Annotated in this window: 42 protein-coding genes (1 of these 42 only partly in view); 16 read left to right on the top strand and 26 right to left on the bottom strand. The window is 59.2% G+C overall.

Translation table 11 applies throughout. The features are described from left to right. Together ACMX25_RS26540 and ACMX25_RS26545 are read right to left on the bottom strand one after the other, a co-directional pair. A protein-coding gene (locus ACMX25_RS26540; protein WP_414952986.1) for an MFS transporter crosses the window boundary here: on the bottom strand, positions 1–477 show its 5' end (the start). It extends 810 nt beyond the left edge of the window; the window shows 477 of its 1,287 coding nt (coding positions 1–477); it begins with the start codon at positions 475–477; the stop codon falls past the left edge of the window. Next, positions 474–1,880 carry a M20 family metallopeptidase gene (locus ACMX25_RS26545; protein ID WP_414952987.1) on the bottom strand — a complete coding sequence of 469 codons (1,407 nt, stop codon included), beginning with the start codon at positions 1,878–1,880 and terminating at the stop codon, positions 474–476. Before ACMX25_RS26545 ends, ACMX25_RS26540 begins: the two co-directional genes overlap by 4 nt. Before the next feature lie 161 nt (positions 1,881–2,041). Here ACMX25_RS26545 and ACMX25_RS26550 point away from each other — a divergent pair, with 161 nt between their 5' ends. Then, the gene (locus ACMX25_RS26550; RefSeq protein WP_414952988.1) at positions 2,042–2,947 is read left to right on the top strand and encodes a LysR family transcriptional regulator; all 906 of its coding nucleotides are present in this window, start codon (positions 2,042–2,044) and stop codon (positions 2,945–2,947) included. An 8-nt stretch (positions 2,948–2,955) separates the two neighbouring features. Here ACMX25_RS26550 and ACMX25_RS26555 read toward each other — a convergent pair whose 3' ends face one another. The 4 genes from ACMX25_RS26555 to glnT are packed head-to-tail and all read right to left on the bottom strand — an operon-like array spanning position 2,956 to position 7,338. Beyond that, a complete protein-coding gene (locus ACMX25_RS26555) occupies positions 2,956–4,314 on the bottom strand; it encodes an FMN-binding glutamate synthase family protein (protein WP_414952989.1) in 1,359 nt (452 codons plus the stop codon). A gap of 26 nt (positions 4,315–4,340) precedes the next feature. After that, positions 4,341–5,030 carry a GltB/FmdC/FwdC-like GXGXG domain-containing protein gene (locus ACMX25_RS26560; RefSeq protein WP_414952990.1) on the bottom strand — a complete coding sequence of 230 codons (690 nt, stop codon included), beginning with the start codon at positions 5,028–5,030 and terminating at the stop codon, positions 4,341–4,343. Continuing rightward, positions 5,018–5,926 carry a class II glutamine amidotransferase domain-containing protein gene (locus tag ACMX25_RS26565; RefSeq protein ID WP_414952991.1) on the bottom strand — a complete coding sequence of 303 codons (909 nt, stop codon included), beginning with the start codon at positions 5,924–5,926 and terminating at the stop codon, positions 5,018–5,020. The genes ACMX25_RS26560 and ACMX25_RS26565 overlap by 13 nt, the downstream gene beginning before the upstream one ends. Before the next feature lie 11 nt (positions 5,927–5,937). Continuing rightward, entirely contained in the window at positions 5,938–7,338 is a 1,401-nt protein-coding gene (glnT, locus tag ACMX25_RS26570) for a type III glutamate--ammonia ligase (protein WP_414952992.1), read from the bottom strand. 223 nt (positions 7,339–7,561) lie between these two features. On the opposite strand from glnT, the gene ACMX25_RS26575 reads away from it, so the two are divergent. The 5 genes from ACMX25_RS26575 to ACMX25_RS26595 all read left to right on the top strand — a co-directional run bounded on the left by ACMX25_RS26575 (position 7,562) and on the right by ACMX25_RS26595 (position 12,294). After that, positions 7,562–8,164 (top strand): helix-turn-helix domain-containing protein, encoded by a 603-nt coding sequence (locus tag ACMX25_RS26575; RefSeq protein ID WP_414952993.1) that lies wholly within the window; start codon positions 7,562–7,564, stop codon positions 8,162–8,164. A gap of 368 nt (positions 8,165–8,532) precedes the next feature. After that, a complete protein-coding gene (locus tag ACMX25_RS26580; protein ID WP_414952994.1) occupies positions 8,533–9,720 on the top strand; it encodes an NAD(P)/FAD-dependent oxidoreductase in 1,188 nt (395 codons plus the stop codon). Between the two features lie 28 nt (positions 9,721–9,748). Beyond that, positions 9,749–10,528 carry an electron transfer flavoprotein subunit beta/FixA family protein gene (locus tag ACMX25_RS26585; RefSeq protein WP_414953022.1) on the top strand — a complete coding sequence of 260 codons (780 nt, stop codon included), beginning with the start codon at positions 9,749–9,751 and terminating at the stop codon, positions 10,526–10,528. Positions 10,529–10,530: 2 nt separating this feature from the next. Beyond that, positions 10,531–11,457, top strand: coding sequence for an electron transfer flavoprotein subunit alpha/FixB family protein (locus ACMX25_RS26590; RefSeq protein ID WP_414952995.1), 927 nt, complete (start codon positions 10,531–10,533; stop codon positions 11,455–11,457). 159 nt (positions 11,458–11,616) lie between these two features. After that, positions 11,617–12,294, top strand: coding sequence for a response regulator transcription factor (locus ACMX25_RS26595; protein WP_414952996.1), 678 nt, complete (start codon positions 11,617–11,619; stop codon positions 12,292–12,294). A 21-nt stretch (positions 12,295–12,315) separates the two neighbouring features. On the opposite strand, the gene ACMX25_RS26600 is transcribed toward ACMX25_RS26595, so the two are convergent. Together ACMX25_RS26600 and ACMX25_RS26605 are read right to left on the bottom strand one after the other, a co-directional pair. Then, complete coding sequence (locus tag ACMX25_RS26600; RefSeq protein ID WP_414952997.1) at positions 12,316–12,687, bottom strand: response regulator; 372 nt, start codon at positions 12,685–12,687, stop codon at positions 12,316–12,318. Between the two features lie 162 nt (positions 12,688–12,849). Then, positions 12,850–14,688 carry an ATP-binding protein gene (locus ACMX25_RS26605; RefSeq protein ID WP_414952998.1) on the bottom strand — a complete coding sequence of 613 codons (1,839 nt, stop codon included), beginning with the start codon at positions 14,686–14,688 and terminating at the stop codon, positions 12,850–12,852. Between the two features lie 677 nt (positions 14,689–15,365). On the opposite strand from ACMX25_RS26605, the gene ACMX25_RS26610 reads away from it, so the two are divergent. From ACMX25_RS26610 to ACMX25_RS26635, 6 genes are all read left to right on the top strand, one after another. Then, positions 15,366–15,908: a DUF3331 domain-containing protein gene (locus tag ACMX25_RS26610; protein WP_414953023.1), complete on the top strand. Its 543-nt coding sequence runs from the start codon at positions 15,366–15,368 to the stop codon at positions 15,906–15,908. A gap of 218 nt (positions 15,909–16,126) precedes the next feature. Beyond that, positions 16,127–16,813 carry a gamma-glutamylcyclotransferase gene (locus tag ACMX25_RS26615; protein ID WP_414952999.1) on the top strand — a complete coding sequence of 229 codons (687 nt, stop codon included), beginning with the start codon at positions 16,127–16,129 and terminating at the stop codon, positions 16,811–16,813. 76 nt (positions 16,814–16,889) lie between these two features. Then, the gene (locus ACMX25_RS26620; RefSeq protein WP_414953000.1) at positions 16,890–17,918 is read left to right on the top strand and encodes a LysR family transcriptional regulator; all 1,029 of its coding nucleotides are present in this window, start codon (positions 16,890–16,892) and stop codon (positions 17,916–17,918) included. A 278-nt stretch (positions 17,919–18,196) separates the two neighbouring features. After that, a complete protein-coding gene (locus tag ACMX25_RS26625) occupies positions 18,197–19,171 on the top strand; it encodes an alpha/beta hydrolase fold domain-containing protein (protein ID WP_414953001.1) in 975 nt (324 codons plus the stop codon). Positions 19,172–19,308: 137 nt separating this feature from the next. After that, positions 19,309–19,857 (top strand): oxidoreductase, encoded by a 549-nt coding sequence (locus tag ACMX25_RS26630; protein WP_414953002.1) that lies wholly within the window; start codon positions 19,309–19,311, stop codon positions 19,855–19,857. Between the two features lie 12 nt (positions 19,858–19,869). After that, positions 19,870–20,460: an oxidoreductase gene (locus tag ACMX25_RS26635; protein ID WP_414953024.1), complete on the top strand. Its 591-nt coding sequence runs from the start codon at positions 19,870–19,872 to the stop codon at positions 20,458–20,460. A gap of 147 nt (positions 20,461–20,607) precedes the next feature. Here ACMX25_RS26635 and rhaS read toward each other — a convergent pair whose 3' ends face one another. The 6 genes from rhaS to rhaM all read right to left on the bottom strand — a co-directional run bounded on the left by rhaS (position 20,608) and on the right by rhaM (position 26,528). Next, positions 20,608–21,633, bottom strand: coding sequence for a rhamnose ABC transporter substrate-binding protein (gene rhaS, locus ACMX25_RS26640; protein ID WP_414953003.1), 1,026 nt, complete (start codon positions 21,631–21,633; stop codon positions 20,608–20,610). Between the two features lie 80 nt (positions 21,634–21,713). Beyond that, positions 21,714–22,718, bottom strand: coding sequence for an ABC transporter permease (locus ACMX25_RS26645; protein ID WP_414953004.1), 1,005 nt, complete (start codon positions 22,716–22,718; stop codon positions 21,714–21,716). Beyond that, positions 22,711–23,751, bottom strand: a complete 1,041-nt coding sequence (locus tag ACMX25_RS26650) for an ABC transporter permease (RefSeq protein WP_414953025.1) — start codon at positions 23,749–23,751, stop codon at positions 22,711–22,713. The genes ACMX25_RS26645 and ACMX25_RS26650 overlap by 8 nt, the downstream gene beginning before the upstream one ends. Continuing rightward, positions 23,751–25,274, bottom strand: coding sequence for a sugar ABC transporter ATP-binding protein (locus ACMX25_RS26655; RefSeq protein WP_414953005.1), 1,524 nt, complete (start codon positions 25,272–25,274; stop codon positions 23,751–23,753). The genes ACMX25_RS26650 and ACMX25_RS26655 overlap by 1 nt, the downstream gene beginning before the upstream one ends. A 10-nt stretch (positions 25,275–25,284) precedes the next feature. Next, positions 25,285–26,175 carry an amidohydrolase family protein gene (locus ACMX25_RS26660; RefSeq protein WP_414953006.1) on the bottom strand — a complete coding sequence of 297 codons (891 nt, stop codon included), beginning with the start codon at positions 26,173–26,175 and terminating at the stop codon, positions 25,285–25,287. A gap of 38 nt (positions 26,176–26,213) precedes the next feature. Then, entirely contained in the window at positions 26,214–26,528 is a 315-nt protein-coding gene (gene rhaM / locus ACMX25_RS26665) for an L-rhamnose mutarotase (RefSeq protein WP_414953007.1), read from the bottom strand. Between the two features lie 192 nt (positions 26,529–26,720). Here rhaM and ACMX25_RS26670 point away from each other — a divergent pair, with 192 nt between their 5' ends. Continuing rightward, a complete protein-coding gene (locus ACMX25_RS26670) occupies positions 26,721–27,671 on the top strand; it encodes a LysR family transcriptional regulator (protein WP_414953008.1) in 951 nt (316 codons plus the stop codon). Here ACMX25_RS26670 and ACMX25_RS26675 read toward each other — a convergent pair. From ACMX25_RS26675 to ACMX25_RS26690, 4 genes are read right to left on the bottom strand one after another with little or no spacing between them, the layout of a single operon-like run. Then, positions 27,658–28,440: an SDR family NAD(P)-dependent oxidoreductase gene (locus ACMX25_RS26675; RefSeq protein ID WP_414953009.1), complete on the bottom strand. Its 783-nt coding sequence runs from the start codon at positions 28,438–28,440 to the stop codon at positions 27,658–27,660. The two genes, ACMX25_RS26670 and ACMX25_RS26675, sit on opposite strands and share 14 nt — an antisense overlap. Positions 28,441–28,463: 23 nt before the next feature. Further along, the gene (gene rhmD, locus ACMX25_RS26680) at positions 28,464–29,642 is read right to left on the bottom strand and encodes an L-rhamnonate dehydratase (protein WP_165103356.1); all 1,179 of its coding nucleotides are present in this window, start codon (positions 29,640–29,642) and stop codon (positions 28,464–28,466) included. A gap of 26 nt (positions 29,643–29,668) precedes the next feature. Then, positions 29,669–31,018, bottom strand: coding sequence for an MFS transporter (locus ACMX25_RS26685; protein ID WP_414953010.1), 1,350 nt, complete (start codon positions 31,016–31,018; stop codon positions 29,669–29,671). Positions 31,019–31,076: 58 nt separating this feature from the next. Then, positions 31,077–31,829, bottom strand: a complete 753-nt coding sequence (locus ACMX25_RS26690) for an SDR family NAD(P)-dependent oxidoreductase (protein ID WP_414953011.1) — start codon at positions 31,827–31,829, stop codon at positions 31,077–31,079. Positions 31,830–32,221: 392 nt separating this feature from the next. Here ACMX25_RS26690 and ACMX25_RS26695 point away from each other — a divergent pair, with 392 nt between their 5' ends. Beyond that, positions 32,222–32,491: a GlsB/YeaQ/YmgE family stress response membrane protein gene (locus tag ACMX25_RS26695; protein WP_414953012.1), complete on the top strand. Its 270-nt coding sequence runs from the start codon at positions 32,222–32,224 to the stop codon at positions 32,489–32,491. A 284-nt stretch (positions 32,492–32,775) separates the two neighbouring features. Continuing rightward, positions 32,776–33,774 carry a sugar ABC transporter substrate-binding protein gene (locus ACMX25_RS26700; protein ID WP_414953013.1) on the top strand — a complete coding sequence of 333 codons (999 nt, stop codon included), beginning with the start codon at positions 32,776–32,778 and terminating at the stop codon, positions 33,772–33,774. A gap of 60 nt (positions 33,775–33,834) precedes the next feature. On the opposite strand, the gene ACMX25_RS26705 is transcribed toward ACMX25_RS26700, so the two are convergent. The 5 genes from ACMX25_RS26705 to ACMX25_RS26725 all read right to left on the bottom strand — a co-directional run bounded on the left by ACMX25_RS26705 (position 33,835) and on the right by ACMX25_RS26725 (position 40,337). Further along, entirely contained in the window at positions 33,835–34,878 is a 1,044-nt protein-coding gene (locus ACMX25_RS26705; protein ID WP_414953014.1) for a substrate-binding domain-containing protein, read from the bottom strand. Positions 34,879–34,963: 85 nt separating this feature from the next. Next, positions 34,964–36,223, bottom strand: a complete 1,260-nt coding sequence (locus tag ACMX25_RS26710; RefSeq protein ID WP_414953015.1) for an SfnB family sulfur acquisition oxidoreductase — start codon at positions 36,221–36,223, stop codon at positions 34,964–34,966. A 140-nt stretch (positions 36,224–36,363) separates the two neighbouring features. Further along, a complete protein-coding gene (locus ACMX25_RS26715; protein ID WP_414953016.1) occupies positions 36,364–37,404 on the bottom strand; it encodes an ABC transporter permease in 1,041 nt (346 codons plus the stop codon). A 3-nt stretch (positions 37,405–37,407) separates the two neighbouring features. Further along, positions 37,408–38,874 carry a sugar ABC transporter ATP-binding protein gene (locus ACMX25_RS26720; protein ID WP_414953017.1) on the bottom strand — a complete coding sequence of 489 codons (1,467 nt, stop codon included), beginning with the start codon at positions 38,872–38,874 and terminating at the stop codon, positions 37,408–37,410. After that, on the bottom strand, positions 38,868–40,337 hold the full coding sequence (locus ACMX25_RS26725; RefSeq protein ID WP_414953018.1) for an MFS transporter: 1,470 nt from the start codon (positions 40,335–40,337) through the stop codon (positions 38,868–38,870). The genes ACMX25_RS26720 and ACMX25_RS26725 overlap by 7 nt, the downstream gene beginning before the upstream one ends. A 255-nt stretch (positions 40,338–40,592) precedes the next feature. On the opposite strand from ACMX25_RS26725, the gene ACMX25_RS26730 reads away from it, so the two are divergent. Next, positions 40,593–42,002, top strand: a complete 1,410-nt coding sequence (locus tag ACMX25_RS26730; protein WP_414953019.1) for an LLM class flavin-dependent oxidoreductase — start codon at positions 40,593–40,595, stop codon at positions 42,000–42,002. 48 nt (positions 42,003–42,050) lie between these two features. Here ACMX25_RS26730 and ACMX25_RS26735 read toward each other — a convergent pair whose 3' ends face one another. The 3 genes from ACMX25_RS26735 to ACMX25_RS26745 all read right to left on the bottom strand — a co-directional run. Then, positions 42,051–43,511: a mechanosensitive ion channel domain-containing protein gene (locus tag ACMX25_RS26735; RefSeq protein ID WP_414953020.1), complete on the bottom strand. Its 1,461-nt coding sequence runs from the start codon at positions 43,509–43,511 to the stop codon at positions 42,051–42,053. 235 nt (positions 43,512–43,746) lie between these two features. Beyond that, complete coding sequence (locus ACMX25_RS26740) at positions 43,747–45,093, bottom strand: amidase (RefSeq protein ID WP_414953021.1); 1,347 nt, start codon at positions 45,091–45,093, stop codon at positions 43,747–43,749. A gap of 345 nt (positions 45,094–45,438) precedes the next feature. Beyond that, on the bottom strand, positions 45,439–46,695 hold a 1,257-nt coding region (locus ACMX25_RS26745), incomplete at its 5' end, for an ISL3 family transposase (protein WP_414950301.1).

The raw sequence follows: 46,695 nt of genomic DNA on the forward strand, positions 1-46,695 counted from the left end.
CATGAAACCGCTGCGCGCGGGCGCATGCTCGGTGAGAAAAGCCGTCGAACTGCCGAACTCGCCACCCGCCGAAAACCCTTGCAACAGCCGCGACGCGAAGATGCCGATAGGTGCAAGCACGCCAATGGCCGCGTAGCCGGGCATCAGCGCGACCATGCCGGTGCCGAGCGTCATCATGGCGATGGAAAGTGTCAGCGACGCCTTGCGGCCCTTGCGGTCGCTGTACGAGCCCAGCACGAATGCACCCACGGGCCGGGCGAGATACGACAGAGCAAACGTGCCGAGTGTCAGCAGCAACGACACGGTTTTATCGGTGGTCGGAAAGAACAGTTTCGATAACGTCGACGCGAAGTAGCCATAGACCACGAGGTCGTAGAACTCGAGCGCATTGCCGATGGACGTCGCGACAATCAGCCTGTAGATGCTGACATGTCGTCGTGCCGCGGGCAAAACAGTGGCGACGGAATCGGTGCTCATCGGGCACTCCTTCGCTCGAATGCAGGGCGCTCGGGCTGGCCGAGATCCCAGAACAATCCCGCCATGATGCACAGCCCCTCGCGCACGACCGTTCCAAGCAGATGTTCGTCGGGTGCATGCTGCGAGCACCCGGGATACGAATGCGGCACCCATAACGTGGGCATGCCGAGTATCTCCGCGAAGACGTCGTTGGGCAGCGTGCCACCCAGGTTCGGCAGGAGCACGGGCGCGCGGCCGGTGGTCTGCTTGAGCGAATGCACGGCCCATTGCACCCACGCGTTTTCGGGGTCCACGCGCGTGGCAGGTGTGCCCCGGTCCACCTCGACGGTGACCATCCCGAAGCCGCGTTCATCCAGATGACGACGCACGATCTGCTCGAGATTTTTCCAGTCAGTTCCCACTACGAAGCGGATCTGCATGTAGGCAAATGCACGCGGCGGGATGGCATTGACCGGCTTCTCGGGATTGCCGGTGCGGAACGCGAGCACCTCGATGTTATTCCAGCCGAACACGCGTTCAGCCGGCGTGAGGCCTGGTTCACCATAGTCCGTGTCGACGTCCGGCTCGCCCGGATTACCGCCGACGCTAATCCCCTCCAGCGCGCGCCGCACCGCTTGCGGCACTTCGGGCGGTCTGAGGCCTTCAACGAGGATGCGCCCGCTGGCATCGACCATCGACGCGATCGCGCTCGCCAGCACCACGCCGGGATTGCGCAACAAGCCGCCCCAGTTGCCCGAATGATGGCCGCCTTCGCGCAGGTTCACATCGAGCTTGAAGTTAAGCACGCCGCGTGAACCGAGGAAGATGGTCGGGTGCGCCGCGCCCAAACGCGGGCCGTCGGAGGCGATCAATACGTCGGCGCTCAGTTCGTCGCGAAGCATCTCGCACACGGCATGCAAGCCGGGCGAGCCCACCTCTTCGCCGGTTTCAACGAGCATCTTCAGGTTGAAGCCAAGCCGTCCGCCCCGTGCGTCGAGCACGGCTTTCAGCGCGGCCAGGTTGATGCTGTGCTGGCCTTTGTTATCAGCGGTGCCGCGTCCGTACCAGTGGTCGCCCGCAACGGTGACTTGCCACGGCGACATGCCGTCGCGCCACTGCGCGTCGTAGCCGCGTACAACGTCGCCGTGCCCGTAGGTCAGGACCGTCGGCAGGTGATCGCCTTCGTGCCGATGAGCGACCAGTAACGGCCCTCCGCCCTTCGCGGGATTGTCGACCAGCCTGGAGGTAAAGCCGAGTTCAGCGAGCGCGGGCGCCATCTCCTGGTTGAGATACGCGCTTAGCAACGGACCGCTTTCAGGCTCCTGACTTTCAGTTCGCATGGCCACGCGGCGACGCAGGTCTTCGAGGAAAATGCCGGAATCGTACAGATCGGCCGCAGCTTGAATAGCAGACTCGCGTGTCACGTATTTATCTCCGATGAAGCACGTCAAAGGCGTGGGTTCTTCCAAGTGTTCGGGTCAGGGAAACCGATGACGCGATCTTGATACCGCCGATATTTATGGACAATGACAATATTTGGCAGTTTCCGTTGCCGAAACGGCAAAGCTTCTACAAGGCATGCGTCATGCAAACTACCGCGCTGCGTTATTTCCTGGAAGTCGCCCGAAGCGGATCGCTAAGCAAAGCGTCTGAGCGGCTGTTTGTCGCCGTCTCGGCACTGAGCCGGCAGATCGCCAAGCTGGAGGACGAAATGGGCGTGCCGCTATTCGAGCGGCGGCCGCGAGGCATGGTGCTAAGCGAGGCGGGCCGCCTCCTGGCCGCGCACGCGCATCGCAGCCTGATGGAGCAGGATCGGGTGACCGAGGAGATAAGAGGCTTGACGACGGATCGCCGTGCCACGATCCGTGTATCGAGTTCCGAGGGCGTTGCCCGGGATTTCCTGCCGCAGGTGTTCGTGCATTTCCTGAAGACCTGGCCGGCGGCGCACTTTCAACTCGATGTGAACACGCCGACAGAAGCCACGCAGCGGGTACGCGACGGTACCGCCGACGTTGCCGTATGTTTCAGCGTCGCGCCCGAGAAGGACGTCAACGTGCATTACGCGCAGCGTGCGCCAATATTTGCACTGGTCGCGCAAGACCATCCGCTGGCGCAGCACAAGTCCGTCTCGCTCGCGGACCTGAAACCCTGGCCGCTTGCGATTTATGACGAGGGCGTAACCGTCAGACAATTATTCGATATTGCCTGCAGCCTGGAAGGCCTGACCTTCGAGCCGGTGTTCGTCAGCAATTACGGCAGCGCATTGCAAACCTTTGTACAGCTAACGAAAGCGGTCACGCTCGTTGGCCTCCTGACAGTGCGCAGCCGCCTCAAGCCGGACAACCTGGCGGCTGTGCCCATCAGCAATCCGGAATTGCATCAGCGGACACTTCAGGTTCAGACCATGGCCGGGCGTACGTTGCCCAAGGCCGTGGCCGCGTTTCTTGAACTGCTGATAACGGCGATTCAAGATCCCTCATGCCTCGACTGATTTCTTGCTCAACTCAAACCCGGAATCCACGAAGTACCGGCCAACGGCACCCGCGCCATGGCAGCTGCTTCGACCGTCAACGCCACCAGATCTTCAGGCTCCAGGTGATGGACATTTTGCTTGCCGCAAGCACGAGCGATTGTCGTCAGTTCCATGTTCAAGGTCTTGAGATAATTGCGGACTCGCCGTGAGCCTTCCTCCGGCTGCACGCGCTGTTCAAGCAAGGTGTCCTGGGTCGTGACGCCAACCGGGCATTTGCCCGTATGGCAATGATGGCAAAAACCCGGCGACGTCCCTAGCGCGGCATAGTCGGCCGCCGCCGAATGCAAGCCGCCGTGCTGGAAATACGTATCGCTGTTGCAGCCCAGCGCCATCAACATGCCTTGCCCGATCGCCACCGCATCCGCGCCCATCGCCAACGCCTTTGCAATGTCGGCGCCCGTGCGAATTCCGCCTGACACGATCAACTGCACTTGCCCCTTCATGTTCAGGTCCTCAAGCGCGTCCACCGCCTGACGGACAGCGGCCAATGTAGGAATGCCGACGTTCTCAATGAAGCATGTCTGAGTCGCTGCAGTGCCGCCCTGCATGCCATCGATCACGACTACATCGGCGCCTGCATGGGCGGCGAGCTTCACGTCGTTAAAGGTACGTGTTGCGCCGACCTTCACATAGATCGGCTTTTCCCAATCCGTGATCTCGCGCAGTTCCTGGATCTTGATCGCGAGGTCGTCGGGGCCGGTCCAGTCTGGATGACGGCTCGCCGACCGCTGGTCGATACCCGCCGGAAGCGTACGCATGGCCGCCACGCGCGGGTTGACCTTCTGCCCGAGCAGCATGCCCCCGCCGCCCGGCTTCGCGCCCTGCCCGATCACCACTTCGATTGCATCGGCACGGCGCACGTCGTCAGGATTCCAGCCATAGCGCGACGGCAGGCATTGATAAATCAGCGTCTTGGACGAACTGCGTTCTTCCTGCGTCATGCCTCCATCGCCGGTCGTGGTGGACGTGCCCATCGCGGTAGCGGCCTGCCCCAGCGCTTCTTTGACATTGGCCGAGAGTGCACCGAAACTCATTCCGGCAATCGTGATCGGGATATCCAGCACGATGGGCTTCTTTGCAAAGCGCGTACCAAGCACGGTCTTCGTCACGCATTTCTCGCGATAGCCCTCAAGCGGATAACGCGAAAGCGATGCGCCGAGAAATAACAAGTCGTCGAAATGCGGGACTTTGCGCTTCGCACCCAGGCCGCGAATTTCGTACAGGCCCCGCTGCGCCGCGGTGTGGATATAGTCGATTGTGCTGCGGTCATAACCTGCTGACTCTTCTTGCTGCAGCCGGGCGAAATGAACCGGTTTGGCTTCCATGGGGACCTTCTCTGAAGAACGGACTGTCAATATTCCTGGTTCGCGTCGGCGTTCCAGTGGTAGAGGGTGCGCGCCGAGGCGATACGTTTGAACGACATCGGATCGTGATTCAGCCCTGCCGCTTTCAGCAGGTCGCGAACAGCGGAGACATCGGCGTCGGTCATCTCTTCGTACTGCGCGTCCGCACCCAGTGACTTCACCGAACCGCGTACGTAAAGCACGGCTTCGTAGAGAGAGTCGCCGAGGGCGTCGCCTGCGTCGCCGCAGATCACCATGCGGCCCGCTTGCGCCATGAACGCCGAGAAGCTGCCGACCGACCCGCCGACCACGATGTCACCGCCTTTAAGCGATATTCCGCATCGCAGGCCGGCGTCGCCGTCGATCACGAGCAAGCCGCCATGCGCCGATGCACCCGCGCCGTTCGACGCGAAACCCTTCACGTGGACCTTGCCGCTCATCATGTTTTCCGCGACGCCTGTACCCGCGCTGCCGTCCACGATGATCGTCGCGTGTTTGTTCATTCCGCCCGCGTAGTAACCGGCGTGTCCATCGATCAGGACTTGAACCGGGGCATCCACGCCGACCGCCAGGTTGTGCGCGCCGTTCGGCGAAACAACCGTCACCTGCCGCCCTTCGAGCGTCTCGGGTGCACCATGAAGAAACTGGTTGACCTCGCGGACCGTCGCTTTCTCCAGGTCAAAGATCACGCTTTCCATACATACATCTCCTCGGGTGCAGGTTCAAACACTTTGGCATGCTTGATATCGGGCAAGTGCGCCAGCGACCGGAATTCCGATGCAATCGCGACGTAGTCATCGGTCTCGGCGACGACTGCGGGCTTGCAGGCAAACGGGTCGCGAATCAAGGCCAGTTCCGTCGATGTTCCCATCAGGAAGGTGTAGAAACCGTCGAGTTCCTCGAAGCCCTTTTGCAGCGCTTCCGGCAACTCGTCGCCTTCGCGCAGCCGCCATTCGAGAAAGCGGCATGCGGCTTCGGTGTCGTTGTCGGTATCGAAGTGAATGCCTTGCGGTTCGAGCATCCGGCGCACGCCATAGGGATTCGACAGCGAGCCGTTATGCACCAGGCAAAAATCTTCTCCGGCGGTGAACGGATGCGCGCGATCGGGCGTGACCGCCGACTCGGTGGCCATACGTGTATGGCCCACGAGATGCGAGCCCTTCAGGTTCGCGAAGTCATAGCGCGCAGCAACCTGAGCCGGCGTGCCGATGTCCTTGTATAGATCGATGGAACGTCCCGTGGAGAGCAGATACACTTTCGGAAACGTGGCGCGAAGCCAGGTCTTTACCACTTCCGGATCGCCCTGCAAGGTCAGGATCGCGTGATTGCCCTGCACGTCAATCCGCGCGTCCGCCTTCACCGCGCCGTTCAATGCAGCCGTCAGTCCGTTCCAGTCGAACCGATTCCCTTCAGGGGTAAATCCCGAATACAGGCTGAGCTTTCGCTTGCCGCCATCCAGCGGCTGGCCGAATACGGCCAAGCCCGCGGAGTCCGGGCCGCGTTCTGTCATACCGATCAGCATGGGCACCATCAATGCCCCAAGCTGTTCACGCAGTGCCGGTGTTTTCACCAGCAAACCTACGATTCCGCACATCGTGCTTCTCCTCAGAAAAATTCCAGATAACTCTTCATTTCCCAATCCGACACATGCCGCATGTATTCGAGCCATTCCATCCGCTTGAGCTTGAGGAATTCATCGGCGACAGGGCCCAGCGCGTCGCAAATCAGGCGGTCGCCCTCAAGTGCGTCCAGCGCGTGCTCAAGGTTCTGCGGCAGCACGCCTATGCCATGTTCCCGAAGTTTGGCCGGCGACCACTCGTAGAGGTTTTCATTCGCCGGCGCGCCCGGCGACAACTCGCGTTCCACGCCGTCGAGACCCGCTGCAATCACCGCGGCCGTCGCGAGATACGGATTGCATGCGCCGTCGGGCAGGCGCAGTTCAATGCGTTCGCCCGGCACGCGCACCATGGTCGAGCGGTTGTTGTCGCCGTAGCTGATATACGCGGGCGCCCAGGTCGCGCCGGTCAGCGAACGACCGACCACGAGCCGCTTGTATGAGTTCACGGTCGGATTGCATAGCGCCGTGAGCGCCGGTGCGTGGGCCAGCAAGCCTGCTGTGAAGTGATAGGCGAGCTTAGACAAGCCCATGCCCGACGGATCGCTTTTGTCTGAGAAAAGATTGCTCACGCCGTCGCCAATCGACATGTGCATGTGCATGCCGTTGCCTGGGCGGTTCGCGAACGGCTTGGGCATGAACGAGCAGATCAGGCCCATCTCGTTGGCAATCTCGGAGGCCGCCATCTTGAAGAACACATAGTGATCGCAGGAGGTCAGGCAATCCGTATAGGTATAGTTGATTTCGAACTGGCCGTTCGCGTCTTCGTGATCGATTTGATAGACATCGATCCCGGCCGCACGCATAGACTCCGTGAGTTTTTCCAGGAACGCGCGAGTACGCGATAAACCCTTGTAGTCGTAGCAAGGTTTAGCGAGCGTGTCGCTGGCGTCGCACGGTTCGATCGCACCCGACACCGAACGCTTGAGCAGCGAGAACTCCGGTTCGAGTCCCGTAAACAAGGTCCATTTGCGCTCCGTCAGCCGCGCTATCTGCTTTTTAAGCGTGACGCGTGCATCGTAAGCCCAGGGTTCACCCTTGACATGGCCCTCGCAAACAATGCGCGCCGTCCCGCTTTGCCATGGCACGGTGCTGAGCGTGGAGAGGTCGCCGACCGCCATGAAGTCCGGTCCGTTCGGCTCGATTCCCACGCCCCAGATCGCAAAACCGGCGAACCCGGCGCCCGCGGTGAGGATGCTGTTGAGGTGCGCCACCGGCACGGACTTGGCCTTGGCCACGCCATGAATATCGACGAACTGCGCCAGCACGTATTTCACGCCTTGTTGCACGAGCCAGCTTTGCGCATCCTGCGCGGATTCAAAGCGCGGGACCTTCCCAAGCGCGGTGCCAAGCTCCGCGACTGGTGCGTTGCCGCCATCGTTCAGGTTCATCGTGACTCCTTGCATCGTCTATCGTTGGTTGAAAAAGCCGTGCCCTTTTTTGCACGGCCCGATTACGACCCACTCGAAAGTCACCCGTCCCGGCGTCCCGCAAGCAAGTTCGAAGTATGTGCATGAATTTATTGATATGCAACAATAATTCATGACATGAAACATCAGACCCGTACCGATCCCACCTGATCTGCTAACCTGCCGTTTTCTCATGAGGCGTGCAATGCAAACCGAGGATGACCGCAAGAATCCGCTTGAGCATTACCTTGGCGCGACCATCCGCGAACTTCGCCAGCGTCATGGCTTGACCATTGCCCAGGTTTGCGAACAAGCCGGCATCAGTCGAGGCATGTTGTCGAAGATCGAAAACGCCCAGACCTCGACCGGGCTCGATGTTCTCAACCGCATTGCCCAGGCCCTCGGCGTCTCAATGTCGGCCCTGTTTCGCAACTACGACACGCCGGGCGGCGGCGCCCAGTTCGTCAAGAAAGGGGCCGGCATGGAAGTGGTCCGCAAGGGCACCAAGCGCGGACATACCTACCATCTGCTCGCCTATGACCAAGGGCCCAGGAAAATTTTCGAACCATTCCTCATCACCATGGATGACGAAGCGGAACGATTCCCGATCTTCGAACATCCGGGCACCGAATTCATTCACATGCTGAAAGGCGTGATTGAATACCGGCACGGCCAGGAAACCTACATCCTGCATCCGGGCGACACGCTCACGTTCCAGGGTGATGTGCCGCACGGTCCGGAGAGGCTCATCAAGATGCCGATCCAGTTTCTGTCGATCATCCTGTATCCGCCGACCGCTGCCGAATGAGGTCGCGATCTTCGTCGACATAGCAATGCAACGATCGTGCCACGTTTCCCTTTGAGAATTAAAAGTTCATGACAGGAAACCTTCTCGCGAACGCTGAAGGTCATGTGAATAGCGCTGCCGGGAAACGCGACCGCCTTACTGCGGTGCGCTGTTTTGCTTGCTTGGTGCGCGGACGCACGCTGCCGGGTGCCCTGCTTATAAAGTGCATCACCTGTGCTTATGCAAAGCGCGTAACTAAATTGTCGGGACGCGGCTTAAGCCAGAAGTCTGCAGCAATCCGCTCGCTCTGCATAAGTTTGCTTAATACAAAGCGGCTTAGTATTTCCTCTCCTTAGAATCTGCTCATCGATCTTCTTTCAGGAAGTAGCATGAGCCATTACGACGTCATCGTGATCGGCGCCGGGGTTATCGGCGCGTCAGTTGCCCATCATGTCGCTACGCTAGGCGCCAAAAGCGTGCTGGTGCTGGATCGCGGCACGATTGGTGCGGGCACGACGTCGCAATCGTCGGGGCTGTTGCGCACGCATTATTCCGTGCGGCAGAACGTGGAGCTCGCGCGTTCGTCCTGGCACGCCTTCAACAACTTCGCGGCTTACGTGGACGACGACGAAGCCTCGTGCGGTCTCGTGAAATGCGGCTACATGATCTGCGCGCCCGAAGGCGACAAGCTCGCGCCGCTGCAAGCTTCGCTCGATGCGCAGCAAGGCATGGGCATCGAAGTGCAGTTGCTCTCAAGAGCCGAGGCCCGCGAGCGTTTGCCGATCGCTCAATTCGACGATGCCGCGCTGATCGGCTACGAACCCGAAGCGGGTTTCGCCGATGCTTATCTGGTCGCAACCGGTTTCGCGCGCTCGGCTCGAAGGCGCGGTGTGAAGTTCATGGAAAACACGAACGTGACCGGTCTCGTGCGTGATGGCCGCCGGGTGACCGGTGTTCAAACGTCCGCCGGAACATTCAGTTGCGGCATGCTGATCAGCACGCAGAATATCTGGACGCCGGAACTCGCCGGGTGGATCGGCGTGCCGTTGCCCGTCAAGCCGGAACGCCATACGGTGCTTGCTCTGGAGTGCGATGTAGCGCCCTACACATTCAAAATGCCGGCCTACAAGGATCTCGGCTCGCCGGGCATGCTGTATTTCCGCAGCTACGGCGGCAGCCAGATGCTGGTGTCGGAAGGCGTGGTCGGCGAAACGCTGAACGCACCGGAGACCGAGCAGGGCGATATCTCGCTCGACTATGTCGGCGAAGTCGGCGAGCAGGTTGCAGAACGATTTCCCGCCTACGAAACGGCTGGGCTCGCTTCATCGTGGACCGGCGTGTACGACGTCACGCCGGACTGGAACCCGGTGCTCGGGTCGGTGGGTGACATAGAAGGACTGACCGTCGGATTCGGTTTCTCCGGGCACGGTTTCAAGTTATCGCCGGGGATCGGCAAGATTCTCGCGCAGCACGCGTTGGGCCAAACCACCGACGTCTCACTCTCGCCGTACGCACTCGATCGTTTCGCAAGCGGTGCGCTGCTGGTCGGCAAATACGGCTCAGGCGCGGTGTCCTGATTACTTCAACCGCAACTCTTAGATGACCATGAAAATTCTCGTCCCCGTGAAACGGGTCGTCGATGCCAACGTGCGCGTTCGTATCGGCTCTGCAGGTGGTGTTGATACAGCCGGCCTCAAAATGTCGCTTAACCCGTTCGATGAATGCGCGGTCGAACAAGCGTTGCGTTTGCGTGAAGCCGGCGTGGCGTCAAGCGTGACCGTGCTCACGTGCGGCCTGCCTGTTTGTCAGGATGTGCTGCGCACCGCGCTGGCCATGGGCGCGGACAACGCCGTGCTGATCGATACGGCAGGCGCTTCACCAGACTCACTCGGCATCGCGCGTCTGCTGCATGCGTTCATCGGCGCCGATACCGATACCGATACCGATGCCTACGGTTTAGTGCTGTGCGGCAAGCAGGCGATCGATGACGACATTGGCGGCGTGGCAGCAATGCTCGCTGCGTTGCTCGGCTGGCCGCAGGCGCTCAACGCCTCCGCGATAGAAGCTACCGGCAGCAGTTGGCTCGTCACCTGCGGCGACGACGCTGGCACCGCCACCTGGCGCCTTGACGGGCCTGCCGTGGTCAGTGCAGACCTGCGCCTGGCCGACCCGCGTCGTGTCACGTTGCCGAGTATCGTGAAGGCGAAACAAAAGCCGCTGCGCACGCTGGACGCGGCGACGTTCAACGTCGCACTCGACACACCAATACGAACCATGGAGATAGCCGAGCCAGCGGTCCGTCAGCCCGGCATCAAGGTCGCCGATACCGCCGCGCTGCTTGGCGCCATCGGCAGCGCGCGGTTACTTCAAAACGTGGGAGCATGACCATGAGAAGTCTTGTCGTAGGAGAATGGGAAGACGGTGCTACGGCCGATGCAACCCTGCGAGTCATCAGCGCGGCAGGTGGGCGCGGCGTACCGGTGGACGTGCTTACGTTTTCACCTGCCATGGCGAATGCCGCTGCGTGCATTGAGGGCATCGGGCGCGTGCTGCTGGCATCGGGTGATATAGCCAATCCTGAAACGCTCGCCAATCTTCTTCAGCATATTGCTTCGGATTACTCGTTAATTGCGACGAGTCACCGTACAACCGGACGCGCAGCTCTTCCGCGAGCCGCCGCGCTGACCGGCAATGCGTTTCTCGCTGACATCACGCGTGTTGTGACGGCACAGCGTTTCGTGCGCGGCCTTTACGCGGGCAGCGTGGTCGCGACAGTCGAAAGCACCAGCGCCACGCTGTTCGCAACTTTCCGGACGTCGTCTTTTGCGCCTGCGAGCGCCAACGGCGGTGCGGCGCCAATCGTTTCGCTCGATCCCATTGCGCCGTTCGCCGCGACCGTGTTGATCGATCGACAGGCCGCGTCGCAAGGCGGACATGATCTGTCGAGCGCGCGGATTGTGGTCGCAGGAGGCCGGGGACTGGCATCGAAGGAAAACATGGACAAGCTGGGCACGTTGGCCCGCAACATGGGCGCGGCGCTCGGTGCATCACGCGCGGCCGTGGATGCGGGTTATGCGCCCAACGCCGCGCAAGTCGGGCAAACAGGCAAGACAGTGGCGCCCGAGATCTATCTCGCGTTCGGCATTTCCGGAGCGATCCAGCATCTGGCCGGCATGAAGGATTCGCGGATTATCGTGGCCGTGAACAAGGACCCAGACGCGCCGATTTTTTCGGTGGCGGATTACGGCATCGTGGGCGATCTCTTCGATGTCATGGGCGAACTCAATGCCCACGCAACGGGGAATGCTCCATGAACTCCATGTCTGATGCCTTTCAAAATGAAAGTTTAATCTAAGCTGGATCGTTCCACCCTGCCCGCGAGGCGGTCGCCGAGATTGTCGTCGCTCTCGTTATGCGGATAGAATTGAGCATCATCCCGAGCAACAAAATTCGGGCTGAATCGAGGTGACTCAATGCTTGGCGGACCGTCCCTACCATCGGCACCTGACAGCACTCGCCGCGACACGTCGGTGGTCTATATCGTTGACGACGACGCAGCCATTCGCCGGGCGCTGGCCACGCTCATGCGTTCGGTCGACCTGCGCGTTGAGACATTCGCTTCATCCGAGGAGTTTCTCCGTCATCCGCGTACCGAAGGCCCAAGCTGCCTGATTCTCGATGTGCGGCTACGCGGGAAAAACGGACTCACGGTTCATCAGGAATTAATCAACTCGGGCATGCGTATTCCGGTCGTTTTCATGACGGGTCATGGGGACATTGAAATGAGCGTGAAGGCGATGAAAGCCGGTGCAACGGACTTCTTCGCCAAACCCTTTCGCGACCAGGACATGCTCGATGCAATAGGAAAGGCGCTGGCAAGCGACGCAATGCGCCTCGAGGCGGACGCGGCCATCGCCAAGTTGCGTTCCATGCATGATTCGCTCTCGCCGCGAGAAAAGGAAGTACTGGTATTTGTACTCTCAGGGTTGCTCAATAAACAGATCGCCGCAGAAATAAACCTGAGCGAAATTACCGTCAAGGTTCACCGGGGTCACGTCATGCGCAAGCTTAATGCGAGTTCCATGCCCGACCTGGTGCGCAAAGCCGAGTCCCTCGGTATTCAACCGTTCATTCCGCGTACCGCTCACTAAGCGGCAAACGAGGACGCTGACCTAGGGTGCGCCTACCGCCACGGACAGCCAGTAAGTCATGACCGACGCCTGATAGGGCTTCTGCAGCAGCACTAAAGCACCGTTGCCCGTCGCCCTGGCCTGCAACAAAGGGGTCGGATACGCACTGATGAAAATGGTCGCCGGCGCCTGTCCTTGCGCCACCAGACGTTCATGCATTTCCACGCCTGACATCCCCGCCATGCGGACGTCGGAGATCAGGCAAGTCGTGTTCACGACCTCTCCCGAGGCCAGAAAACCTTCCGCGGACTCGAACAGGCGTGACTCCCAACCCATCGAGCGCACGAGGCTTCCCAGGGCGCGGCGAACAGCGAGGTCGTCGTCAACAATCGATATAACGGGCGTTTTCAGCAAAGTTGCGGCCCTCGGCCTTATCCGACGGGAAACGCGAACTTGAAAAGAACGCTTATCCGCCTTAAAGACTAAAGCCTACCTTACAGCGACCGCTACGGCGATGATACGAATGTATAACCGCTGACCCTGCGAATTTCCCTTGCCGACGCGTCGGGCCGTCGTTCACTTGACCGCGACAGGGATGTTTGCGGGAGGAAGCGAGAAGCTAAAGGTCGCTCCGCTGTCAGGATTATTTGCTGCCCAAATCCGGCCGCCGTGGGCCTCGATAATGGAGCTGCAAATGGCGAGCCCCATTCCCATGCCGGTGCTGCGAGTGGTGAAGAAGGCGTCGAACAGGCGCGGCAGATTCTGGTCGCTGATACCGGGGCCGTTATCGCGCACGGAAACCACAATGTTGCCGTCCATGGCGGTTGCCGAGGCGACGAGAATCTCGCACTTGCGTGCAACGGTTCCCGTCGACTGCATGCCGTTGTTGATGAAGTTGATCAGCACCTGCTGGAGTTGCACGCGGTCGGCAAAAACGGGAGGAAGCTCCGGCGCCAACGAGAGTACTAACGTGCCTTCGTGACTTTCTACCTCAGAGCGAATTAACGCTGCGGCTTCTGCGACGACCCCGTTCAGCTCGACTGCCATACGCTCCGGCGGGGCACCTTTCATCAGCATTCTCACACGATGAACAATGTCGGCAGCGCGGTTTCCCTCATCCGTTATCTGGGTCACACACTCTTCGATCTCTTTCACATTGAGTGGCTGTCGACGCAGCCAGCGGAGGCAGGCTTCTCCATTCGTAACGATCGCCGCGAGCGGCTGACCGACTTCATGGGCGATGGACGCGCTCAACTCGCCAAGTGCCGAAACCCGGCTGGCTCGCGCCAGCTCGGTCTGCGCCTGAAGCAGTTGCGCTTCGGTCTGTCTGGACGCGGTGATATCCATGACGGCACCGATAAACTGCCGCCGGTCGGACTGGCCATGCGCTCCGTGCGCGACGACGTGCAGGTATTTGACTCGGCCATCGGGAAAGAGAAGCCGGTGCTGGATGTCGAAATGGTCTGTTGTATCACTGCCCTGGCTTAGCATTTCGTCGAAGAGAATCCTGTCTTCAGGATGGACTCGCTGCCGCGCCATTTCAATGGTTGGAGGGATTGCCGGATCGTACTCGAAGATATCGAAGGCCTGCTCGGACCAGAAGATTTCCCCTGTTGTCACGTTCCATCCAAAACTTCCTGTCCGGCTAAGTTTCTGGGCTTCGGCCAAGTACTGCGCCTGGCTCCTCCTGAGCAATTCCTCGGCGTGCTTGCGTTGCGTGACGTCATTGTCCGTCTCCAGTGTTGCAACTGGCACGCCCTTGTCATCAAGTTGCAAGGTCCAACGACTCGCCACCACGACTTCTGCACCATCGCGCTTCGTGTGGACGAGTTCTCCCTCCCAACGCCCGTCTCGTTCAAGCGTCCGCTGAATCTCTTCGCGCGGCGCTGGAAACCTTGTCTTAAGCAACTCGTCGACAATCTTCCCGGTCGCTTCTGTTCTGCTCCAGCCGTACAGAAGTTCCGCGGCGTGGTTCCAGTACGTGATGGCGTTATTCGCGTCACGCACGAATACTGTGTCGTGGGTGAGATCCAATAGACGGGCCTGTCCCCGCTGAGCCTGTTCCATTCGACGAATATGACGCACAAGTGACGTGACGGCGAGCGACGTAATGAAGAACGTAGCGAGCGGAAAATAGTCCTGGCGCTTGTCAATCTGGAAACTGTATATGGGCGGCGTAAAGAAGACATTCAGCAGCGATGCGCCTGCCAGCGCGAAGATAGCTGACGAGACAAAGCTATCGAGCAGCGACAAAAGCACGATGGCAATCAGCAAGCAGAAACCTGCAGTAGCAAGGCGCAGTTCGAAATAAAAGCAGATGCCGGCGATGACGCCCAATGCAACGCAACCTCCGAGCCACAGACCGATGAGATAGCCGGGCTTGCTGCTCTTGTATGACGAACCTAATGCTCCCACCGCGCACCTCCGCGTTTTCGTCAGCGGCGCATCCTTTAACGCTTGCCGTCGGCTAGCCGAAACTCTTGAAAGGCTCCGCAGCTTTCGATTCATTTACACATTGAAAGCGAACCGGATAGTCCGATGCATTGGCAATCCTATCCATAATATACGTCCGTATCTAAAGCCTGACGCCTGTATTAAGCGTTAGTCCTCATCAACCGGCCCTCAGTCCTGCCTGTCGAAACGATGCGTTATACCGGGGTATATCTTTGTTACTCCATTGAGGAAGCACGGTATCCGACCGTAGCATGGATTTCGTCTTCCGCGCTTTCTAAGCTTCAGTCATCGCGATTGGCACTTGCCGGTTGACAGTGAAGCACTCCCCTTCGTCGCCATGACGGCCCCTGTGTTGAACTGCGATTCGGCAAGCCCGCATGACGCAAACGCGTCCCGCGCCTGACCGCTTTCCTTTTACTGCATCGCCTGTCCCAAAGGAATTTACCGTGTCAAATAGTCTGCATACCTGGATTTTTCTTGGTGCCAACGCCTATGTCGAATACACCTTCGTTTCATGGCTGAGCCGTAATGTATACCGGCGCACGGTGGACTACGCTCAGGTTTGTCTTCAGTAGACGTCCGTCCTTTCCTTCGTTGTTCGATAGTCGCTCCGACCTTTCACTCATGAGAGAACGATGATGTTGAACGCCGCCTGCCGCAATGAGCCCTCCGAAGTTGTATCTGAGACGAATACGACCCAGAACGACAATAGCTATCCTCATATATCATCAGCAAACCTAAGCAATATCAGTTGTCACGGAGTGCTCGACAGAGCATCATCTCTTGCTGCCGACCCCTGGTCCCGAACGCTCACGGCACTGTTGCAATTCTCCACGCCGCCCATAGAGTCACCCGAGGAGTCGACCTGCTTGCAGTTGCGAGAATCCTGGAGCAAGTCCCCGCCGGCCGACTCGGAGCTTCGCACTTTCACCGTGACGGTCCTTGAAAGATTGGCCGGTTCTCTTGTGGCGCTCTCCTGGCGTGACCCAACACTATGCAACTATGAGGAGCAAGTCTGGTCCTCTGCACTCGCCCGCCGCTCTGGACGCTGCGCCCTGTCCGGATTACACATCAGCAGGGGCGACACCGTATACAAACCGCGTACCCGCGGCGGGATAACACCGCTGAATGGTGACGCAATGATCCTTGCGTCCGCCCTCCAGAAGGTTCGCGACGATTAAGGTAGTCCACGGCAACCCGTAGTAACCAAAGGTTCCAACGCATCCGAAAGCACGTTCGACATTGTCGCCTGTCAAGCGTCAAAGCGTCTCCTGTACGAGTCTTTATCCGGTAGAGCACCGCGGTCATACTGTCACCGAGCCTGGGGACTCCGGTGCGCGGGGCTTCTGACCGCCGTCGCACGGCGCCCTGGCATTTCGAACCAGACCGGCCGTTGACAATGCTGACACGACAAACCATTCACTCGGGCGCGTACCTCGACAACTTTGCGTCTTTACCTAACTTATGGACCGAGCAGCAAATTGCACGTTCCCTTGTCGACACCCTGAAACTGCGTCCTGCGGATGCGCACGACATATGGATATTTGGTTACGGTTCCCTGATATGGAATCCGACAATGCACTTCGATCGGAGGCAAGTAGCCACACTATGCAACTGGCATCGTAGCTTCTGCCTTCGCATGGTAGCGGGCCGCGGCAGTCCGGAAATGCCCGGTCGAATGCCGGCGCTCGAGGCTGGGGGACATACACATGGCGTAGCGTTCCGGCTTCCGCGTGCGACGACGGATGAGGAACTGGCCTTGGTCTGGATTCGGGAGATGGTACTCGGCTCCTACAGGCCAACGTGGGCGCCGATCACACTGGATGACGGCACCCAGACCCATGCGATTGCATTTGTCGCGGACACCGCCCGTGAACAATATGAGGCGGACTCGAGTGTGTCGACGGTGGCACCGCTCGTGGCGTCGGCCGTGGGCAAGTTTGGAAGCAATGCGGATTATGTACTCAAGCTCCACGCTGCGCTGACTGAGGGCAACGCGCAGGACTCGTACATTGATGCGCTCGTGAGCGAAATTCAGCGCCTCTCTCGGCAGGCTCCATGCCAACTGCCAGGCGCCCTTGAATGACCTGCGTCTGGCGCAAGCCGGCGATTCTTGGAGAGCCTCTTTTTGGAGAGTCTCCTTAAAGCACGGACAAAAAGACATGGACAAAATTCAAGCGATGCAGGTTTTCACCCGAGTGGTCGACATCAACAGCTTCTCTGGTGCTGCTGATTCGCTACGTATGACACGCTCTTCGGTGACCACCATTATCCAGAATCTCGAGGCTCACCTTAAGGTACGACTATTAAACCGCACGACACGCCGCATCAGCCTGACTCCCGACGGGGCGGCCTATTATGAGCGATGCTCCCGCATCCTTGCCGAGGTCGAAGACTCGGAGACTTCGTTCTCCACTACATCCGCCCCTCGCGGCAAGCTCAAGGTCGACATGCCAGGCTCGATCGGGAGAATGGTCATTGTGCCGGCGCTAGATGAGTTCCACGCCCGTTATCCGGACATCGACCTGATGCTGGGGGTCGGAGACAAGGCCGTGGACCTCGTTCAAGAAAGTGTTGACTGTGCCATCCGCATGGGCCCGATGGAAGATTCGACGCTCGTTGCCCGTCGTATTGGCGTCTCCGAGTTCGTTACCGTCGCGAGTCCGGAATACCTGCGGCGCAATGGGAGACCGGTGACACTATCGGACCTGGACCGCCACACGGCAGTGAACTACTTTTCCAGCCGCAACGGACGCGTTGTCGAGATGGATTTCGTTAAAGATGGAAATCCGGTTGAGGTGCGAATGCGCTCCCGACTCGCGGCCAATGATGGCGATGCCTACCTGCAATGTGGCCTCCAGGGCCTAGGCATTATTCAGGTGCCCCATTTTCTTGCATGGCCACACCTGAAAACCGGCGCACTGGTTGAAGTATTGGAAAAATGGCGCCCCATGCCATTCTCGATTTCCGCTGTCTATCCACAGAACCGGCATCTTTCGGCGCAGGTCCGGGTTTTCGTCGAATGGGCTGCGGAGCTTTTTGAGCAGTGCAATCTGCTTAGAACAAAAACGGTATTGCCCGGTGAGATTGGGCGGCCTGTTAATCCCGCGCAATCGTCATCGATCGCATCGCGCGAAATTGATTCGGCTCGAAGCAGTGACTCACGTAGCCGCGATGTAGCAGCCGTTTAGCTGACATTTCTTCATGGCCGTGCAAATGCGTTAACCGCGCGCTCCGAGCGCTCGCCGAGCGTTTTCCTATACCGAGACCCGTCTTGACTCGTTGCGAAGGCAACGGTCAGTCTCGTCGCGTCTGAATAATTAGCTTAGCTTATGACAATACAATTCGCTGTGACCGAATTGTATTGTCGAAAGAGAGATGTTTATCTTGAAAGGCGTTGTGTGGAAAATCCGGCCTGCAAAACGAGCTTGCATACACCCTCTTGCACGAGAACGATTCGTCACCACACATGAAACCTACGCTGGAAATCTCCGACGTCGCGATTGACGGATATGCACAGAAAATCACGCTGCGCAGCTTCCGCCCACTCACGCGCAACAGCCTGCCAATCGTGCTGTATTTCCACGGCGGCTGTTTTGTAAAAGGCACGCTGGACGACGCCGATATCCCAGCCTCGTTCATCGCTTCAAAGACACCCGCCTGGGTTGTTGCCGTGGGTTATTCGCTAGCGCCAGCATTCCCGTTTCCGGCTGCAATAGAGGATGCGTATCTCGCGCTGGAGTGGGCGACACTGCGTGCGCGAGAGAGCCGTGCCGATGTGCTAAGTCTGGCCGCAGTGGGGTTTGATGCTGGCGGAAACATTGCGGCGGGACTCGCGGCCATCGCGCGGGACCGCGCAAGACACAAGCTGTCAGCGCAGGCCTTGCTCGCGCCGTTACTTGACCCGAGCATGACCCGGCTCATTGAAAGAACATCCGGGTCGAAGGACGAATTTGGCATGGAAGACTGTTCGCGTTCCTATCGTGCCTATCTGCCGAGCGCTTCGCAGCGCGTTCACCCTTATGCGGCGCCGCTCGAATCGCGGCGCCTGGGCACGTTGCCGCCGACGCTGATAGCGAGCGCAGAAGAAGATCAGCTGCTGACGTTCATCGCAACGGAGATCGCACAAAAGCATATCCCCCTGATGCGCAAGCTGATGACCGCGGAAGGAATCGAGTTCACCACCAACAAGCTGCTCACGGCCTACGGTGTCCTGGACGCACGTCTGGCCGACGGCCGCGCCTATTTGACAGGCAAACAGTTCACGGTAGCCGACGCATACGTATGGGCAACACTCTGGCACGAGCGCTCGGGAGTCAAGCTCGATCACTTGAAAAACCTGATGGCCTATACCGCGCGTATCGAAGCGCGTCCCGCGGTGCAGAAAGCGCTGACAGACGAAGCCGAAGTTGTCAGCCGCCATCAGCAACTACTTGTTGCGTAAGTCCAACTATTGCCAATAGTCGCGCATATCGCGGCGGCGCGTATGTATCTGACGTAAGCGATAACTCAATTAGAACCGACACCCTGTGTGCCCGAGCCCTTAAAGCAAGGCACATTTCAACCAGAAGGTGATTTCCGATGCAACAGACGCAAACAAAACCTGCTTCGTCGCACGCACCACTGTCAGCCCTCGCGGCGAAGAGCACCGCCAAGCTCTTCCAGCCGGTTCGGATTGGCGCGCTATCGCTCAAGAACCGCGTCGTCATGTCGCCGATGACGCGTACCATGGCACCGTCTGGCGTTCCGGGTGAAGACAATGCTGACTACTATCGCAAACGGGCAGCGGGGGGCGCCGGACTTATCATCACCGAGGGAACATGGGTACCGCACGACGCCGCTGCCAATGAGGTCGACGTGCCGCGCATGTACGGCGTAGAGGCTCTTGCCGGCTGGAAGAAAGTCGTCGACCCAGTCCACGCAGAAGGCACGCCTCTGTTCGCGCAACTCTGGCACGTCGGTCAGATGAAGCAGCATGCCGTCGATGGTCTTTACGCAGCCAAAGGGGCCGACTATCGTCCGCCTCGCCGGGTGGGCCCCTCAGGTTTGTTCGGTGGAATCGGCAAGCCGACAACGCTCGATGGCGAGCCGGCTCTTCCAGCTGACCTCGATGCAATTGTCGAAGCGTAAGGCAAGGCTGCTATCAATGCGAAGATGATCGGCTTCGACGGCGTCGAGTTGCACGCGGCCCATGGCTACCTGCTGGACCAGTTTTTCTGGCCGGGAACAAACAAGCGCGAAGACCAGTGGGGCGGCTCACTGCGTAACCGCGCCCGCCTGGCAGCAGGTGTCATTGCTGAAATCCGGCGCATGGCAGGGATGGACTTTGTCATCTCGCTGCGCATCTCGCAGTGGAAGGTCCAGGACTTCAAAGCGAAGAACTTCAACACCCCGGCTGAGTTGGAAGAGTTCTCCCGCATCATGGTCGACGCCGGCGTGGACGTGTTTCATTGCTCGACGCGCCGCTTCTGGGATAACGAGTTCGAGTCCGACCGGAACCTGGCCGCATGGACAAAGAAACTCTCCGGTAAGCCGACCATCGCCGTTGGCTCCATAGGAATGACTGGCGAGCATATCGACACGCTCATGGCGAAGGCAGCAACGTCGCCTCGCTCGATCATCTGCTTGAGTTGGTTGACCGCGGTGACTTCGACCTCATCGCCGTTGGTCGGGGGATGCTGGTCAACCCGGATTGGGCCAACAAGGTCCGTGAAGGACGCGTCGACCAGTTAAACAACTGGAACCCGGATGTGCTGAAAGCATTGGTGTAGGTCTCAGCTTACGTTGACGCGTTGACAAAGAAAAGCGCACGAAAAAGACGCCGCGGAGGCATCTTTTTCGTGCGGATAAATCTTTCGATATTAAGAGAAAAACTTCGCTCTAGAAGTTGAAGTTGTCGATATTCGAAGAATCAAACGTGGTCGGCGGTCCAAGCACGACTTCGCCGCTCTTGCCCACTGTGCGCTTGCCCAGCTTGCCTGCGTCGAAACTATCGCCTTCCTTGCCCGTGATCGTGCCTGAAGCAAGGTTAGCCGCCGCGTAGGCCGCGAGGTAACCCAGTTGACCCGGATCCCACAACTGGAATGCCTTCACGGTGCCGTTCTTGATGAACGCGCGCATCTGGTTCGGCGTACCCAGTCCGGTCACCATGACCTTGCCCTTGGCCGGCGATGTCGAGATATAACGCGCTGCCGCTGCAATACCCACCGTCGTCGGGGAAATGATGCCCTTCAGGTTCGGATACGCCTGCAACAGACCCTGCGTTTCGACAAACGACTTCTGGTCGTCGTCGTTACCGTAGGCAATCTTCACCAGCTTCATCTTCGAATATTCCGGCTTCTTCAGTTCCTCCTCCATCCACTTGATCCAGGTGTTCTGGTTCGTGGCGTTCGGCGTGGCGGAGAGAATGGCGAACTCACCTTCGCCTCCAATCAGCTTCGACATCAACTGCACCTGTCCCCGTCCGATCCCTTCCGAGTTCGCCTGATTGACGAAAATCTGGCGGCCATCGGGTGCGGTATCGGAGTCGAACGTGACGACCTTCACGCCTTGTGCCATCGCTTTCTTCAGGTACGGAACAACCGCGTTCGCATCATTCGCAGCAATCACGATGGCGTCCTGGCGCTGCGTGATCAGCGTATTGATGTACTGAACCTGCGAGGAAGCGCCTGCATCCGATGGCCCGACTACCTTGCCCTGCCCGCCCATTTCCTTGATCGCCGCCAAACCGCCGTCATCGGCAATCACTTCGTACGGGTTGTTGATCTGCTTGGGAAGGAACGCTATTTTCAGGTCTTTCTTCAGATCCGCGGCGTTCGCGCTGACCGGAATCATCGCCGCCGCGGACACCGCGATCAGCGCGGCGCATAGCGCCGGACCGCGAATGGACTTAAAGGGTTTGAACATGCTTGTGTCTCCTGATGTCGCGCGCTGCTCCGGTTCAATCGATGACCGGAGTCTTCACGCTGGTTTTAAAAAGCCAAGCTTCAGATAAGCGTCTGCGTCATCATGCGTTTTTCGCGCATGACACGCCAACGTGCAACAAGGTTCGGAATCAACACCGACGACAACAACAAACCGCCCGTCACAATGGTCAGCGTCTCGCTCGATACATCCGAGAGCGTCAACGCATTGCGCAACACGCCAATGATCAGCAACGACAGAAGCACGCCGATCATGGACCCGCGTCCACCGAAAATGCTCACACCGCCGAACAGCACGGCCGCGATCACCGACAGTTCGAAGCCCTCGCCGTTGTCCCCGCGAGCGCTCGTGAAGCGCAATGTGTAGACCACGCCCGCGAGCGCGCTCATCGCGCCGGACAGCATGAAAAGCTTGAGCTTCGTACGCGCCACGTCGATACCGGAAAATTGCGCGGCAACAGGATTCGCGCCGATCGCATAGAGGCCGCGGCCGAATGGTGTCGCTTGCAATAGCACAGTGAAAACAACGGCGCCAATGATGACGAGCACAAACGGCATGGGCAGAAAGGCCGCAACCGTATCCATCCCGAACGCTGTATAGGACGCCGGGAAATCTGCCACAGCCTGATCCCCGAGCAGCACGTACGCCAGGCCGCGAAACAACGCCAAGGTGCCGATGGTGACGGCAAGCGAGGGCAGATTGAAGCGTACGATCACGAGCCCGTTGAACAGGCCGGCAAGCGTTCCCGCGACGAGCACAATCGCAATCACGAGCGGCATGGGCAGGCCCATGTGCCAGAGCACGCCCATCAGCGCGCTCGATGCGCCAAGCACGGACGCCACCGACAAATCGATTTCAGCCGCGACAATGATCAAGGTCATCGGCAACGCGATCAGCGCGATCTCGGTAAAGTCGGCGAGCATGTTCGAGAGGTTGGCGCTCGAGAGGAACACAGGTGATAACACGCGGCCGAGGATCACTCCCAGCACGAGTACGACCACCAGCATGGTTTCCCATGAGAGGTGCCGGCGCTTGGTCAATGCCAGCGCGGAATCGGGTTTAGCCATGATCGCGTTTCCTCATCATGCGGCGCGCGACCGAGCGCGCGAGCAAAGTGTCCAGCGTGATCGCCGCGACGATCAGCGCTCCCTGAATAGCCTGCTGCCAGAATGGCGATACGCGCAACACCACCAGCGCAATGTTGATCACGCCAAGCACGAGCGCACCGAGCGTCGCGCCGAGGATGGTGCCCACGCCACCCGTGATCGCCACGCTGCCCACCACGGCTGCCGCGACCACCTGCAATTCGATGCCCTTTGCCGTGCTCGCTTCCACGGTACCGAAACGCGCCAGCCACAACACGCCGGCCAGGCCCGCAATAGCGCCGGACAAGAGGAAGCCGATCATCACGCGGCGCTCCACGCGAATACCGGCTAGTCGCGCCGCTTCCGGGTTCGACCCGATCGCATAATGCTCACGGCCGCCGCGATATTGCTTGAGATAGACGCCGATCGCGAAGAGCACGACCACCGCTATCAGCACCAGGTTCGGCAGGCCGAGCAGCGAACCCGTCGCAATGCGTGAAAACGCATCGGGAAGACTTGTCGCGTTGATCTGCCCGCCGTGGACCCAGGCGTAGTCGGCACCGCGCACTATGTATAGCGTCGACAACGTTGCCACTAGAGAAGGCACGCGCCCGAAGGTGATCAGCGTGCCGTTCACTGCGCCGATCGCCAGGCCTATAACGATGCCCGCGAGCATCGCGACCGCGATCGGCATTTGCGGGAACATCACGAAGAGACTGCCGACCGAATACGCGCTGACGCCAACAACGGAGGCCACCGACAGATCGATATGCCGCATCAGCATCACGACCGTCATGCCCGCAGTGAGCAAGCCGATGATCGATACGTTGAGCAGCACGTCGCGCAGATTCTGCAGGTTCAGGAACTCGGGTTTCACCGCAGCGGTCGCGGCGACCAGCGCAATCAGCACGACAAACAAGGTCGCCTCGCGGCTGCGTACGAGTTCCGCCAACAGGTTGCGTCGTTTCGGCTTGGGCGCTTGCACGGCAGGCATGGCAGGAGAATGTCGCGTCATCATGCCGCCTTCCCCAACATGGATGGCGAGGCGCCCAGTGCGGCGCTCATCACACGTTCTTCGTTTGCATCGGCACGTGCAATCTCGGCGCTGATACGCCCTTCGTGCATGACGAGAATGCGATCGGCCATGCCAAGCACTTCGGGCAGCTCACTTGAAATCATCAGGACTGCCATGCCTTCGCGCACCAGCTCAGCGAGCGTTCGATACACTTCAGCCTTGGCCCCGACATCAATCCCGCGAGTCGGTTCGTCGATGATCAGCACTTTAGGCCCTGTAGCCAACCACTTTCCAAGCACGACCTTCTGCTGGTTGCCACCCGACAACGTCCCCACCGGTGCTTCCAGATCGCTCGCCTTAAGCCGCAGGCGCTTGCCCCAGTCGGCGGCGAGTGAATTTTCACTGCGCGATGAAATCAACCCATGTTTGACAAGACGTCCGAGCACCGTCAACGACGCGTTGCGCGCAATGCTGAGTTCCAGCGCGAGACCTTGTGCACGTCGGTCCTCCGGCACCAGCGCGAGCCCTGCGCGGACTGCCGCTTGCGGCCGGCCAAGTTGCAACGGCTTGCCTGCGATATGAACCTCGCCCGCATCCACCGGATCGATGCCGAAGATCGCGCGCGCCACCTCGCTGCGCCCCGCGCCAACGAGCCCAGCCAGCGCCACGATCTCGCCTGCGCGGACCTCGAAGGAGACGTTCTTGAACACGCCGTCGCGCGTCAGGTTACGCACTGAAAGACGCACGTCACCGGGCGCAACATCCGCTTTCGGATAGAAGGTGTCGAGATCGCGACCGACCATCTTGCTGACGATCGAATCGATGGTCATGTCGGCGGTCATGCCGTCGAAGACCTTCAGGCCGTCGCGCATGATCGTCAGGCGCTGCGTCAGCGCGAATACCTCGTCCAGCCGGTGCGTGATGAAAAGGATGGCGGCATCGCGTTCACGCAACGCGCGCACGATCGAGAACAGGCGCTCGACTTCAGTCAGCGACAACGCCGCTGTCGGCTCGTCCATGATCAGCACATTCGCGTTGAGCGAAAGCGCCTTGGCAATTTCGACCACTTGCTGATCGGCAATGGACAGCCCGCGAACCAGGCGCTCCGCACGCAAATTGACACCAAGCGATTGCAGCAGCGTATCCACTTCGCGATTCATTTCGTCGTAGCGAATCCGGCCGAGCCGGTCGCGTGGCTGACGTCCCATGTAGATGTTTTCCGCGATGGACAGATCCGCGAACAATGTAGGTTCCTGATAGATCACAGCAAGACCTGCATCGCGCGCTTCTGCGGGATTTGCAAACGTGCGAGCCTGTCCATCCACCAGCAATTCGCCCGAGTCCGGCTGATACACGCCGGCAAGCAGCTTGACCAAAGTCGACTTGCCTGCGCCGTTTTCACCGAGCAACGCGTGCACTTCACCCGGCCACAACGCGAGGCTGCCGTCACCGAGCGCGCGCACGCGGCCGAACGACTTGCTCGCGTGCCTTAGCTCTAGCCGAGGCGGATTGTTATTGCCCATACTGTCTCCTTCAGATGCGATATATACGTTCTGCGGTGCTTTTAACGAGGGCATCTATTTCTATATCGCTTAGGTCTTTTACGATCGACACATACGCGTTCCACAGCCCTTCATACGTAGCGAACAAACGGTCGACCGGAAAGTTCGACGCAAACATCGCGCGCTCGCAACCGAACGCATCGATTGTCTCCAGCACATACGGCCGAAAACTTTCGACACTCCATTCATGATCGAACATGGCCAGGCCGCTGATCTTCACCGCCACATTCGGACAGGCCGCCAGTGCGCGAAGTCCGTCACGCCATGCACGAAACCCCTCCACCGACGAACGATCCACAAACATGCCGGCATGATTCACGATGAACTGCGTGTCGGCATGTTCCTGTGCAAGCCCGGCCGCTTCTTTCATTTGCGACGGGTAGAGTTGCAGGTCGAATGACAATGAATACTTCTTCAGTAACGCGAAATTCTTGCGCCATGCCGGCTCGCGCATGTAGTGCCGGCCCACATAGTCATAAAGTGGATTAGCGTGCACGTTGAGTATCTGCCGTATGCCCCGGACGTTGGCGAATCCAGCATGTCCTTCGAGCACTTCCTGCACGTTATCGGCCGATAAATCCGCACCGGCGACAATCGCATTCGGCAACCCGTGACCTTCGTTATCGGCAACGTGCTGCAGCCAGCGCGTTTCTTCCACTGGATCGGCGGGATCGTGATTGGCATCCACATGCACAAGCTTGAGCACCTGGACCGGCGCGGCGTCGCGCAGAAAATCACCGATCAGGTAGTCATGTTTCAGGTCTTGCGCATCGCCGACAAACGACTTGCCTGGGTTCGCCAGCCAGGGATAGTGATGGGTCTTTAAATCCCAAAGATGAATGTGCGGGTCGACAACTTGCATGAATATGTCCTCGTGCCGCAAAGGCTATAACCAACGCGTCAGGGTAGATGGAAGACCGGCACGAGCGCAGTTTGCGCTGGCGAGCGATCCGGGTTTGTTTCCATCAGGTCGGCCATGCTGTCCCACCATTTGCGCATGATGGGCAGGTCGGGCAGCGCGGCCATGGTGTGGTCGCGCTCGCGCTTGAGCGTGGCGAACAAGTCCCCGGTGGTGTCGTCGAGAAAAATCCAGTAGTCACGGACCCCGGCGTCGCGTAACGTCTCGGCCAGCTCGGGCCATATGTCGCGATGACGCCGCTCGTATTCATCGCGCTGGCCCGGTTTGAGGGTCATCCTGAACGCAATTGTCTCCATTGCGGCTTGCCTTTTATAGGTGTTGAACCGGTTAAGTCGTGCTCCGACTTACGGCTTATGCGTTACGACTATAATTCGCCGACTGATAACATGACAATCCGAAGTAAGGATCAGCCGATCGCAAAACCGAATCGCACAATGGTCGCACGGATGGTCCATGACCGCCGCAAAATTGACGCACGAGAACGCCCGATGACCCAGAACGTCTCCCAGATTGCCCTCGTCAACCGCCTGAAATTCAAGCATCTCGCGTTGCTTGTCGCCCTCGACGACGCCCGCAACCTGCACCAGGCCGCCGAGGCCATCAACGTTGCCCAACCGAGCGCGAGCCGCATGCTAAGCGACATAGAAGAAGCGTTCGGCTTTCTCCTGTTCGAGCGCAACGCCCGCGGCATGCAACCCACTCCGCTCGGTGTCGCCACGCTCGCCTATGCGCGCCGGTCGCTTGCCGACCTCACCCGCTTCGCGGCCGACCTTGAAAGCAAGCGGCGCGGCGGTCATGGTCAACTCACTGTTGGCGCGATCATGGGCGCGGCGCCCGACGTGCTCGCCATGGCTATCGCCGAACTTAAAAGCGAACGGCCGCTGCTCAACGTACGCATACTTGGCGAGACCAGCGACCAGGTCGTGCAATTGCTGCACCGCCGCGAAGTGGATCTCGCGCTCGGCCGTCTCACCACGCCGCTCCAGCACAACGACTTCCACTTTGAACCCCTCTCGCGCGAAGCCATGCGTCTGGTCGTGCGCGCCGCGCATCCGCTCGCTCATGAAACCACGCTCTCGCTCGATGCGCTGATTTCCTGGCCCTGGATCCTGCAACCCATCACCAGCCCCGCACGTGGGTTGTTCGAAGAAGAGCTCGCGCGAGCCGGGCTTGCCTCACCTTCTAATGTAGTCGAGTGCGCATCGATCTTCGCCACGCTTCAGCTTCTGCAAAACAGCGACGCCGTCGCCATGCTGCCGGAGTCAGTGGTGCGCGATTACCTGCGCGCGCATTTGCTGATCGAACTGCCTATCGAGATCGGCAAAAGCCTCTCGGGATTCGGCTTGCTACGGCGCAAACATGAAACGCTGAGCGAACCCGCCGAATACTGCATCGCGCTGCTGCGCAAGTACTCGGCCGGCTCGTTCACTGAAGGTTAACGAACAAGCCGCCGTCCACCAGCAGCGATGCGCCCGTCACATAACGCGCGCGATCCGATGCAAGGAAGGTCACGCACTGCGCAACGTCATCGGGTTCACCCAGGCGTCCGAGCGGAACCCGTTTTTCGAAGTACGCGCGCTTCTCGGTATCGGCGAGATCTTCCGCGTTCAGGTCCGTCGCGATGGTTCCAGGCATCACCGAATTGCAACGGATGCCGTAAGGCCCAAGGGCAATCGCGCATGACTGCATCAACGAATGAACGCCTGCCTTGGTCGGCGTGTAATGCGTTTGCATGCCGCCGCCAACGAGCGCGCTGATCGAACTCGTCGCGACAATCGAACCGCCGGTACCCTGCAGTTTCATCTGGTTGGCGACAGCCTGAGTCACGTAGAACGCGCCGTTCAGATTGACGCCGATGGTCGCTTCATACACCGACGCCGGCATGTCGAGGAACGAGTGGAACGGGCAAATGCCGGCGTTGCTCGCGAGGACGTCGACATGACCGAATGCATCGACTGCCTGCTTCACGAGTTCGAGCCCCGTCTCGCGCTGCGCGACATTTCCTTCGACCGCAACCACTCGCCGGCCAAGTGCCTCTATCTCGCCGACTACTTCCTGCACGGCCGAGAGGCGTCCATACGAGCGGTCGTTATCGCCCCAATAATTCAGCACGACGTCCGCGCCTTCCTTCGCGCACGCCACGGCGATCGCGCGGCCAATGCCTCGCGATCCGCCAGTGACAATCACTACTTTGTTCTCAAGCAGCACGATTGAACCTCAATGTTTCAGTGTCAGTGTGTATAAGGACGCACAAGGGTGCATTCAGGATTGAGCCGCACACCAAAACCCGGCGTCTCCGGCACCTTCATCCGGCCGTTCACGGGCACAGGTTCATCGAGCAGCAACGGATTGAACATGGGCACGACTTCGTCGGCTTTCGGCGCCATCATCAGGAACTCCGCGAACGGCGAATTGTGCCGCGTCACCACGAAGTGATAGCTATAGACGGATGAACCATGCGGTACGACCAGCACGTTGTGGGCATCGGCGAGTGCGGAGATCTTGATCAGCTCCGTGATGCCGCCACACCATCCCACGTCCGGCTGAACCAGATCGGCGCAGCCCATTTCAAACAGCATGCGGAAACCCCAGCGCGTGGCCTCGTGTTCGCCAGTTGTCACCATCATGCCGCGCGGCACCGAGCGCCGCAGTTCGGCGTAACCCCAATAGTCGTCGGGCGGCAATGCTTCTTCGAGCCACTTCAGGCCGTATTCCTTCGCCGCGTGCGCGAGGCGCGTTGCGTAGTTCAGGTCGAGGCTCATCCAGCAATCGAACATCAGCCAGAAGTCGTCGCCTACTTTCGCGCGCATATCGGCGAGCTTCGCAATGTTCTTCGCCAGCCCTTCCTCACCTTCTGCCGGTCCGTGTTGCAATGGCATCTTGCCGCCAATAAAACCCATCTCCTTCGCGAGGTCCGGACGCGCGCCAGTTGCATAGAATTGCAGTTCGTCGCGTACAGGTCCGCCCAAAAGATGAAACACCGGCTCCTTGCGTACCTTCGCCAGCAAATCCCACAGTGCAAGGTCGACGCCCGAGATCGCATTCAGCACAATGCCTTTGCGCCCGTAATAAAGCGTGGCGAAATACATCTGGTCCCACATCTTTTCGATGTCAGTCACTCGCTGACCTTCGAGAAACCGCGCCAGATGTTTCTCCACGATAAACGCGCCGATCTCACCGCCGGTCGTGACCGCGAAGCCGACCGTGCCATCGCTTGCTTCAATTTCAACCACGAGCGAACCGAGGACGTTGATGCCAAACGACTGGCGGCTTTGGCGGTACTCGGGGTAACGCGCCATTGGCGTGGAGATATGGTCGTCGATCCAGTGGTCGGCGCCCTGGTCGTGATAATCAGCGCCGCCGCCGCGAACAGTGAACGCGCGAACGTGGCGGATGGTAGGCATGGACATGATCGGACTCCGTAAGGTTCTATTATTCAGGACGCTTTGGTTCTGGACGATTTGGTTCTGGACGCTTCGGCACGCTTGTCGTGCGTATACGTGAGTGCCTGCGCGGGACGCACAAACACGATGATCGCGATGGCCGCGAGCACTGCAACAAGTCCCAGCAGGACGAGACCCGCGCTAGTCGATGCATAGGACCGCTCCGCGGCCGTGCGCACCATCGGCGCGACGAAACCGCCAAGGCTGCCGAGCGAATTGATGAGGGCGATGGCACCAGCCGCGGCGGCGCCCGTCAGGTAATGCGTGGGAAAGGTCCAGAACAGCGGTTGCGCTGCAATGAGGCCGCTCGCCGCGAAGCACAATGCAATCAGCGAGATCACAGGTTGACCCGCAAGTCCCGATATCGCGATACCCGCACCGGCAACGACCAGCATCAACACGGCGAGCCATCGATGCTGCCCATGACGATCCGCATACCGAGGTACGACCCACGTAACCAGCACTGCGCACAACCAGGGGATGGCCGTGACGAAACCGACCTTCGCACCCACGTTCGCACCCAGCAACGCGGCCACTTGTTGCGGCAGATAAAAGATGACGCCGTACACGGACATCTGAATCAGGAAATACACGGCCGACAGGATCAGCACGCGTGGATCAATCAATGCGGCAAGCACGCCGCGCGGACCATGTGCCGACGCAGTGTGTGCATCCTGAGTCAGGCGTGAGAGCAGGAGTTCGCGTTGACCGGCATCTAGCCAGCGGGCCTTCGATGGATCGTTGTCCAGATACCAGAATGCCCAGATGCCAACGATGGACGCAAGAACGCCTTCCACCAAAAAGAGCCACTGCCAGCCCGCAAAACCAAACGCGCCATGCAGATCCAGCAATGCGCCGGACAACGGGCTGCCGAAGATGAAGGCGAGCGGCGCGCCGAAATAGAACACGCCTAATGCTCTTGCTCGCGCCGATTGCGGAAACCAGCGCGTGAGGTAATACACAATGCCCGGGAAAAAACCTGCCTCGGCCACACCCAGCGCGAAGCGCAAGACATAGAACATGGTGGCCGTATGCGCGAACGCCATGGCTGCGGAAACAAGCCCCCATGTCACCATGATCCGGCACATCCAGAGCTTTGCCCCGACCCGATGCAGCAGCAAATTGCTTGGCACTTCAAAGAGCGCATAGCCGACGAAAAACACCCCCGCTCCGAACGCAAAGGCCGCGTTCGACAGACCCGTATCGTGCTGCAGCGCTTTCTGCGCAAAGCCGATATTGGCCCGATCAAGAAACGCCAGCATGTACATCAGCAGCAGGAACGGCAGCAGACGACGCATCACCCGCGCGACGACGGCGTCCTCCGCAGTAGCGGTTTCGCTCATGCGTGTCTCCAGTTATTTTTATGTCGCGGGCATACTTATAACCTCGCCCGCAGCGGCTTCAATACGTCGCGCGGCCACCGGACAGATCGAAGACCGACGCCGTGCTGAACGCGCAGTCTTCCGAACTGAGCCACAAGATGAGCGAAGCCGCTTCTTCCGGCAGCAGGAAGCGGTTCATCGGGATCTTGGAAAGCATGTAATCGATGTGCTGCTGCGACATGGAATCGAAAATCTCGGTTTTGGCAGCGGCCGGCGTCACCGCGTTCACCAGGATGCCGCGCGTGGCAAGCTCTTTGCCAAGCGACTTAGTGAGACCGATCAGGCCGGCTTTAGAGGCACTATAGTGCGACGCATTCGGATTGCCTTCCTTACCCGCCACCGAGGCAATGTTCACGATCCGGCCGTAGCCTTCCTTCAGCATGTGCGGCACAACGGCGCGGCAGGTGAGATACGGTCCAATCAGGTTCACGTCAATCACGCGGCGCCATACGTCCGGCGCCAGTTCCCAGGTCGTACCGTTGCCGCCGGTGATGCCGGCGCAGTTGATCAGCACGTCAATCTTTCGATGCGCTTCCAGCGTCTGCTGCGTTGCCTGCTCAACCGATGTCTCCTCCGTCAGTTCGACCACGGCAACGCTGACCTTACCGGCCTTCGCCAGTTCTCCACGCGCTCGCTCGAGGCGTTCCGCATCGATGTCCCACAGCGCAACCTCAGCGCCCGAGGCGAGCGCACGTTGCGCCACTGCATAGCCGATACCGCGCGCGCCACCGGTGATTACAACGGTGCGTCCAGCCAGATCGATCTGGTTCATCGTGTCTCCTTTTGTCTTTAGGATGATTGTTTGTTTCGGCACTCTGTTTCGGCGCCTGCTTAAAGCCGCTGATGAATGAACTATAGAGGCGCTCTCATAGCAAAACAATCCGACTATTCGATGGTCCGATAGCAAAAGTGAATCACAACCTCTTAGAGGGATTGTTCGGGTTCGGGTTTAACCGGGTGACGCCTGCTTGTCTTAAGCGCCAAGCTTGGTCAATCGGTCGTTCTTGCCGCATTGGCCTCTCCGGGCACGCTGCTTGCACAAGCCGATAGGTCCATTGATTCAGGGGGTACATGGAAATCACCTAAGCCGGAGATGCCTCCGGTCATTATCGATATCACCATGCTGGTAGCCCGCTACGCGCATTTCACCTGACGGAGAACACTATGGAACCTGTATCACACGGAATTATTTTTTGGCTGATCATTGGCGGCATTGCCGGCGCACTCGCCGGCCGGATCGTTGATGGCGGCGGCTTTGGAATTATCGTGGACATCATCGTCGGCATTGTCGGCGCGTTCATTGGCGGATGGCTGGGCGGCGTGCTCGGCCTGCACATGGGCGGCGGGATTATCGGGTCGTTGATCACCGCGCTGATTGGTGCGGTAGTCCTGCTCTTGATCCTGAGGCTCTTTAGCCGAGGGCGAACCGTTTAGCCTCGGTCAAGCTGGGGAACCGCATAGCTGGAACAGGCGGCAACACCGGCAGTTCGTTTGATTGAAAAAATCCCGCTCAGGCGCTAAGCCAGAGCGGGATTTTTCTTTTGTCCGCGGCACGTTTTTCGTACATTCCCTTAGCACCGTCAGGTGAGTACAATCAGATGATTAAGATCAGGCATCCTGATCAGTTAACTCAAAGCTGATTTAAAACAATGCTTCATCCGGTTGATTTCATTGCTGCAAATTTCATCTGACATGCTCATTTTCCTTGCTCATTTTCCATGAATAAGCACAAAAGTACTGGAGCACTTAGGAGGCCAGTGCTTGCCGCACTGGCCGCATTGCTGGCGAGCGCCGCGTTCTGCGCGCCAGCCTTTGCCGACGTGCCGTCGCTCAAAGGTAAACGCATTGGCATTTCTGTCGCAGGAACAGAGCATTACTGGGACTTGAAAGCCTATAAAGGACAAATAGATGAAGTGAAGCGTCTGGGCGGGACACCCATCGCACTTGACGGAGGCCGCAAGGATAGCCAGCAGATCGCGCAACTCCAGGCGCTGATCGCGGAGAAGCCCGACGCCATCATTGAACAGCTTGGGACCGAGGCCGTGCTCGAACCGTGGCTCAGGAAAATTCGTGAAGCGGGCATCCCGCTCTTCACCGTCGATACCGTCAGCCCGTCGAGCATCAACGTGACGACATCGGATAATTTCTATATTGGCGAACAGCTTGCATTGAAGCTCGTCAGCGACCTGCATGGGGAAGGCAACGTTCTTGTCTTCAACGGCTTTTACGGCGTGCCGGTCATGGCAATGCGCTACGACCAGTTGCGCGAGGTCCTGAAGTGGTATCCAAAGATCAGGATCATCCAGCCCGAACTGGTCGACGTGATTCCGAACACCGTGCAAGACGCTTATTCGCAGGTCAGCCAGTTACTCGCCAAGTACCCGAAGGGCACCGTGCAAGCTATATGGGCCGGCTGGGACATACCGCAGATCGGTGCAACGCAGGCGGTTGACGGGGCGCACCGCACGGAGATCAGGACCTATGCGGTTGACGGGAGTCCCAACTTCGTTGCGTTGGTCAAGAACCCTCGGTCCAGCGCTGCGGCCGTGGTAGCACAACAGCCTTACCTGATCGGCAAGACCGCCGTGGACAACGCAGCGCGCTATCTGGCGGGCGATCGCACGTTGCCTCTGGTCACCTATGTGCCGTCGATCCTCGTGAGCAAGGACAATGCCGCAGAAGCGCAAAAGTCGCTGGGGCAATCCGATGCCAAGTGAGACTTCCTCCTAGCCCGCACCGGATATTTTCATGCCATCAGGATAGCGAATCAATTTGCCTCAGTCGCGAACCTCGGGAATCCAGCCCGCCTTGGCCACATCTGCCCGCCTGAAATCCACAAACCGGGACTCGAGATCCGCGATGGTGTGAATATCGTTCTTGACGAGATCGTCGCGCGTGATCAAAGCGGGCTTTATTTCAATCCTGTGGCCTGGGTCCTGGCCCGCCACCAGCAATGCCGCGGCGCGCACCGAAACCGCACCCACGACGGCCGGATTGGTCGCGGCAGTGGCAACCCACGAACTCCCCGGCGCCCGGATTGCCTCGATGTCAGCCGTCGAAATATCGGCGCTATAGATCCGGACCTTCGAAGCAATGCCCGCTTCGTCCGCAGCCAGTTTCGCGCCGCGAGCGAACTCATCGTAGGGCGCAAAGACCACGCGTACGTCAGGATGCGCCCTGTACGCCGCCGCAGCCTGGTTCGCCACCGACTGCGCAATCGGGTTGTCCACCGTGCCGAAACGCGCCGCCTCTGTGACCTTCGGATGCGCAGTCTTGAAAGCCTTCCACACCGCGTCACGCCGGTCTAGCGGAGCGAAGCCCGGCACATAGACGTATGCGGCGGCAAACGCATCGCCGTTATCTTTGACGGCCTGATCGAGCAGCAATGTCGCGAGATCATGGTCGCTCTGCTCGATTTGCGGAACCTTCGGGTTGCCGAGATCGACGTCAAAGGCGACGACCTTGATGCCTTTATCAAGCGCCACCTGCACCACGTCCTTCAGGGACTCCGGCAGACCATGATTCACGATAATCGCGGCAACGCCCAGATTGATCGCTTGCTGGATCTGGTCGCGTTGCTGCGCTGCGTCCTGACGGCCCTCGTAAATGCGCAAGTCGACGCCCAGTGCCTTAGCCTGCTTTTGCGCGCCGGCCTCATAAGCCTGAAAGAAATCGCCGGTCGACAGATAGTTGACCAACGCGATCCTGACACCGCCCTTATTGAACGGTGCGGGCGCATTGGGTAAGCCGCCAACTGCATGGGCGGAGATGCTGCCCGCAAGCAGCGCGGTGGCGATCAAGCGGCCGATAGGTTTAAGCATTTAAGGAAGGTTTCCGTTTTTGTGGAGTAAGCGTGGGGACCACGTTTGATTGAAGAGGCACGACCCTTTTATCGACGACCCGCTTCTAGTTCCACGGGTGGCGCGCCGGCTTGATGCCGTTCAAGTAATAGTTGCCCACAAGGTGATATTTCCAGCGTACGGGATCATGCAGCGTATGCGTGCGCGCATTGCGCCAGTGACGGTCAAGGTTGTGCGCGGCAAGCGTCGACTGCGTACCCGCCAGTTCGAATAACTTTTCACTTGCCAGCAATGCGATCTCAGTCGTCAGAACCTTTGCTTCGCCGACCGCTACCGATGCCCGGGCGATATCGTCTTCGCTCGGCGGATGCGCTTGCGTTGCAATGGCGTCCAGCGTGCGCGCCGCGCGTTCGAGCAACGCCTCCGCCGCGTGCAACTGGATGTGAAGATGACCTACTTCGCGTACGACAAGCGGATCGTCGCTTGCGCGCTCCACGCCGCTATCGATCCATGGCCGCGAGCGCTCACGTACAAATTCAAGCGTGTCGTCCACGGCCGCCCGCCCGATACCCGCATCGATTGCTGCCTGGATGATCTGCGAAATAGGGCCATTGAGCGTCGGCAGATCCGATACGCGAAACGCTGGGAATACGTGGGATGCGGCAACCCGTACCTGGTCCGCGATAACGGTGCCGCTTGCAGTCGTCCGTTGGCCGAAGCCCGACCAGTCGTCGATCACCTGCAAGCCCGCGGTACCCGCCGGAATGTAGGCAAGCCAACCACGGCGTTCGTCGTCGAGACCCAGGATGGGCACGTAGTGCGCAAACAGCGCGCCGGTTGAATAAAACTTCGTGCCATGGACGACATATTCGTCACCCTCGGCCGTGACGCGCGTCTTCAGGTCAAGGACGTGCTTCGTTCCCTTCTCGGAGAAGCCGTTGCCGAAACGCTTGCCCTTCAATATCTCACCGAAGAAGAAGCGTTTTTGCTCAGGGGTCCCGGTGAGCGCAATGACATCGACGAGACCCAGATGATTCTGTGGCAACTGCGCCAGCGACGGATCGGCCACAGCAATGATCTTGATGACTTCGGTCAATGTCACATACGACACGCCCGCACCGCCATACTCTTTGGGTACGGTGATCGCCCATAAGCCCGCTTGCGAAAACCAGTCGATTTCCTCGTGGGGCAAGCGCCGTTCGCGGTCGCGCTCGCTGGCGTGTTCTGCCAGGCGAGCGGCTACTTCGTGGGCACGCGCAATGGCTTCGGCATCGTCACGGATGATATGTGCGGGCCTTTGTTCTGAACGTTCGTTTGCATGAATAGATGCGGGACGCGCCGCTGCATCTTGCGGAATGGCTGACATGCTTACCCTTTTATGTGTCGGTTCGACATCAATCTAGCAGCGCCATGACCGGGCGCAAACCGAACGATAACGCTAAGCACATCAACAGAATGCTTCTACGCTTAGCTCGTTTACTGCTGAAACGCCAAGCCAGATTGAATTCATCGCGCCTCTTGTTTTCCGATGCTGAACGTGAAGGCCAGCGCGCCAACAAGCAACGCGCCCTTGATGAAATCCTGCATGTAATAAGGGGCATTGAGCATCGTCAGTCCGTTGAGCAACACGCCAACAAACACGGCGCCGACGGCCGAGCCAAGAACGTTGGGACGCTTCGCACCCCAGACCGCATAACCAATCAGCGCGGCGGCAACCGCATCCAGCAGCAGCGAATTGCCGGCGCCCACATCGCCACGCCCGACTCGCGCGGCAATCAACGCACCACCGAGCGAAGCAATCACGCCCGACGCAACATACGCCGCCACCCGGTAACGCGCCGTTGGCGCACCCGCGAGCCGCGCGGCTGTTTCGTTGCCGCCGGTCGCATAGAGCACGCGTCCCCATCGAGTAAATTCCATGACGAGCACCGCGACCAGCGTGACCACCGCGAGCACGATGACCGGCACCGGGACGACATCCAGCCAGCGAGCCCGGCCCAACGCCAGGAAGGCCGCTGGAAACGCGCCGGTGGCCTCGGTGCCGTCCGGCAGGATCGTGCCGGTTGCGAGCGATCGCCCTCCTGTTGGAATCAGTTGCAGTCCCGCTAGCAGGAACAAGGTGCCGAGCGTGGCGAGCTGGTCCGGGACGCGAAGACGCGTGATCAGCAAACCATTAAAAAGCCCCGCACTGACCCCTAACGCAAGGCACGCAGCAACAGCGGCGAACGCGTTGCCATGCCACACAACGAGCACGTAGCTCGCGGCCATCTGCGCGGTTGCCGCCGTACTGCCGACCGATAAATCGAAGCCGCCGACCGCTAGCGTGATGCTGACGCCCACGGCCAGGAGCGCGACAATCGACGCAGCCTGCAAGATGCTGAACAGATTGTCCACGCTCAGGAACGCGGGCTCGCGCCATGTAAAAACCACACCCATTGCGACCAGGAGCAACAAGATGCCGCTGCGTTCCAGCTTCGTCCTGATGCTGGTGCGTCTGAACTCCGTTCGAACAGCGGAGCTCGCTGCGGTAGAAGCGCCAAGTTTCATGCGTCAGGCTCCGGCAAGATTTTCAATGTCTGATTCAATAATCGAACGATCAAAGTGCAGCACGCGGTCGGCAACTTCGAAGGCCTCCTCGATTGCGCTAACGAACACCACCGTCACGCGCCCCGCTGCATTCGCTCGCAACACATCGGCAATGTCCGCGCGAGCGCCGGCATCGACGCCCTGAAACGGCTCATCGAGCAACAGCACCCGTGCGGGTTCCGCATGCGAACGCGCGAGTACGACCTTTTGTTGATTACCGCCGGAAAGGTTGACCACGCGATCTGCCGGGCCGTTGCATCGAATGGAGAAGCGTTCGATGGCAGACGCAGCCTCTCGGCGTTCGCGGGGCCGGTTGATCCACCCGCTCTTGAACCAGTTCGATAAGAACGGAAAACTCAACGTGCCTTCAATCGATGCGAACGGCACGCTATCCGGAAAGAGCGACGAACTCCAGCGATCCTCGCCTACAAGGAAAACGCCACGGCGAATTGCGTCGGCAGCAGAACGCGGCTGCCATGGCTCGCCATCGAGTGTCATCGTGCCGGCAATAACCTTCTCGATACCAAATAGCGTTCGAGCTAGCCGCGATTTGCCGCCCCCTAAAGGTCCCGCAAACGCAACGATCTCGCCGCGAGCAGCATCGAAGTCGAGCGCGGGACCATCCGCACCCGGGAACAATTTAAGGCCTCTGACTCGAAGTCCCTCGTTCGCTGTCGAGCGCACCGCTTGTCGTTCGCGCGCCTTCGGTAATGCCCGGCCGATCATCGTTTCAGTCGCATCGTCGAAATCGATTGGCGTCTTTAGATTGGCTACGAGCCGTCCATCCCGGACGATGACCACCCTGTCCGCCATGCGCTTGAGATCGCCCAGCCGATGCGAGACCAGCAGCATGGCGACACCACGCTCGCGCAATGTGTCGAGTGCGGTAAAGAGACGTTCGGCTTCGGCAGCCGAGAGGCTTGCCGTGGGTTCATCGAGGATAAGAACCCTTGGCTTGACCGCGAGCGCCCGGGCTAGCGTAACGAGCTGTCTTGTCGCAAGCGGCAACGTGAATAGCGGCGCGCGCAGGTCCACATCGAGGCCAACCAGTTCCGCAATGGAACGTGCATCCTCGAGCCGCGCAGAGGGCCTGACAAACCATGGCGTCGCCGCATTGTTGAAGCGGTCGAGCAGGAGGTTGTCCGCGACCGACAGCGTGGGCACGACCGTGTCCGCAATCGACTGATGCATGGTCGCTATGCCGAGCGCCTTCGCTTCTTGCGGTGAGTCCGGTGCATACGGCTTGCCGTTCAGTTCAAGCGAACCGCCGTCACTTCCATAAACCCCGCTCAGTATCTTGACGATCGTGGACTTGCCCGCGCCGTTAGCGCCCATTAGCGCCACCACCTCGCCCGCAGCAACAGAGAGATCGAATCGATCGAGCGCGACAGTCGGGCCGAAGCGTTTCGATACCGACCGCGCGACTAGCATTCGCAAACCGGCCGGGACGACGTGGATGGAACGGGCGCGTCTTCGTCGTCGATATCATGCGCGGTCGGCTCATAGCGGATCAGCACCAGGAACCCGATCGGGATCACGGCGGCCAACGCAACGATCCAGAACATGTCGGTGCCGAACCGCGCCTTGAGGATCGGCAAGACGAACAAAGCGAGTGCACTGCCAATGCCCGCGAGCGACCGGCCGAAGCCCACACCCGTGCCGCGAATGGAGGTCGGATAAGACAAGGCCGGGTAGATCATCATCTGCGCGCCCGGGCCAAACCCCTCGGCGAACAACCATGTTCCCAGCATCAGCACGGCAAGGCCGATGCCAATCGCCGCCTGTGGATGTCCGATCAACGCCAGCGCAATCAGTGACACGAACTGCAACGCAAAGCCCGCTATTGCCACATGTCGCGATGGAAATTTATAGGCGAGCCGCATGCCGAGCAAACCACCCGTCAGCGCGAACAACACGTTCAGTCCAAGCGATGCCGCGATGGTTTCAAACACGCCGGCGCCCAGGAATTGCGACAGGATGGACGGCAGGAAAAACGCGATGGCGGTGTATTCGAACGGGATGCAAAGATTCATCACGCTGGCAACCAGCGTTCGCTGCAGATAAGGCCGCTGGAACAGCACGCGAAATTTCACGGGCGGCTGCGTGGACGCCTTCTGCTCTTTCGTATCGTGCACGGCATGTGCGTGAATACCGTAGGACTCCCTCAGGATTCGCACCGCTTCTTTCAGGTTGCCCTGATTTGCGGCCCACAGCGGCGACTCATTCATGAACTTGCTGCGCACCATGATGATGATCAGCGCCGGCACGGCCCCGAAGATCAGCGACGCGCGCCAGAGCCAGTCGGCGTGCTGCGCCGGCAAGAAAAAGTAGAGCGCGAACACGATCAGGAAACACACCGATGACGCCGCGTACCACATCGGGCACCACGCAGCGAGCCGCGACGCCTTGTTTCCTCGGCCGTTGAATTTCGAAAACTCGGAGAGGAATGCCATCGCGACCGGCAGGTCGATGCCTACACCGAGTCCCATCACGAATCTCGCCGCGATCAGAACCCAGACGTTCGGTGCGAGTCCCGCTGCAATGGCTGCGACCACGAAGAACAGCATGTCGGCCATGAAGACCTGATAACGACCGATCTTGTCGGTGAGCCATCCGCCGGCGATGCTGCCGAGAATCGTGCCGATCATGATCGACGAACTGACAAAGCCGCTTAGCGCAGGGGTCAGGTTGAATTCACGCGTGACGTCCTGAATGCCGTATGACAACGTGGTGAGATCGTAAGCGTCAAGGAACACGCCGCCTAGCGCGAGCAAGACAATCACGCGCGCATGAGTGTTCTTCGACAGGCTCGTGTTGATCAGGCGCGATACGTCGCTTGCCGATCCGATCGGCGATGACGCAGGCAAGACGGATTCAATGTCGACGGTGCTCAAGATACGGCTCCTTGGCTTGTGAGTTGCACGGGCAAAGAAGCTTTATACGGACAGCAATCGCGTCACGCAAAGAACGAGTTTTGCTTTCGATATGAATCGCCGGGTGGCAAGCCTTCACGGTCGCTTGCGTGCGCTGTATGAAAGTGCCGGCCTTTACAGCCTCGGGCATATGCAAAGCTGAAATCGTTAGAGCGCGCGTTCAGTTCGGCGACTAGATTGTCCGGTTGTCAAAGCGAAAATCGAGAATCGGCCGCCATGAGCAAAACCATCCATTTCAACGCTTTCGAGATGAACTGTGTCGGCCATCAGTCGCCCGGCTTGTGGTCTCATCCGCGCGACCGGTCATCGCAATACAAGGACCTCGAGTACTGGACCGATCTCGCAGAAATTCTGGAGAAGGGTTTCTTCGATGGCATCTTCATAGCCGATGTGATCGGATATTACGACGTCTATAAGGGCAGCAACTATCACGCGATCCATCAAGCGGCGCAAATACCGGTCAACGATCCGTTGCAGCTTGCAGCGCCCATTGCGATGGTGACCCAGCATCTCGGCATTGGCATTACGGCGTCGACGACCTTCGAGCATCCGTACACTTTCGCTCGCCGCCTGTCGACCGCGGACCATCACACTAAAGGCCGCGTGGGATGGAACATCGTGACGTCGTATCTGGAAAGCGGCGCAAAGAATATCAGCGAAGGCGGCTTGCGCAAGCACGCGAACCGCTATGAGGTGGCAGCGGAATATATCGAGGTGCTGTACAAGCTATTCGAGGGAAGCTGGGAAGAAGATGCCGTGGTCCGGGATCGTCACAACCGTGTCTTCACGCATCCCGAGAAGGTCCATGAGATAGGTCACCACGGCAAATACTTCGACGTGCCCGGCTACCATCTTTGCGAACCATCGCCTCAACGCACGCCCGTGCTGTATCAGGCTGGTGCATCGGGTGCCGGGAAGGCCTTTGCAGCCCAGCATGCCGAATGTGTATTCGTTGCGGCTCCGACGAAGGATGTGTTGAAGGCTTACGTTGCTGACGTACGAGAGCAGGCTGCGCAAGCTGGGCGGGATGCGAGCGGACTGCTGATCTATAACCTGGTCACGGTCATCGTGGATCAGACGGATGCCAAGGCGCAGGCAAAGTTTGAGGAGTATCGCCGCTATACGTCCTACGATGGCTCGCTCGTATTCATGTCGGGATGGACAGGTGTCGACTTCGGTCAGTACGCGCCGACCGATCTGGTGAAGAAAGTGGAAACCAACGCCATCGTCTCCGCTATTGAACATCTGGCGGGCGGTGCGAAATCCTGGACCATCGACGAACTCGCGGCATGGGGCGGTATTGGCGGCATGGGACCGGTGTTTGTGGGTTCCGCGGCTACCGTTGCCGATATTCTGCAAACATGGGTGGAGGAAACCGGCGTCGACGGCTTCAATCTCGCGTATGCAGTCGCGCACGAGACCTTCGAGGATATCGTTGAACACCTTGTGCCGGAGTTGCAGCGACGCGGCGTTTATCGGACGGAATATACGCCTGGTACGCTGCGCGAAAAGCTGTTCGGCAAGGGGCGCTTGTTGCCGGCCGGGCATCCCGGTGCGAGGTATAGGGATATCGAGGCGTTCAAACGAGGCGAAGCGGCTGGATCATTGGTTGCCTTGAGCGAATAGCGACGGCCAACAATTAGTCTTCTATTCCTCGGCCCACTTCGTGAGTTGTTAACCGGTCAACTCATGTAGCTTGCGCATACCGTCGCGCAACCAGTCCAGCAGCGAGTGTTCAGTGCCCACCGGCGCAGGTAGCTCGGTGTTCAGCTTGCGCAGGGTGTCTTGCTGTTGCGAAAGCACATGGCACATCTGCTGACCTATTTCCGGCCGGCTCTTTAACAATGGCGTCAGGTCCGCCTTGTCCAGCCGATAAATTAATGTCCGTGTCAAAGCCGTGACTTGCGCTTGAACCGGCAGTCCGGCGAGGACACCCGCTTCGCCGATCGAGTCGCCGGGTCCAAGGCGCGTGGATTCGATCGGGCCGGAGGGTCCTTTCACCACCACCGACAAAACGCCTGACTCCACAATCATCAGATAGTCCATCACCTCTTCTGCCTTGACCACCTCCTGATTCACTTCGTATTCGTGACGGGACAATCTCTTGGACAGCGCTTCAATTTCTTCACTCGGCAACGCGCGAAAAAGATCGACGTGTGACAGGAGCCGTTGCCGGCTGTCGGCAACGTCGTGGCGCGGCGGTCGCGGCGCGCTCAATGGCCAGAGCTCGATTCCCGCAGCGGCAAGATGGCGATGACACAGGTCGTAAAGCTGATTCGTCACGGTCACGGACTTGCTGATGTCATCGATATAAACCGTGACTTCGTATTCAATCGAGTTGATCGAAGCCTTCTTGATGAGCGCATAGGGTACCGGCGTTTGCAGCACCATGTTGCTTCCCGCGATGGCACGCTGCAACGCGCCAAGAACGCTGGCCGGGCGTTCTTCCGGGGAAATCTGGAGCGCGACGGACACGCCGTGAAGCGCAACCGGGCGACTGCTGTTGGTGATTTTCGCCTTGGCCGCCACGCTGTTCGGGACAATGACAACGTTGCCGTGTGAGGTAAGCAGGTGCGTTGCACGCCAGTTCATCTCCAGCACCTTGCCATCCACGCCGTCAACCGAGACCCAGTCCCCAATGTGATAGGGCTCGGTCGTATTCAGCACGATCCCGGCGAAGACATCGCTAAGCGTGCTTTGTATGGCGAGACCCAGCACGATTGCCAGTGCACCTGACGTGGCGACCAGTCCCGTCACCGGTAAGCCGAGCACGAATGCAAGCGAGGCGACCACTGCAGCTAGAAAAACCAGCGCGCCGAGTACGTCCTGGAAAAGGCGTTCGCGGTGCCATTGACGCGATTGGAAGGCTGCGTCCAGCGACATCGTCAGGAGACGCGCACCGATGAGCCACCACGAAACCTCGAGAATCTGGGCTGCAAGATGACGACCCGGAGACTCAGGCCACGGTGCCGGCGAGAAGGGACTCAGGGTCGAACCAAACAACAACGCGCTCAGCAGCGCGAAAATCACCAGTCTGAGCAGCAAGCGGATGGTGTCGTGGCGCGGAAACGCGGCGCGCCAGAGTACAACGTCCACCATGATCAACACGAAGCCAAGAACCAGTGGATCTTTCACAGGACTGCTCCTGACATAGAGGACCTTCAGTGTGACTGCGCAACAAACGGGTGGGAACAGTCACATGTTGTTTTATCTGAGTGCCTTCGCATTCTACGGTTTCCTGGCCTTATCCGTAGGACGTGTCGTGCGTCCGGCGATCACCACGAGCGCGATGAAACGCATGAATTTGAGTGCCGGACAGGAGGCGGCCTCGATTCGTCATACGCCTTACTCGCGCCTGAAATCCGGACCGTCAGGCCTTAGATAGAGCCTGCCGCTTTACAGCCTGCCAGTCCGCTCGCGCTTCCACCCACTCCGCGACCGCGAGCAGACGCTCGTCCTGTTGTGCCGCGCCGATCAGCTGAGCGCCGAGCGGAAGACCAGCGGGCCCGAGAGCAATCGGTAACGTAATGGCAGGGACGCCAAGGAAGGTCCATGGTGCACATAGCGCAGCGTCACCGGTGTAGTCAAGTCCAACCGGCGCTTCCCCTGTAGCCGGTGCAACGAGAAGCACGTCGAGGCGCAAATCCTCCTGCAGCCAGCGATCGAAGAGATGGGCCAGCCGCACCTGTGCAGTCCGCGCTCGCGCATAGTCGACACTCGATACGCCACGGCCCTCCTGGATCAGGGACGTCATGACCGAACTGATCAGGCCGGGTGACCGGTCAAGGAGCGCACCGTGCACCACGGCCGCTTCGACTGCCAATATTGCCGATATCAGCGCCCCCGTGTCCTCCAGTTCCGCCGGCAGATCGACCGTGACGACTTCCGCTCCATCGGCTTGCAGTCGTGCGGCCAGCCCGTTCAACGCGCTCTCCTGAGCCGGTTCCATCGCGCTGCCTATTTGCCTGCGCAAGATGCCGATACGGATGATCGCGCCGCCGTCGTTGCCTGGGTTTTTGTTCTTGCTGCGTACGTGTGAAAAGTGAAAGTCCTGGTCGTCGGAACCCGATACTACTTTGAAGGCGTATGCCGCGTCGCCGACATTGGCCGTGAACATTCCGATGTGATCCAGCGATGGCGCCAGCGGCAACACACCGCTTCTGGCAATGCTTCCATACGTTGGTTTGAACCCCACGACACCGCAGTACGCTGCGGGGCGAATGACGGAACCAAACGTCTGAGTTCCGAATGCAAGAGGAACAATCCCCGCTGACACAGCCGCAGCAGAGCCGCTGGACGAGCCGCCGGGTGTATGCTTTTTATTCCACGGATTGACCGTTGCTCCCGGATGGCGCCATGCGAACTCTGTTGTAACCGTCTTTCCTAAGATGGTCCCGCCTGCTTGCAGCAAGCGTGTCACTAGAACGGCATCGGCTTCCGGCGTGCGGCCCGCGTAGGCCGGCGAGTTGTATTCGGTCGGCATGTCGGCCGTGTCGATAAGATCTTTTATGCCGATGGGCACACCCGCTAGCGGCAAGCTGATTTCGGCTTGGTTGACCATGGGTGCGTCTGGCAGATAACTGAATGCGTGCAAACCCGGCTGGGTTCGTCGGGCGGTCTTATCGGCGGATTCAATGCTTTGCTGGATTGTTAGAACACCGCTCTCGACAGCACGGCGAATTTCGCGCAAGGTGGGGGCGTTTGTTGGTTCAGCCATCTCGTGAATAATCCCGGTATGTTCCGTGCTCTAAGCGACAGGGTGCACGCACCTTGATCTTAGCGCTAACGCCTTAGTATGCCAGCCGCTTGGGGCGAGGCAATAATGGGCTCATCGATGGCCAAAAATGGTTTTCGTTCGCACTTCAGGTTGGATGGGATGGTTCTGAGGGTAGTGGGCTGAGTCTATGCCGGGTTGATGCTTTTTAGGTTTTCGCGCGTTTGGTGTTAGCTGATTTCTTTATCACTATTAGCCACTGCGCGTGGCGGCGCGTCATTTCTTTGTCCAAAGCGACAAAGAAACGAAGCAAAGAAAACGCTTTCACCTCTCTAAAAATTAGGTCCGTCAGTAAAATCTATGGGCGAGTTCTGGCTCAGGAAGTTTGCCAAGTACGTGATATAGCGAGAGTTCCGTCATTTTGAAGGTGCGATATCCATAGGCTTTTCTCATAGTGACTTTGGCTTTGTTGTTCAGTCCCTCAACGATGCCACTGGAGAACGCCTTTCGCGCCCGGAAATAGTTGAGCAACAGCTCTCGATGGGTGCGTACTGTGCGAGCGAATTTCTTGAGCGGGTCGATGCGCGAGCGCATGACCTCGCTGCACCACTGATCCAGGAATTTGCCTGCCCATGCGGGTGACTCGTAGTCCCAGAATTGCTGGAAGTATTCTTTGAAGAGGTAGGCCCGTACGCTCTTGAGGTTATAGCGCAGCACCTCACGCAGCTTGATGCGCTGGGAGTCGGTCAGGTTCCCCGGGCGCTTGAGCAGACACCAGCGCGACTTCTTAAGCACCGGCTCGTAGCCGTCCTTGACCAGTTGGCGTGCTTCGCCCGCACGGACCTCGTCGATGGCAAGATTGAGTTTAGCGACGATGTGAAAGCGGTCCAGAATGTTCAGCGCCCCTGTGCAATGCAGTTTGATCATGTCCAGATAGGGTTTCCACATGTCCGAACACACAAACTCGATGCCCTGCGCCAGTTCCGTGCCGATCATATCGAAGAACTTCTGGAACGCTTCTTTGGTGCGCTTCTCGCCCACCCAGAGCAGGCGCGTGCAGCCCGCCTCGATCTGGTAGACCAGTGTCAGATACTCATGACCACGACCGTAGGCGATTTCGTCCACGCCGATGGCCCGGATATGCCCCAGCTCGCGATGCTCCAGACCCCATTGCACGACATAGGCCACGGCCTGTTGGACCTTCTCCCAACTGGTGTGGAAGGACTGTGCCGTGTCCTTCCATGAAAGCTTGCGCGCCCAGTGCGCCAAGTACAGCATGTACGCCCTGGTCAACTGGTGCTTGCCCATTGCCCAGGGCACCTCCTCTACCTTGACCCCACATCGCCTGCATTCCACGCGCCTCATGCTGTACAGTAAAAACACCGCAAAGCCCCAGATCGGGATGAACTCGAAGCGGCGTTGGGGCAGTTGGTCGTAGCCCCTGGCGGGTTGATGGCATCCTGAGCAGCACGCTCTGGAGCCTTTGCGCGGGCGCACATCGATCTCGATAGTATTGCTATGCATGCACAAGCGCGCGGTACCGTAGACGAAGCCAGGGAAATGGTGGCAGGCATTAAGCAGACGAGTCAAAAGCATGAGCAACAA

The sequence above is a fragment of the Caballeronia eucalypticola genome, from assembly GCF_047608185.1.
GTDB lineage: Bacteria > Pseudomonadota > Gammaproteobacteria > Burkholderiales > Burkholderiaceae > Caballeronia.

Excerpts from the sequence above, each read along its gene's own strand:
- ACMX25_RS26550 (WP_414952988.1), top strand. The coding sequence starts at position 2,042 with ATGCAAACTACCGCGCTGCGTTATTTCCTGGAAGTCGCCCGAAGCGGA.
- ACMX25_RS26555 (WP_414952989.1), bottom strand. The coding sequence starts at position 4,314 with ATGGAAGCCAAACCGGTTCATTTCGCCCGGCTGCAGCAAGAAGAGTCA.
- ACMX25_RS26560 (WP_414952990.1), bottom strand. The coding sequence starts at position 5,030 with ATGGAAAGCGTGATCTTTGACCTGGAGAAAGCGACGGTCCGCGAGGTC.
- ACMX25_RS26565 (WP_414952991.1), bottom strand. The coding sequence starts at position 5,926 with ATGTGCGGAATCGTAGGTTTGCTGGTGAAAACACCGGCACTGCGTGAA.
- glnT (WP_414952992.1), bottom strand. The coding sequence starts at position 7,338 with ATGAACCTGAACGATGGCGGCAACGCACCAGTCGCGGAGCTTGGCACC.
- ACMX25_RS26575 (WP_414952993.1), top strand. The coding sequence starts at position 7,562 with ATGCAAACCGAGGATGACCGCAAGAATCCGCTTGAGCATTACCTTGGC.
- ACMX25_RS26580 (WP_414952994.1), top strand. The coding sequence starts at position 8,533 with ATGAGCCATTACGACGTCATCGTGATCGGCGCCGGGGTTATCGGCGCG.
- ACMX25_RS26585 (WP_414953022.1), top strand. The coding sequence starts at position 9,749 with ATGAAAATTCTCGTCCCCGTGAAACGGGTCGTCGATGCCAACGTGCGC.
- ACMX25_RS26590 (WP_414952995.1), top strand. The coding sequence starts at position 10,531 with ATGAGAAGTCTTGTCGTAGGAGAATGGGAAGACGGTGCTACGGCCGAT.
- ACMX25_RS26595 (WP_414952996.1), top strand. The coding sequence starts at position 11,617 with ATGCTTGGCGGACCGTCCCTACCATCGGCACCTGACAGCACTCGCCGC.
- ACMX25_RS26610 (WP_414953023.1), top strand. The coding sequence starts at position 15,366 with ATGTTGAACGCCGCCTGCCGCAATGAGCCCTCCGAAGTTGTATCTGAG.
- ACMX25_RS26615 (WP_414952999.1), top strand. The coding sequence starts at position 16,127 with ATGCTGACACGACAAACCATTCACTCGGGCGCGTACCTCGACAACTTT.
- ACMX25_RS26620 (WP_414953000.1), top strand. The coding sequence starts at position 16,890 with ATGGACAAAATTCAAGCGATGCAGGTTTTCACCCGAGTGGTCGACATC.
- ACMX25_RS26625 (WP_414953001.1), top strand. The coding sequence starts at position 18,197 with ATGAAACCTACGCTGGAAATCTCCGACGTCGCGATTGACGGATATGCA.
- ACMX25_RS26630 (WP_414953002.1), top strand. The coding sequence starts at position 19,309 with ATGCAACAGACGCAAACAAAACCTGCTTCGTCGCACGCACCACTGTCA.
- rhaS (WP_414953003.1), bottom strand. The coding sequence starts at position 21,633 with ATGTTCAAACCCTTTAAGTCCATTCGCGGTCCGGCGCTATGCGCCGCG.
- ACMX25_RS26645 (WP_414953004.1), bottom strand. The coding sequence starts at position 22,718 with ATGGCTAAACCCGATTCCGCGCTGGCATTGACCAAGCGCCGGCACCTC.
- ACMX25_RS26650 (WP_414953025.1), bottom strand. The coding sequence starts at position 23,751 with ATGACGCGACATTCTCCTGCCATGCCTGCCGTGCAAGCGCCCAAGCCG.
- ACMX25_RS26655 (WP_414953005.1), bottom strand. The coding sequence starts at position 25,274 with ATGGGCAATAACAATCCGCCTCGGCTAGAGCTAAGGCACGCGAGCAAG.
- ACMX25_RS26660 (WP_414953006.1), bottom strand. The coding sequence starts at position 26,175 with ATGCAAGTTGTCGACCCGCACATTCATCTTTGGGATTTAAAGACCCAT.
- rhaM (WP_414953007.1), bottom strand. The coding sequence starts at position 26,528 with ATGGAGACAATTGCGTTCAGGATGACCCTCAAACCGGGCCAGCGCGAT.
- ACMX25_RS26670 (WP_414953008.1), top strand. The coding sequence starts at position 26,721 with ATGACCCAGAACGTCTCCCAGATTGCCCTCGTCAACCGCCTGAAATTC.
- rhmD (WP_165103356.1), bottom strand. The coding sequence starts at position 29,642 with ATGTCCATGCCTACCATCCGCCACGTTCGCGCGTTCACTGTTCGCGGC.
- ACMX25_RS26685 (WP_414953010.1), bottom strand. The coding sequence starts at position 31,018 with ATGAGCGAAACCGCTACTGCGGAGGACGCCGTCGTCGCGCGGGTGATG.
- ACMX25_RS26690 (WP_414953011.1), bottom strand. The coding sequence starts at position 31,829 with ATGAACCAGATCGATCTGGCTGGACGCACCGTTGTAATCACCGGTGGC.
- ACMX25_RS26695 (WP_414953012.1), top strand. The coding sequence starts at position 32,222 with ATGGAACCTGTATCACACGGAATTATTTTTTGGCTGATCATTGGCGGC.
- ACMX25_RS26700 (WP_414953013.1), top strand. The coding sequence starts at position 32,776 with ATGAATAAGCACAAAAGTACTGGAGCACTTAGGAGGCCAGTGCTTGCC.
- ACMX25_RS26705 (WP_414953014.1), bottom strand. The coding sequence starts at position 34,878 with ATGCTTAAACCTATCGGCCGCTTGATCGCCACCGCGCTGCTTGCGGGC.
- ACMX25_RS26710 (WP_414953015.1), bottom strand. The coding sequence starts at position 36,223 with ATGTCAGCCATTCCGCAAGATGCAGCGGCGCGTCCCGCATCTATTCAT.
- ACMX25_RS26715 (WP_414953016.1), bottom strand. The coding sequence starts at position 37,404 with ATGAAACTTGGCGCTTCTACCGCAGCGAGCTCCGCTGTTCGAACGGAG.
- ACMX25_RS26720 (WP_414953017.1), bottom strand. The coding sequence starts at position 38,874 with ATGCTAGTCGCGCGGTCGGTATCGAAACGCTTCGGCCCGACTGTCGCG.
- ACMX25_RS26730 (WP_414953019.1), top strand. The coding sequence starts at position 40,593 with ATGAGCAAAACCATCCATTTCAACGCTTTCGAGATGAACTGTGTCGGC.
- ACMX25_RS26740 (WP_414953021.1), bottom strand. The coding sequence starts at position 45,093 with ATGGCTGAACCAACAAACGCCCCCACCTTGCGCGAAATTCGCCGTGCT.